Raw genomic sequence first — 56,716 nt, 5'->3', positions numbered from 1 at the left:
CGAGGCCGCGTTCGCGGGCGGCCAGCATGAAGCTCCACGCGGCGGGCAGGATCGATCCCCAGGTGCCGGCCTGGTGGGTGACGGAGAGGCCCTCGGTGCGTCCCTCGACACAGGGGATGACGTAGGCGGGCACCTCGTGCAGGTGCCGGTACAGGTGGTCGACGCCCGTGTACACCCGCTCCATCACGCCCGGCGCGACCTCGGCCCGGCGCACGTCCCGGTCGGGCAGCGGCTGGTGGGCCTCCGGGACGGCCAGGCCCGCCCGCCACAGGTCCGCGAGCAGGGCCCGGCGGGCCGGGTCGGTGACGACGACGAAGTGCCAGCGCTGCCGGTTGCGTCCGGTCGGCGCCTGTACGGCGAGGTCGACGCACTCCTCCAGGAGCGCGCGCGGCACCGGCCGGGTCAGGTCGAGCCGGTGGCGCACGGCCCGGGTGGTGGAGAGCAGGGTGTCGGAAGCGAGACCGAGGTTCATGCGTTGAGCCTGGTACGACCCGGACTGCCGGGGGAAGGCCGGACTTCCACTGAGTGGAACGAGTGGAATCCGACGAGGGGACAGGGGGCGGGAGTTGGGCGAGAGTGTGGCGGGTCGGCTCTTCTCGGTACTGGACGCGTTCGAGGGCGGAGGCGGGGGCGAGGGTCCGCCGGTGCTGCGGCTCACCGACATCGCGGCGCGCACCGGGCTCCCGGCGCCGACGGCCCTGCGCCTGGTGCGGGAGCTGGTGGCGTGGGGCGGTCTGGAGCGGGGCGCGGACGGCGGGTACCGGCTCGGGCTCCGGCTGCGGGTGCTGGGCGCGGCGGCGCCCTGCCCGCGCGGGCTGCTCGACGCGGCGCTCCCGGCCCTGCGGGCGCTGGGCGCCAGGACCGGTGGGCACGCCGACCTGGCGGTGCTCGCCGGGCCCTCGGCGGACGGGGTGCTGTGCCTGGTGAGCGGGGACCGGCCGCCGCCGCACGCGACGGCGTACGGGAAGGTGCTGCTCGCCGCTCCGCCGGCCGAGCTGCCCCGGCACACCCGGCACACGGTGGTGTCCCCGGGTGTGCTCGCCGGACAGCTGGCCCGGGTCCGGGCGACGGGCCTCGCGGTCTGCGCGGAGGAGTTCCGGCTGGGCGAGGTGACGGTGGCCGCGCCGGTGCGGGGCAGGGGCGGGGGCGGCGGCGCCACGGTCGGCGCGCTGGGCGTCACCGTCTCCACGGTGGTGCCGCTGGACCGGGTGGTGGCGGCGGTCCGGGCGGCTGCCGCGCAGGTCCGGCCCCCTGAGCCGGCCCCTTAGCCGCCGCCCTGACCCGGCGGGCGGCGGAGGTCCTGCGGCGGCACGGGCGCGCGAGGTCCCACAACCCGGTCCACCAATGGGTAAATTGGTGACGATTGGGACAAAATCCATGATGTGTGCGTCCACCCGCAGAAGGCCGAACCACCTTCGGAAAGGGCCCCCATGTACCCCGCTCTCACCCCCGACGTCCTCACCGAGCTGCGCCGCCCGAGGCCGTATCCGGCCGTGTCGATCCTGATGCCCACGCACCGCCGGGAGCCCGACAACGCGCAGGACCCGGTCCGGCTGCGCACCCTCGCGGCCGCGGCGAGGAAGCGGATCGAGGAGGATCCCGAGGTCTCCCGCGCCGTCCGGATCGATGTGCTGGAGCAGCTCGACCGGGCGCTCGCCGAGGTCGACCTGGTGCACGCCGAGGACGGCCTGGCGCTCCTGGTAGCGCCGGGTGAGCACCACGTCTGGTCGCTGGGCCGTACCGCGCCCGCCCGGGTGGTGCTGTCCGACACCTTCCTGACCCGCAACCTGGTCGCCGCCCAGGCGGCCGAGCGGCCGCACTGGGTGCTCGCGCTCGCCGCCGACCGGGTGCTGCTGTGGGGCGGCAACAGCGAGCGGGTCGCGGAGGACACCCGGCACGGCTTCCCGCTGGTGCGTCAGTACGAGAACCCCGACCCGGAGCGGCAGGAGCGGATCGGCGACAAGCCCAGCACCTTCCAGGACGAGGAGACCAAGACCTTCCTGCGGCAGGCGGAGAACGAGCTCGGCAAGGTGCTGGCGGCCGACCCGCGCCCGCTGTACGTGGTCGGCGAGGCGGCGGCCCTCGCCCTGCTGGACGGCGCCGGCCCGATCGTCCGCGGCGCCACCGCGCAGATCCCGCACGGCGGCCTCGCCCAGGCGGACGCCGAGACGGTCCGCAAGGTGGTCGAGCCCGCCGTCCGCGCGCATGCGGACGCCGGGATCTCCGACGCCCTCGCCCGGCTGGACAAGGCCCGGGGCCGCCAGGCGTTCGCGGCCGGACTGGACGAGGTCTGGCAGACCGCCGCCGAGGGGCGGATCGCCCAGCTGGTGGTGGAGGAGAACTTCCGGGTCACCGTCCGCGACGAGGGCGACCACCTGGTGCCCGCCGAGGCCGAGCAGTCGGGCGCGCGCGAGGACATCGTCGACGAGGTGATCGAGCGCGCCCTCGACACCGGCGCCCAGGTCTCCTTCGTGCCCGACGGCACCCTCTCGGACGCCGGCCGGATCGCCGCCGACCTGCGGTACTGACCCGGCCCCGGTGCCCCGGCCTCTCCTCGGTTCGTTCGCCGCAGCTCCGAGGGGAGGCCCGGAGCCGGGCGGGTCGGCCCGTGCGGTTCGGGGCCTCAGGCCGCCGAGGGCGCCGATGCCGTCGCACCGACGAGGCTCGCATCGGCGCCGGCGGCGTCGTCGGCGTCGTCGGCGCCCGCTCCGCGCCGCTTCCCCCCTCGGGCCGTGACCGCCACCGTCCCGGCCGTCGCCACGGCAAGGGCGCTCCAGGCGGCGGTGTAGCCGCCGGTGGTGTCCCGCAGCAGGCCGAGCGCGGGCGGGGCGAGGATCACGGCCACCTGGTTGACGGCCATCACGAGCCCGAGCGCGAAGCCGGTCCGGCCGGGCGGGGCGGCCTCGGCCAGGTGCGCGACCCAGGGTCCGTACCAGCCGATCCCGAAGAAGCCGAGCCAGGCGAAGAGCACGGCGGCCGCGAGCGGATGCCCGCCCAGCGGGGTCGCCAGTGCCACCAGCGCGGCCGCCGCCGCGACCATGCTCGCCAGGACCGGCCGGTAGCGGCCCGCGCGGCTGCGGTCGCTCCACGCCGCGAGGCCGATCCGCCCGAGCATGCCCGCCAGCTGGGCCGCGACCAGGACGGTACCTGCTGCACCGGCACCGAGACCGGTCACGTCGTGCAGGTACAGCGCGCCGAGGACGCCGATACCGCTGTGCACCGAGACCATGGCCGTGCCCGACAGCAGCGCCTTCGCCATCGCGGGCTCGCGCAACAGCCGGAGCCGGTCCATCAACGGTGCTGACCTCGGTGCCGACCTCGGTGCCGACCTCGGAGCCGACACGGGGGCCGCTGCGGCCGGGGCCGCCGACCGCTTCGCCACCGTCCCGGGCGGGCGACGGTAGAGCACCGTGAAGGCGACCGCCCCCGCCAGCGCGACCAGCCCGCCCACCAGTACGGCGACCCGCCACCCCGACGCGGCGGCTACCAGCGGCAGCACGGCCACCGCGACCGCCCCGCCCAGCGGCAGTCCGGCCTGCCGCACGCCCATCGCGAACCCGAGCCGGGAGGGCTCGAACCAGGCCGCCACCGACTTGCTGCCGCCGGGCTGGATCGCGCTGTACCCCGCCCCGACGACGAGCAGCACCACGAGCAGCGACGCGTACCCCTGGGCCAGGCTCCCCGCCAGCAGGCCCGCGGCGACCACCCCGGCCCCGATGCCGACGACCCACCGTTCGCCGTACCGGTCCAGCAGCTCACCGGCCACCAGCAGGCCGACCAGTGGCACCAGTTGGGAGGCCGAGAGCAGTAACCCCAGCTGCGCCGTGCTGAGGTCGAGCGCGTTCTGCAGGGGCACCGCCATCGCCCCGATGCCCTGGACGAAGAAGCAGGCGGCGGCCTGGGTGAAGGTGGCGACCCCGAGGATCGTCCAGCGGTACGGCAGCGGGGACGGCCAGCCCGGGACGTCGGTCGGGACGTCGGTGTGATGACTCATGCCGATCAGACTGCTGTAATGGTCTTATGCACCTCAACCCTTACGGCGAGGACGCCGTCAACCTGGCCGCCGAGTTGGCGAACGAGCGGCCGAGGAGCGTCGACGAACTCGTGGACCGCTGCCGCGCGGCCGGGCTGGTGGTCGAGGGACCGTTCGCGGCCGACGACCTGCCGCACGTCCACGCGGTGCTGGACGCCTGGGAGGCCGTCGTCGACGCCGCCGACGAGCGCGAGCGGGCCGCCAGGCTGAACCTGATGCTCGCCGCCGGCACGGCCCACCCCCGGCTCACCGACCACACCGGCGACGGTTGGCACCTGCACTACCGCGACGACGACCTGCCGCTCGGCGCCATGCTGTTCTCGCTGATCGGCGTCGGCACCGCGCTGCACCTGGTGGGACGCGGTATGCACCGGCTCGGCCGGTGCGCCGTCGCGGAGTGCGACACGATCTTCGCCGACACCACCCGCACCGGCCGCCGCCGCTACTGCTCCCAGCGATGCGCCAACCGCGACGCCGTCCGCCGCCACCGCGCGAACCACCCGTCCGCCGCCTGAGCGCACCAGCCGCCCGGGGTGCTGAACAGCGCCCCATCCGTCAGGTCGTCACACCCGTCCGGTGCGCGGGCAGGCTCGGCACCGGCTCACGCTCCGACAGCCGAAGGCGCAGCCGTCCCGCGCGGGCGTCGCGTGCGGGGCCCGCGACCGTGGTCGGCCCGGTCGGCGACCGGTCACATTACGTCGGCATGACTGAAGCCGGTCGTCCGGCGGCCGACCTAGTGTCAGTGACGTCACCCCAGCACCGAGAACGAAAGCAGGCCGCGTGCGCCAGCTCACCTACTACGTCGGTACCACCCTCGACGGCTTCGTCGCGGGGCCCGACGGCAAGTCCGACTTCCTCCCCTTCGAGGGCGACCTCGCCGCCGCACGGCTGGCCGAGTACCCCGAGACCGTCCCGGTCCACGGCAGTGGGGCTCCGAACCCCACCGCCGGCCGGCGCTTCGACACCGTCCTGATGGACCGCGCCGGCTACGACTCCGGCCGCGCCGCCGAGGGCACCAGCCTCTACCCGCACCTCACCCAGTACCTCTTCTCCGACACCCTGGACTTCTCCGGCACCCTCGACGGCGTCGACCCCGCCGTGGAGCTCGTCCCGGGAGACCCGGTGGCCTTCGTCCGCGCGCTCAAGGCCCGCGACGGCGCCGGCATCTGGCTGTGCGGCGGCGCGGACCTCGCCGGACAGCTGATCGAGGAGATCGACGAACTGGTCGTCGAGCGCCACCCGGTGGCCACCGGCTCCGGCATCCCGCTGTTCCGCGCCCCGTTCCGGCCCACCGCCTTCACCCTCACCGACTCCCGGGTCTTCAGCTCCGGCGTCACCCTCACCACCTACACCAAGGAGAACCGTATGCAGCTGCGCCCCACCACCGAGGCCGACCTCGAGCTGGTCACCGCCGTCACGGTGGACGAGCCGGTCGGCTGGATCGAGGCCGACCGCTACCTGGAGGAACTGAAGGAGGGCATGTACCGGCCGGAGTGGACCTGGATCGCCGAACAGGACGGCCGGGTCCTGGCCCGCGCCCTGTGGTGGGGCCACGCCACCGGCGAACACCCGCTCGCCCTGGACTGCCTGTACGTCGACCCCTCGGTGGAGGACCGCGCCGCGCTCGGCGCCGAACTGGTCCGGGCCGGCCTGCGGGCCTTCGCCGAGCAGGGCGCGGCCAAGCTCCCGCTCTACAACCTGACGCTCCCGCAGGGCTGGCGCGAGGACCCCGCCGCCGTCGCGGCCACCGACTGGCGGCGCGACGCCGCGCTGGCCGCCGGGCTCACCGACGTGGTGGAACGGCTGCGCCTGGAGTGGACGCCCGACGCCGGACTGCCCGCCTCCAGCGGGCGGCTGACCTTCACCGAGGGCACGGACGAGGAGTTCCTCGACGTCTTCCGGCGGATCGCGGAGGGCAGCCTGGACGGCGAGACCCGCCGCAATGTCGCCCTGATGGGGGTCGAGGCCGCCGCCCAGGAGGAGGTGGACTTCTACCTCGGCTGCCCGGGGGAGCGCTCCTGGTGGCGGATCGCCCGCACCCCCGACGGCGAGGTGGCGGGTCTGGCCCTGCCGTCGGCGACCCCGTACAACCGCAACGTCGGCTACCTCGGCGTGGTCCCCGAACTGCGCGGCCGGGGGTACGTCGACGACGTGCTGGCCGAGATCACCCGGGTCCAGGTGGAGGCGGGGGCCGAGCTGATCACGGCCACCACGGACACCGACAACGCCCCGATGGCCGCCGCCTTCGCCCGGGCCGGCTACCGGGTCGCCCAGACCCGCCTGGTCTGGTCGGCCCCGGAAGCGGCCCCGGCCTCCTGAGCGGCCCGGTCGTTCTCCGGGGGCGCCAGCCCCTGGGGCCGTTCGGCCTCAGGCGGCCAGCAGGGCCGCGAGTTCGGTCCGGGAGCCGACACCCAGCTTGGGGAAGGCCCGGTACAGATGGTGCCCGACCGTCCTCGGGCTGAGGAACAGCTGCGCCGCGATCTCCCGGTTGCTCGCCCCGGTGGCGGCCAGCCGGACCACCTCCCGCTCCTGCGGGCTGAGCAGGCTGATCGGCCCGTCCTGCCGGGTGGTCAGCACGGTCTCCCCGCCGGCCGCGCCCAGTTCCGACCTGGCCCGCTCGGCCCAGGGCCGCGCGCCGAGCGCCTCGAAGCCGTCCAGCGCGGCGCGCAGCTGCTCCCGGGCGTCGAGCTGCCGACGCAGACGGCGCAGCCACTCCCCGTACAGCAACGCGGTGCGGGCCCGGTCGAACGCGTTCCCGTCCCCGTCTCCGTCCCCGTCCGTATTCCCGTTCCCGTTCCCGTCGCCGCCGTCGCCGTGCAGTGCGAGCGCGGTGGTGAAGTGCTCCTCGGCCGAACCGTCGGGGCCGGTCAGCGCCCGGCACCGGGCGGCCAGCGCGCCGAGCGCGGGCCGGTCCAGCGCGCCGGCCCATTCGTCGAGCACACCCGCCGCCTGCGCCGCCCGCTCCGGGCGGCCCGCCCGGACCGCAGCCTCCACCAGGTCCGGCAGCAGGGGCAGGCAGAGCAGCGGATGACCGATCTCCTGCCGGGCCGCCGTCAGTTCGTCGAGGGCCGCCTGCGCCCGGCCCAGGCCCAGTTCGAGCAGACCCCTGGCCCACAGCGCGTCCGCCGCGGCCCGGCCCACGCCGCGCGGCCGCGCGTACCCGAGGGCCTCCTCGGTCAGGGCCCGGACCTGCTCCTCCTCGCCCCGGACGGCGGCCGCCAGCGCCAGGGCGGCGCGCAGGTGGGAGGCCCGATGGGCGAGGTCGTAGTACTCGGCCAGCCGGAGCGCCTCGGTGGCCCGGGCCGTGGCCTCCTCGTGCCGGCCCAGTGCCAGCTCCGTGCGGACCAGCAGATCGAGCGTGGTGGGCAGCCAGCCGCTGATGCCCTGGTCCCGGCAGTGGGCGACGGCACCGAGGGCCACCCGGCGGGCGGTCGGGTGATCGCCCGCCAGCAGGCAGTGGATGCCGGTCATCAGCCGCTCCATCACCCCCGGGGCGTCCGTGCCCGCTTCCCCGGTACCCGCCGCGTCCGTGGCCGCCACCAGCGGGCGCAGCGCGGCGAGCGCGCCGGGCACGTCGGGCGCGTCCCCGCCGAACAGCAGGGCGGGCACGGCGAGCACGGGCAGCCCGGGGGCGCGGGCGGCGACCTCCGCCATCAGCGCCGCGTCCCCGCCCGAGTAGGCCGCGTGGACGGCGTCGACGAGCAGCGAGGCCGTCGCCCCCGGGTGTCCGGCACCGGTCGTGTCCGCGCTGTCGAGCAGGATCCGGGCGGCCGCCGCCGGGCTGCGGTAGCCGAGCTCGACCACTGCCCTGGCCCGGGCGAAGTCCGCCGCCACCTCCTGGTCCGCCAGCGGCAGCGGCACCTGGTCGGCGAGGGCGCCGCAGCGCTCGTCCTGGCCGGCGTCGGCGGCCTTCCGGGCGGCCTGGACCAGGCGGCGGGCCCGCAGGTCCCGGTCCGCGGTCAGCTGGGCGGCGCGCTCGTACGCGGCGGAGGCGGAGGCCATCGCCTGCCGGTTCCCGGCCCACTCGGCGACCCGCTCCAGTTCCTCGGCGACCCCCTCGTCCGGGCCGGTCGCCGCGGCGGCCAGGTGCCAGGCCCGGCGGTGCGGCTGGCCGGCCTCGCCCAGCGCCGCGGCGAGCGCCCGGTGGGCGGCGATCCGGCGGGCGAGCGGGGCACTCCGGTACGCGGCGTAGCGCACCAGCGGGTGCCGGAAGCGCACCAGTTCGCCGGAGAGGACCACCAGTCCGGCCCGCTCGGCGGGTTCGAGGTCCTCGACGCCCGCACCGAGCTCCCGGGCGGCCTCCAGCACCGTGCCGAGGCTCCCGGTGTCGTCGGCGGCCGCCACCAGCAGCACCAGCCGTGCGGCCTCGGGCAGCCGTCCGACCTGCTCCAGGAAGCCGTCCTGGATCCGGCCGCGCAGTGCGGCGGCCGTCTCGGGCAGTGCCAGCGGGCCCAGCCGGCCGGCGCGCTGGGCGGGCGTCAGGGCGGCGGACAGCTCGATCAGCGCCAGCGGGTTGCCCCCGGCCTCCTCCAGCACGCGATCGGCGGCGTACGGGGGCAGCCCGGTGAGCAGTTCGGCGGCGGTGGTCCGGTCCAGACCCTCGACGAGCAGCCCCGGCAGGCCCTTCACGGTGGCGCCCGGGGCCCCGTCGCGGACGGCGAAGAGCATCACGACGCCCTCCGCGCGCAGGCGGCGCGCGGCGAAGGTCAGCATGTCCACCGACGGCTGGTCGACCCACTGCGCGTCGTCGACCAGGCAGAGCAGCGGCCCGTCGGCGGCGGCCTCCGACAGCATGGTGAGGACCGCGAGGCCGACGGTGAAGCCGTCCCGCACCTCGTCGGCGGTGAGCCCGAACACCGCCCGCAGGGCGGCGGCCTGCGCCGGCGGCAGGCCGTCGACGAGGTCCAGCACGGGCAGGAAAAGCTGGTGGAGGCCGCCGTAGGCGAGCTCCATCTCCGACTCGATGCCCTCCACCCGGAGCACCCGGGCACCCCCGGCCTGCCCGGCGGCCCAGTCGAGCAGGGCGCTCTTGCCGATCCCCGCCTCACCGTGCAGCAGCAGCGCGCCGCTGTTCCCCCGGCGGCCGTCCGCCAGCAGCCCGCCGATCCGCTCCCGCTCCGTACTGCGCCCCCGCACGATGTGTCCCTGCTCCGTGTGTCCCGATCGCCCGTCCGGTCCCCGCGGGGCCGGACGGCGGCGACCGGTGGTCGCCCCCGCGATCCTCTCATCAGCGGGTTTGCCCGATCGAGGCCGCCCGCCCCCGGGCCCGGACAGCAGGAGTCCCCGCCGGGTCCGGGGTCCGGTCCGTGGTCGGCGAAGGGCGCCGGCCCGCCGCGAGGCCCTGATGTCGTTGGCGGTCGGCATCGGGGCCGGGCCGCGCGGTCGGTCAGGAGCCGGCGGACCGGCCCTCGGCCGACGCCCGCCGGACGCGGTAGCCCCAGCGCGCGAGCGACCGGACCACGGTCGCGGCGCCGACGGGATTGGCGCTGTGGACGAGCACCTCACCGATCCGGAACGGCCGCCCGTCGAAGGCGGCCTGCTCCAGCAGGGTCACCACCGGCATCACGGTGTCGTCGCCGCCGAGATCGTGGTCGAGCCACAGCTCGTCCACGTAGCGGTCCCGGTGCTCCTCCAGCAGCCGGACACCCTCCCGACTGGTCCGGGCGATCCGCGTCGCCTGCGGGAGCGGCCGCAGGTCGTCCACACCGAGGACGACGGGCCCGGGTGAGGAAAAAATGCCTTTCATCGGACCATTGTGCGACAGGTAGCGTGAGAACCGCTCGTCTATTTGTTCGTCAGTTCGACACGGGAGAGGGTCGTGAACGTCGCAGAACCCGTCCGACCGGCCCCCCGTTACGGCGGTGAGGTGGACGAGCTCCGGCTCTTCCACCTCACCCATCCGCTCCTCCGGGCCGCCGAGATCCTCACCGCGCCCTCCGCCCCGGCGGTTGTCGCGAGCCGGATTCCGTAGCGGCGCGAGCGGACGACGGGTCAGGGGCAGGCCGGTGACGTGCGGAAACTACACTGGACGAGGGTTCGGCCGCCGTGCGTGGTCGGGATGACGGGGGGTCAGTACGTGTGGTCGACGATGTCCAATGCCGGGGTGCCGGCGGCGGACCGGTTCGAGTGGTTCACCGACATGGTCGCCCGTGACGTGGTCCCGGTGGCGGTCAGCAGTCCGCAGGCCGCCGACTTCAAGGCGGAGGCGGCCTTCCTGAGTCTCGGTCCGGTCGAGGTGTCGGTCCACACCCACCCGGCGTTGCACTCGCGCCGGCCGGCGGCGCTGACCCGGCGCAGCGATCCCGAGCAGTACCAGCTGGCCCTGGTCGACGGGGAGAACCCGATGTGGATCTCCCAGCGCGGTAGCGAATCCGGTCCGGTGGGCGGCGAGCTGGTGCTCTGGGACACCTCGCGGCCGTTCGAGGCCGGGACGCGGGACGAGCAGGGGACCAGCCGCTGCCTCGTCCTGCACATCCCCCGGAAGGAGCTCCTGATCAACCCCGACAAGGCCGACCGACTGCTCGCCCGGCGGATCCCCGCCCAGCGCGGGACGGGGGCGATCCTGGTCCGCTTCCTCACCTCCCTGGGCGAGCACGCCGCCGAGTGCGGGCCGGAGGAGCTGGGGCGGCTGGGCGCGATCGCCCGGGACCTCGCCGCCGTCTGCCTGGCCGAGCACGCCGACGCCGGCCGCGAGGTCGACGCCGGGGCGCAGGCGCGGGCCCTGCTGGAGCGGGTGAAGGTGTTCATCGAGCACAACCTCGACGACCCCGACCTCGCGCCCGGCACGATCGCCGAGCGCCACCACATCTCCGTGCGCTCGCTGCACCTGCTGTTCCAGCACGAGGAGGAGAGCGTCAGCAGGCTGATCCGCCGTCGCCGCCTCGAACGCTGCCGTGCCGACCTCGCCCGGCCGGAGCTGGCCCACCATTCGGTGCGGGACCTCGCCGCCCGCTGGGGTTTCGCGAACCCGTCCGCGTTCGGCCGGGCCTTCCGCGAGGCGTACGGGCTGACACCGCGCGAGCACCGCCGGCAGAGCGTGCCGGGCGCGCTCGCGGAGCACTGACCGCACCGGCCCGCACGTCGCCGCAGCGCACGTCGGCGCACGTCCGCGCCCCGCCGCCGGTCCGGCAGGCGTCGCCCCGGGCCGGTCGTTAGCATGGGAGTCGCCGAACCAACGGCAGGAACCCGGGTCCGTTCGGCGACGAACGGCCCGCCCCACAGGTGGTCCGCCGGCAGTCGACGTGCGGACGCGCCCCCGGAGGCACAGTGATGGCCGCTGCTCCCGCCGGCGGATCCTCGCGCTACCTGGTGCTGGCGGCGATGATCTTCGCCGTCGCGATGACCTTCATCGACCAGACCATCGTGTCGATCGCCGTGCCGAACATCCAGTACGAGCTGAAGCTGACCAGTACGGGCGTGCAGTGGGCGGTCAACGCCTACCTGCTCACCCTGGCGGCGTTCTTCGCCTTCGGCGGCCGGCTCGCCGACACCGTCGGCCACCGCAGGATGGTGGTGCTCGGGGTGGTGGTCTTCGCGGGCGCCTCGGCCTGCTGCGGCCTCACCCCCACCGGGAGCCTGGCGGAGGCGTGGCTGATCACCTTCCGTGCCGTCCAGGGCTTCGGCGGCGCCATCATGTTCCCGGCGGCGCTGGCGATCGTGGTGCAGAGCTTCGCACTGCGCGAGCGGGGGCGGGCGCTGGCCCTGTTCTTCGGTATCGCGGGCGGTCTGACCGCGATCGGACCGGTCCTGGGCGGCTACCTGACCGAGTGGACCTGGCGTGCCATCTTCTGGGTGAACCTGCCGGTGGCGGCCGTCGCGCTGGTGCTGGTCGCGATCTCCAAGCCGGTGACGGAGAGTCGCCCGGCGCCGATGGACTACCGGGGCCTGGCCCTGATCGCCGGCGGTGTCGCGCTGAGCGTCTTCGGGTTCCAGCAGTCGCAGGTCTGGGGCTGGTCCAACCCGGCGATCGGGCTCTGCATCGCGGCCGGAGTCGCGCTGCTGGTCGTCTTCGCGTTCGTCGAGAAGCGCACCGCCTCGCCGCTGATCAAGGTGGACATCTTCCGCATCCGCGCGTTCTCGGTGCAGAATCTGGTGCTCGGCATCTCGATGCTGGTCTTCGTCCCGGTGTTCTTCTTCTCCAGCGAGTACGCGCAGATCGCGCTGGGCGACTCCTCCTCGGAGGCCGGCGTCTTCCTGCTCTGGTTCTTCATCGGCTTCGTGATCGCCTCGCAGATCGGCGGCCGGATGCTCGACCGGGGCGGGGCCAAACGCCCGGTGGTGCTGGGGTGCGTGCTGGCCGCGATCGGGTTCCACCTGTGGGCGGGCGACGTGACCTCGCTGAGCTTCAGTGAGCAGCAGTGGGACGTCGTGCTGGCGGGCGCCGGCATGGGCTTCATGCTCTCGCCCGCCAGCACGGACGCGGTCAACCGGGCCTCGCGGCTGTCCTACGGCGAGGCGACCGGCATCACCCAGACGGTCCGCAACTACGCCGCCAGTCTGGGGCTGGCGGTGCTGGGCACCGTCCTGGTCACCGACCTGCGGACTCGGCTGACCGACTCCCTGGTCGCCCAGGGCCTGCCGCAGGACCAGGCGGAAGCCACGGCCGCCCACCTCTCCCAGGTCCAGACGCAGAGCGGCGGGAGCGGGAGCGCCGCGGCCGTCCCGCAGTTCTTCCGGGAGGACTTCGCCCACGCCACCCAGACGGTCTTCCACTGGATGGCTGTCATCATGGCCGTGGCGGCGCTGGTGGCGATCGTCGGCCTCCGCCGGGGCGTGCAGGCCGAGGTCGCCGCGGAGGAGCAGGAGCAGCCGCTGCCGAGCGGACGCGAGGGCGCAGCCTGAGCCGCGCCGGGCCGGGCCGACACGGGAAAGGAATCCGGGAATGAACTCCTCGACGCTGCTGGACCTCGTACGGGAGGCGGCCGGCGCCGGTGTCTGGCGCGGGGAAGGGAACCTCGTCGAGGAAGCCCTGGAGAACATCGAGTACTTCCCGGCCCCGCCGAGCCGCGAGCCCGACGGGACTGACGGGACTGACGGGACTGACGGGACTGACGGGACTGACGGGCCCGACGGCATCGACCCGCTCGAACTGGCGGCCGCCCTGGTGGAGGCGGTGCGGGCCTGGGTCCGGGACGCCGCGTCGGACGGAACGGGACGGCCCGGGACCGTGTACCTGTGGCACGACGACCAGGCGGCGCAGCTGCGCATGTCGTTCGTCTCCGGCGGACGCGAGGACATCCCGTTCCGGGCGCCCCTGCTCTTCCTCGACCGACCGCACGACATCGTCGAGGACTTCCTCGCCCGCGCGTACCGGGGGCCGGACGACCCCGTGAAGATCTTCGCGCTCGGAGTGGAGGACGGGGCCCGGACCGCTTCCGACCGGTAGAACTGCCCGGGACGGAGCACCGCGGCGGGGCGGCAGCCTTTCGGTTGCCGCCGCGCCGCCGAACAGGCCGCGTGCCGTCAGCCCTGGGTCGGCCAGGCGTCGGTGAAGTAGCCGAACAGGTCGGCGATGATGTCGGTGCTGCCGACGTGGTTGTAGACGTCGACCGTGCCGCCCGCGCCGACCGGGGTGGTGACGTGGTTGGGCACCGTCTGGCCGGCCAGCAGGTTGAGGTTGCTGGTGCCGGGGCGCGGGGCGCCGTGGGCGTGCACGGTGAGGTAGCTGTCGTCGGTGGTGTTGGTGGACGTCACGTTCAGGACGGCGGCCCGGGCGCCGGCCGGGATGCCGCCGACGACGGTGGTGCTGTCCGGGCCGGGCTTGGCGAACGGCGTGTCGCGGGTGTCGGTGAGGCGCACGGGCACGGTCGGCGTGAACCTGGCCTTGCCGTTCGGGGCGTAGTACCCGAAGACGTCGAGGACGACGTGCGTCGAACCGGCGTTGTTGTACACGTTGACGGTGCCGTCCGGACCGACCGGGACGACGACCTGGTTGGACTTGTCCTTGCCGGGCTCCGGGTTCAGGTTGGAGCTGACCGGCTTGCTCCCGCCGCCCGGGTACACCTTGAGGTGGGTGTCGACGGCGGTCTCGGTGCTGGTCAGGTTGAGCACCACGGAGGTGGCGTCCGTCGGGACACCGCCGACGCCGGCGACCTTCACCGCGCGGGTCTCGCCCCAGCCGAGCTTGGCGCTGTCACGGGTGTCCACCAGCCGGTTCGGCGACAGCGGGGTGAACAGGTCGCCGCCGTTGGGGCGGTAGAAGCCGACGACGTCGACGATCACCTCGGCGCGGCCGGCGTTCAGCATGGTGCTGATCCGCTTGGCGTCGCCGATCGGCACGGTGACGAGGTTGGACGAGGTGCGGCCGGCGGCCACGTTCACGTTGGAAGTGGTCGGGCGCGGCTGGCCGGTCGGCCAGACGGTGAGGTGGGTGTCCTCGGTGGCCTCGGTGACGGTCACGTTCAGGACGACCGTGGAGACATTGCCCGGCACGCCGTTCGCCCCGGGCGCGGTACCGGTCGGCAGGGTGAAGGGCACCTCGCGGCCGCCCGTGAGGTCCAGGTTCGCGTCCTCGCGGGTGTCGGCCAGCCGGTACGGCTGGGTGCGCAGGAAGCCGGTCGGGGCGTACGCGGCCCGGAAGGGGTAGGCGGCGGTGCTGGTGCGGCCGGCGGTGTCGGTGACCGTCACGGTGACCGTGTAGTCGCCCGGCGAGGCGTACCCGTGGACGACCGGGTCGAGGGCGTTGCGGGTGACGGCGGGGGAGCCGTCGCCGTAGTCCACCACGAGCTTGGCGACCGGCCACGGCGAGGAGGTCGCCGAGGGGTCGAGCCGCACGCCCAGCGGCGGCGCGTCGGAGGTGTCGAACTGGTCCGGAACGACCTGCTGGACGGTGGCGCGGGCGGTCAGCGGCCCGGGGACCGTGCTCTTCACCTGCACCGCGTACCGACCGGTGAACGGCTGCCCGCCGCCGGTGTCCACGGTGACGTTCGCGTAGAAGGTGCCCGCCTTGGTGTAGACGTGCTTGACGGACGGGGAGTCGGAGGTGACCGAGGGGGTGCCGTCGCCGAAGTCGTAGCGGTAGGTCATCACGGAGGTCGGCCAGTGCGCCGTCTCCGGGCCGGTGGTCGCCGTCAGCGTGATCTCGGTGCCGTACGGGGCCTGCCGGTGGTCGGCCGCCAACTGGGCGGTGGTGATGGGCTCCTGGCGCTCGCTCGCGCCGCGGTCGTGGTAGCCGAGGCCGGTGCCCAGGTTCGGGCGGGACGGGTCGTCGGCCGGGTGCGCGGCCGGCACGAAGCCCGGCGCGTTCTCGTCGGCGGAGTCGACGACCTCGCTGTTCGCGGCGTTGCCGTCCTGCCAGTGCGGCAGCACGTGGTCGTGGGTGCCGGCCCGGCCGTCCGTTGCGGCGGCGAGGGACTCGGGCGTGGAGTGCGCGGCGCCGGCCCAGAGGTACGGCGTTCCGCTGCCGAAGTTCGTCCAGTACGGCGCGACGGTGTTGGAGCCGGCCCGGGTGTCCTTGGCCGACAGGGCGGAGACCACGATCTCCGCGCCCGAGGGGTTCGGGCAGTTGTACGGCGCGGCGGGCGAGAAGTGGTTGCGCACCAGGTTGTTGAAGACGCTGGAGCCGGAGGAGTCGCCGGCCAGCTCGATGCCTGCGGTGCAGCCGTCGGCGACCGTGTTGTTGGTAAGAGTCGTCCCGGGGGAGTCGGTGACCTTGATCCCGAAGGCGTCGGCGCGGACCACGGTGACCCGGTTCGAACCGGTGACCTGGATCTCCCGCGCGTTCATCGACCGCAGGACGACATCGTGCACACCGGACAGCCGTATGTCGCCGTCCACCGAGCCCTTGATGGTGAGGGGCCGACCGGGCTCGCCGGACTTGGTGATCACGGTCCCGGCGCCGTACGAGGACCGGACCACCTGGACGGTCTGGCCCGGCAGCGCCGCCGCGGCGGCCGCGTCGACGGAGCAGAACGGCTTCGTCGCCGTGCCCGTCGCGGTGTCCGAGCACGTCGGGTCCCCGGCGTCGACCCGCAGCACCCCGGATTCCTCGCCGCTCGAGCCGACCGGGCCGGTGGCGGCGGAAGCCGTGGCGGCGGGCAGGCCACCGAGCACGGTGACGAGGCCTGCGGCGAGCAGGCCCTTGGCGCGAGTGGGTCGCACGGTGCGGTCCTCCGAGGGGGAGCGGGAGCCCGACCCGTCGGGCCCGGGCCCGACGGGGGCGGAACGGCCCGCGTGGATCGCAGGCGGAGTAATTATGACGAGCGTTCCGGAAGCGCCGACCACCACCCCCCCACCGTGAGGGCACACCGCATCCACTTCTTCGTGCCGCCCCGGTCCCGGCCGCCGGGCCGGGACTGCCCGTCACCAGGTGCGGCACGGTCGCGCCGACGGGCGCGGGAGCGGTGCCGCGGACCGGTCGGGCAGCAGGGCGTGGACGGTCTTGCCGCTGCCGGGGTCGAGCGTCAGGGTGAGGCTGTCGGTGAGGGCGGCGACCAGGAGGAGCCCTCGGCCGTGGACGTTCTCCGAGGACAGGGGGACGACCGCGGGCGGGGTCCGGCTGGTGTCGCTGACGTCGATGCCGATGGCGTGCCGGTGCGAGGTCAGGGTGAGGCGCCCGGGGCCGTCGGTGTGCTGGACGACGTTCGCGGCCAGCTCGGTGACGACGAGCAGGGCGTCGGCGAGCAGGGAACGGTCGCCCGGGCGGGTGCGGCGCAGGAAGGCGCGGGTGGTCGAGCGGAGTCGGGCCGCGCACCGGGCGTCGTTGGGGAAGGACAGACAGACGCTGTCCGTGGAAGGGCGGATCCTGTTCGGGTGGATCGGCGGGGTCTGGGTCGCGGTGTTCATGGTCGGCCGGTCCTTCGTGTCCCGTCCGTCGGACGGGGCGGGCGGCGGTGGTGTTGTGCGGGGCGCGGCCCCCGAGCGGCGGTGCCGCGATCGGGGGCCGGTGAGGCGGGCCGGCCGGGGCAGCGGACTGCCGACCGGCCGACGACGGGGTGTCAGTGCCAGCAGTTCCAGTAGCCGTCGTGCCAGACCTTCTCCCAGTGGGCGGACTGCCAGAGGTTCTTCCAGCCGGCCTCGTGCCAGACCTGGTGCCAGTAGCCCTGGTGCCACTGGTGGTGGCCGTCCCACCAGCCGGGCTGCCACTGGTTCTGCCACGAGCCGGAGTGCCAGGCCTTCGACCAGTGCCCGGGGACGAGCTTGTTCTCCCACCAGCCGGGGTGCCAGGTGCACGTGCCATGGCCGTGCTGATGCGTCTGGACGGTGGACGTGGCGACCGTCGGGGCCGCGGAGGCCGAGGTGGCGGTCGTCAGGGCGGCGCCGCCGGCCAGCAGGGCGCCGGCCATGGCGACGGCCAGCGGGCGCCGGATTCGCGTTGCGTGCATGGTTGTACACCTCCTTCCTGAGACGTGGATGTGAGGTGAGGGGGCCGGCCGACGGGGCTTCCGGGGCCGGGGAACCTTCCTGCCCTTGATTCGCCGCGACGGCCGGGGCGGATTGGCCGGTTCCGGATACCGGGTGCGCCCCGGGCCCGGCCCCGGCCCCGGGCCCGGGCGTGAGGAGGCCGTCGGGGCACGGGGTAGCTGTCGGGGCGTGGGGAAGCCGCCGGGGAAGGGGGAAACGGTGCTGTCCCCGGCCACGGGGAGGACCGGGGACAGCGGTTCGGGGCGGGTCAGGAGGCGGGCATCAGAACGGTGTCGACGATGTAGACGGTGGCGTTGGCCGTCTGCACGTTCCCGCACAGCACCTTGGCGGAGCCGTTGACGGTGAAGTCGGGAGTGCTGCCGGTGGCGGTGACCTCGTGGGTCTCCAGGGTCTTGTGAGCACCCGTCAGCGTGGTGGGGGAGAGGCGCTGGGGCACCACGTGGTAGGTGAGGATCCTGGTGAGCTTGTCCTTGTCGGCGAGGACGGCGTCGAGGTCCTTCTTCGGCAGCTTGGCGAAGGCGTCGTCGGTGGGGGCGAAGACGGTGATGTCCTTCGCCGAGTTGAGGGTGTCCACGAGTCCGGCCTTGGTGACGGCGGCGACCAGGGTGGAGAGCAGGGGGTTGTGCGAGGCCGCGGTGGCGACCGGGTCGGCGGCCATGCCGGCGAAGGAACCCGCGCCGTCCTTGGGCACGGCGGCGCAGGCGGTGCCGAACGGCTGCCCGGCCGTCGCCCGGTCGGCTGCGGGGTCCGCCATGGGGGCCGCAGCGGGGGCGGTGGCCGCGGCCGTGGTGGCCGCACCGGCGGCGGTGTCGGACGCCTTGGCTCCGTCGTCCCCGCCGCAGGCGGTGAGGGAGGCGGCGAGGATGCCTCCGACGAGCAGGGCGGTGAAGGGCTTGCGGTGCTGGATGGCGGTCATCGGTTTCTTCTCTTCTCGGACAGCGGTGTTGTGACGGACGGTGGTGTCGTGTCGAACGGTGGTGTCGTGCCGGACGGTGGTGTCGTGCCGGACGGTGGTGTCGTGTCGGGCGCTGGTGTCGTGTCGCACGCGGCAGAGGGCCCGCCGCGCTTCGGGGTCAGTCAGTGGACCGTGACGACCGTGCTGTGCCAGCCGGTCGCCCCGGAGGGGAAGGGCGGTCTGCGGGTCTCCTCCTGCACGGCGCCGGTGGCGTCGGTGGCGCGGACCTCCAGGCGGTGGGTGCCCGGGGCGGCCGCCGTCCAGGTGTGGTGCCACTGGCGCCACACGTCGGGCCCCGTGTCGGCCGTCAGTCGGGCTTGCTGCCAGGGCCCGCCGTCGACGCGGACCTCCACGGCGGCGATGCCGCGGTGGGTGGCCCAGGCCGTGCCCGCGACCGTGGCCTCCCCGGCCGGGACGCGGGCGAAGGCGGCCGGTACGTCGATGCGGGAGGCGGTGCGCACCTCGCCGGTCCGGTCCCAGCCGCGCCGCACCCAGTAGGGGTCGCGGGCGGCGAAGGTGGTCACCTCCAGGTCGACCAGCCACTTGGTGGCGGAGGTGTACCCGTAGAGGCCGGGGACCACGCTGCGGCAGGGGAAGCCGTGCGCCACGGGCAGGGGCGCACCGTCCATGGCCACCGCGAGCAGCGCGGCACGGCCGTCGAGGACGCACTCCAGCGGCGTGCCGATCGTCATCCCGTCCTTCGAGCGGCCGAGCAGCTGGTCGGCGCCCGCGCGGATCCCGGCGCGGCGCAGCAGCGCGGGCAGTGGCGCACCCAGCCAGCGGGTGGTGCCCGCGTAGGGCCCGCCGACCTCGCCGGAGACGCAGGACAGCGTGTGGTCCAGCTCCTCCAGCGGTTGGGCGAGCAGGTCGGCGAAGGACAGCTCGACGGGGTGGTCGACCATGCCGTGGATCCGCAGCGTCCAGTCGCGCGGGTCGATGCGGGGCAGCGTGAGCGCGGTGTCGACCCGGTAGAACTCGTCGACGGACGTACGGAACGGGGTGAGTCCGGGGATCGCCAGGGCGGCCCGGGGCGGGGGAGGCGGAAGCGGCCGGGCCGGCGGCGGGAGCGTGAGCGAGGCGCGGGCGGCGGAGACGTCGTTGCGGCGGTCGGCCAGGTGGCGCCCGGCGGAGCCGAGGCCGGCGGACAGGAGGACGACGGCGCCCGCGGTCAGGGCGCTTCGACGTCCGGGGTGAACGGGCGGCACGGGGGCCGGGTCGCCGGCGGCCCCCGCCGGGCCGTCGCCCGCCGTCACGGTGTCCTCGGCGCCGGCGTGCTGTCGGGGCCCGGGCCCGCCGGGTCGGGCGTCCGTTCGGGCTGTTGGCGGTGCTGTTCGCCGCGCCGTTCGCGGCGCCGTTCGCAGTGCCGTTCGCGGCGCCGTGAGGAGGAACAGCACGGCGGCGCAGACCAGGGCGGCCGCGGCCGAGGGCAGGGCGTCCCAGGGCCGCGCGTCCGGGCGGGCCAGCGCCGCCCACACCCCGAGGCCACCGAACGCGGCGGACAGCAGGACACCTGCGGCACGGCGGACGGCCGCCACCGGTCCCAGGAGGGCGGCGGTCATGCCCATGGTGGTGTGGATCCCGGTGAGGAGGACCGTCTTGTCCCAGGTGCCGAAGGAGCGCACCGCCCACTCCTTGACCGCGGTGGGCGCGAGGTCGATCGCGGCCGAGCCGATCGCGACCACCGGGGCCGCCTGCGGGCGAACGAGCGCCGCGGCGACCTCGCCCGCCGCGACGCCGGCGCAGACGGCGGCGATCCCGCACGCCATCCGGACCGGCAGCGCTGCGGCCGCGACGCGGGTCCGGTCATGGAGAGTGGTCACATTGTTGGTCACGTCCGGCATTCGGCGGAACGGCCGCGGCGGATGGGTGAGCCGTCCGGATCCACCCGATCGGGTGGAAGAGCCGGTGGGATACCGCCGAGCGCAATCCGTTGGGCCGTCGGCGACGAATAACGTGCGAGCGCACAACGCGCGAGCGAAGAACGTGCGACCGAAGAACGACTTCGACGACGAACGGCTTCGACACCGTTCCTACCAGTACCCGGGAGGCCGACATGCGGGCCGCATCCGACCGTCCGGCCGGCGCGTTCCCACGGCACGTCCGTCCACCCGTCCGCAGGTGCTGCGGGCACCGGAGGCGGCGACAGTGAGTTCCGTGGTGTTCCTGCACGGCAGGCCCGAGCCGCCGCCCGATCTCAAGCCGGTGATGGCCCGCGTCTCGCAGGGCGACCACCAGGCGTTCGCCGATCTCTACGACGCGGTCGCGGGGCCGGTCTTCGGCCTGGTGCGCCGGGTCCTGCGCGACGAGGCCCAGTCGGAGGAAGTGATGCAGGACGTGATGCTCCAGGTGTGGCGCGGCGCGGCGCACTACGACCCCGGCCGCGGTGACGTCATGCCGTGGGTGATGACCATCGCCCACCGCCGTGCCGTGGACCGGGTCCGGTACTGCCGCGCGGCCGCCGACCGTGACCGCGCCGCGGTCGCCGGCACACAGGAAACACCGTTCGACGACGTCGCCGAGCGTGCCGAGACCCATCTCGACCACCAGCAGGTGCGGCACTGCCTGCGCGGTCTCACCGACCTCCAGCGCGAGTCCGTGCTGCTGGCGTACTACCAGGGCCTCAGCTACCGGGAGGTCGCCGAACGGCTGCACGCCCCGTTGGGCACCGTCAAGACCCGGATGCGGGACGCCCTGATCCGGTTGCGCGACTGTCTGGGAGTCGGATCATGAACACCCCGGCCGACGACAACCTGCACCTCCTCACCGGCGCCTACGTACTGGAAGCCGTCGACGACCCGGACGAACACGCGGCCTTCGAGGCCCATCTGACCGGCTGTCGCACCTGCGAGGAGGAGACGGCCGGCTTCGGCGCTGCCCTCGCCCGCCTCGGCGCCACCGGGACCCTCCCGCCCCCGCCCGAACTGCGCGCCCGGATCCTGGCCCGACTGCCGTACGAGCACCAGGCGCCCCCCGCGCCGCCCCCGTCCCCGTCGCGGCGGGCCGCTGCCCCGCCGGCGCCGACCCGCCGCCGGACCCCCTCGCGCCGGTGGCCCCGCCTCGCCCTGGCCGCCTCCCTCACCGCGGCCACCACGCTCGGCGCCCTCACCGTCCAGCAGCACGAGCAGGCGCAGCACGAGCGCGCCACCGCGGAGCAACTGCGCGACCGGCAGGCGGCCTTCGGCGAACTGCTGACCGCGCCCGACGCCCGGGTGACCACCACCGCCGGGCCCGGCGGCCACGGGACCGGTACCGTCGTGTGGTCGGCCAGCCGCAACCAGGCCGGTTTCCTCGCTGCCGGACTCCCCACCCCGGGCCCGGGCCGCGTCTACGAACTCTGGCTCGACCGCGCGGGGACCCTCGCACCGGCCGGCCTGCTGCCGGACGGCGACGGCGCGCTCCTCCTCACCGCACCCCTCGACGGGGCCCACGCCGTCGGTGTCACCGAGGAGCCCGCCGGAGGATCCGACCACCCCACCACCCAGCCGGTCCTGGCGCTGCAACTCGGCCGCACCCGCACCGCCTGAGTGGCGAGGACGTCGACCGCTCAGCGCAGGCCGGCGAAGAGGTCGTTCTCCGGAAGCGGGGCGTCGGTGGTGTCCTGGACCCGGACGAAGGTCTCCACACCCATCAGCTCGGTGAACTTCTCCTTGCCCATCTTCAGGAAGAAGATGTTCTCGCCCTGGCTGGCGTGTGCGGCCAGCGCGTCGAACTTCTGGCCGCCGAACCCGGTGGTGTCCACCCAGGTGGTGATCTCCTCGTCGGGCAGGCCGATCTCGGGCAGCTCCGACTCCTCGGTGCCCGGCTCGTCCCAGTCGCCGCCGAGCTCGCGCATGACCTCGCCGAACCGCGCCATCATCGAGCGCGGGGCCGTCGTCCAGTACACCTTCGGCGTCGCGCCGGTCAGCTCCAGCGCCCGCGACGTGATGCGGTTGGCCTGGATGTGGTCGGGGTGGCCGTAGAAGCCGTTCTCGTCGTAGGTCACGACCACGTCGGGCCGGTATGTCCGCATCAGCTCGGCGAGACGGGCGGCCGCCTCGTCCACCGGCGTGGTCCAGAACGAGCCGGGCGCGTCGTTGGCGGCCCAGCCCATCATCCCGGAGTCCGCGTAGTCGAGCATTTCGAGGTGGTCGACCTTGAGGACCTCGCAGCTGGCCTCGAGCTCCTGACGGCGCATCGCGGCGACGGCCGCCGGGTCGTGTCCTTCCTCCCCGGGCTTGACACCTCCCGGGCCGTCTCCGCACGCGCCGTCGGTACAGGTGACGAGCACCGTCCGGATGCCCTCGGCCGCATAGCGGGCGAGCACACCCCCCGTACCGGTGGCTTCGTCGTCGGGGTGGGCGTGCACGGCCATCAGCGTCAGGGGCCGGTCGGTCATGGGAATCGTCCTTCGGTCTGCCGAGTGTTCGGCCTCAGTGTGCAGCACGGGTCCGACAACGCACGGTCCGCAGTGTCGCTGTCGAGTGTCGGCAACGACGAAGCCGCCACCCCCTATTCCGGGGTTCCGGGCCGACGGGGTGAACTTGCCGGTCGTCGCCCCGTGGTGATCGCGGGGCGGCCTCGGTGCTCCGCGCATCCTGGGTCCGTCCGGGGGCGCGCCCACGCTTCCGGTTCCCCGACCGTGAAGGTGGTCCCACCCGATGACCGAACCCCGTCGTAGACCGCCAGGCCTGACCGCCGCCGCCGTCTCCCTGGTCCTGCTGCCCCTCCTCGCACCGTGCCCGGCCGCCCTGGCCCAGCCGCGCGCGGCCGACCAGTGGTCCGAGCTGCGGGTCCTCGGCCAGTGCCTGACCGCCGAGCAGTCCGGCCCGATCCGGCTCCGCACCTGCACCTCGGAGCTCGGCGAACCCACGCCGACCGGGCAGCAATGGCGGCTGGACTCCCGAGGCGTCCTCCTGAACGGCGTGACCGGTCTGGCGCTGGGCCTGCGACCCGGCAGCACCGCGGCCAACGGCACGCCCACCGCCCTGGTCCCCGCCGACGCGGCCGGTTCCTGGTCGTACGACGCGGCCACCGGCCGACTCGGCTGGACGGCCGGCCGGTACGTCCTGGACTTCAACGTCAACGGCGACTCGGCCACGCTGTACTCACCGGGAGGCGGCGACAACCAGAAGTGGACGTTCGCTCCCGGCTACACCGCCGTCGCGGCCCCGGCCGGCAGCGATGGTGAACTCCGCAACGCAGGCCGGTGCCTGACGCTCGCCGCGATCGCCACCCCCGACCGCTCCGTCTCGGTGGAGCCGTGCGCGTCCGTCGCCGGGCGGCCGACACCGCCGACCCAGCGGTGGACCGTCACCGAGCAGGGCCAGGTGCAGAGTTCCGCCGCGCCCTACCCGGTCCTGGACGTCAAGGGCGACGGCTGGTGGAACGCACGCGTCGTCGCCCGGCCGGTCGCCAACGGCGGCGACCGGTCCCGCTGGCAGTACGACACGGCCAAGGGCGTCCTGCGCTGGGCGGCCGACCCGGCCCTGGCCCTCGACCACAACCGCGCCACCGGCTTCGCCGGGCTGTATCCGGTGAACGGCGGCGGGAACCAGACCTGGACCCGGTTCCCGGCCGCCGACCGGCCGGGAACCGCCCGGACCCAGGCGGCTCCCGGCGCGGCCTCGGCGACCGCCGACTCACCGACCGGCGCGACCGTCCGGTGGAGCGCCCCGGCCGGGCCCGCGCCCGTCGGGTACGCCGTCCACCGCGACGGCGGCCGGATCGCTGTCACCACCGACCGCGAGTACCGCGACGGCGGGCTCGGCCCCGGTGGGGTGCACCGCTACCGCGTCACCGCGCTCTCGGCCGACGGCGCCGAATCCGACCCCGGAGCCGAGGCCGTGCTCACCGCCCCGGCCTGCCCCCGCGCGACCGGCCCCGACGGCCTGGCCCCGTTCGTCCCGCCCGAGCCGGGCCGGCCCTACACCGTCACCCTCGCCGGGCTCCCGTCGGCGGAGAACGAACGGCGGCGCCAGGACCTCGCCCTCGCGCCCTCCGACCTGCGACCGACCGGTCTGTACCTGCCGCCCGGGGCGCGGCTCACCGCCGCCGTCACCGGCAGCGTCGGCGGCGGCAGTCTGCGGGTCGTGGTCGGCCCGCCGGTCGGCTCCGGTCTCACGGGCGCGCGCCCCTATCCCGCCGCCGCGTCCGGGAGCACCCAGGTCCAGGACCACCGTGGCGGCATGGTGTACCTGGCCTTCGACGGCACCGCGGCCGACCGCGCGACCGTCACTCTGAGCGGCGACGTCCAGGTCGCCCCGGTGTTCGTGCTCGGCCGTACCACCGCGGCCGACTGGCGCGCCCAGCTCGCCGAACGTCCCGCCCGCTACGCCGAACTGGTGGCCGGGCGGACTGTCGTCACGCTCACGCGCGACACGGCGGCCCGCTACTCGTACAGCTCCCCGGAGACGGTGCTGCGGCACCTGGGGTGCGCCCGGGGCATCGAGGACGCGGTCGCCGGCTTCGCCGCCCCCACCGGCGCCGACGCGGCCACCGCCCCCGGGCCCGACTCCCCGGGCGTCTTCCCGTTCCACTACGCCGAGGTGGAACGCCGGGCCGGCGCGGCCTTCGCCACGGCCGGCTACATGGGTTTCCAGCAGGAGTCCGCCAACTGGATCGTCGACGGCGCCGCCGCCGGTTGGGGCATCTGGCACGAACAGGGCCACCACCGCCAGCAGAGCTCCATCGAGCCCTCCGAGGTGGTCGAGGTCTCGAACAACGTCTACTCCCTCGCGGTGGAGAAGGCCCTCGGCCGGACCTCGCGCCTGGTCGCCGAGAAGGTCTACGACAAGGCCCTGCCCAAGGTCGGCGGGAGCGGCGTCTCCTACGCCGACTCCTTCGACGCCTTCGAGCGGCTCGTCATGTTCCAGCAGCTCACGCTCCAGTACGGCGAGAAGTTCTGGCCGACCGTGCACAGCCGGGTGCGCGCGGCCCGCCCGCAGGGCACCGACCGCTGGGCGAACCTGACCCTGCTCACCAGCAAGGTGGCGGGCCAGGACCTCACCGCCTTCTACCGGGCCTGGGGCGTCCCCCTCACCCCCGCCGCCCAGCAGGACATCGCCGACCTGCGGCTCCCCGCCGCCCCGGCCGACCTGGCCAGCCGCCGCGAGCCCTGATCGTCCACCCCGATCACCTCGTGCTGACCGGACCGGCACGACGCCGGTCCGGTCGGCCCCGCCCGGTCGGCCCTGCCCGGTCGGGCCCCGGTGGTGGACGGCCGCGCGGGGCCGGGCGGGTCCCGTCGGCTGTCGGTCGCAGCGGCCGACTTGCGGTTCCCCGGTCGCGGGGAGGTGATGGGAGGGAAGGCGTACCGGGCCCGGCCACGGGCCGTCCGGGCGAGGAGGAGCCATGTCCCACCACAAGTCGAACAAGGACGTCGAGGGCGATCCTGACACCGGCCACAGTCGCGGGCTGCCGAAGCGCCCCGACGAGGCGGAGTTGGAGGAGCTGACGAAGGAGGACCGTGAGGAGGTCGGCCTGCCGGCCGACGGTGAGGAGGGGGAGGAGCGCGAGGAGGGCGGCAGGTAGACGCGAGGACCCGCCCCCGCCGGGCGAGCCTTTCCCGCAGGCTCAGCCGGCCGCCCGGCGGAGGCCGTCGAGGATGCTGTGCGCGAGTTCGGCGGTCTGCTGGGGGGAGTCGAAGGGGAGCGTCTTCTCCTGCAGCGCGAATCCGTAGATGTAGCTGTCCAGGACCGAGACGGCGTGGGCGGTCAGCGGGAGGGAGAAGCCGCTCCGGCGCAGGCAGCCGAGGACGGCGTCGTGGTGGCGCAGGGTGGCCGGTCCGGGGGTGGAGCGGGACTCCATCACCCCGATCGCCCAGCGGTGGCGGGACAGCGCGAGACGCATGGAGAGCGCCCGCTGCCGCATGGCCCGGTGCCAGTCGTCGCCGGGGGAGGGCAGGTCGACCTCGCCGAACACCAGGTCTGCTGCGTGTCGCCCAGGTCGTCGGCGGCCTCGACGAGTGCTGTCACTCCGGTCAGCGAGGGGCCCGCTTCCCCGTCGAGGCGTTGCAGCAGCTCGGCGGGCGCGAGGTCCTTCACCAGCGTGAAGCAGTACGCCTCGGCGATGTCGGGGAATCCGTCCTCGAACCACAGGTAGTCAGCAGCGGTTACCGTCATGGCGCAGATCCTCGTCCATGCCACCGACAATATGCCGACCGGAGCCGGGTCCGGGCCCGAGGTGCTGTCCGCCGCCGACCCGGTTTCCGTCGCGCCCGTCACGCCCGCCGTCGGGCGGTGGTCCGGCAGGACGGCGGGTCGATGATCACTGACGTGCAACCTTTGCGGCCGGGCGGGGGTGAGTAGGGCGGAGTGGCGGTCCGGTGGGGCCGTCGCGCGGATCGCGGAGAGGAATGGGATGACCGCGAGTGCAATACCCGTACCGGTGGAGGAGCGGGCCCGGTCGGTCGTGGAATCGGCTGCCGGACCGCCTTCCCGGGCGGCTGCCGGGGAGGGCTCCGGTGTGCGGGAGCTGGGCTTCGAGGGGTTCGCCGCCACGCGGTGGCGGCGGCTGGTGCGTACCGCCTACCTGCTGACGGGTGACTACCACGAGGCCGAGGACGTGGTGCAGGCGACGCTGGCGAAGGTGTTCCGGAGCTGGGCCCGGATCAGTCGGCTGGACGAGCCGGACGCCTATGTGCACCGGGCCCTGGTGAACAACAACCTGAGCCGTCACCGGCGGCGCCGGGTCAGGCAGCTGCTGGTGCCCGTCCTCCCCGAGCGGGCGCACAGTTCGGGCGCCGGCCACCGCGATGTCGAGGAGCGCTCGGTGCTGCTGCAGGCGTTGGCGGAACTGCCGCCGCGCCAGCGGGCCGTCGTCGTCCTGCGCTACTGGGAGGACATGAGCGAGCAGCAGGTCGCCGAGGTGCTCGGCTGCTCGGCGGGCAATGTGAAGAGCCAGGCCAGCCGTGGGCTGGCGAAGCTGCGCGGCCATCCGGCACTGGCCTCGTACGCGGTGGGGTCCGGTTCGACGAGCGAGGGCACGAACGGAGGCAACAGGTGATGGACACCGAGGACATGGTGCGGGGCGCGCTGCGGTCGGAGGCGGACGGGCTCGCCGTGGGGGACTGGTCCGCCGGGGCCGTGCAGGTCCATGTGCGCCGGCAGCGGCGGGGCCGCCGTGTGGCCTTGGGCGTCTCCGCCGTGGCGGCCGCGCTCGTGGTGGTGGGCGGTACGGGCGTCGCCCTGTCGGCGCGGGACGGGGTCCGGGCCGTGGCGGCGGCGTCGCAGCCCTTGGCGCCGCCGGCCGGGCCCGCGCCCGAGGCCGTGGCCGTGGAGCCCGGCCAGCAGTTGCCGCTGGGCCGCGAGAACTGGTGGATGCGGCTGAACGACCAGGAGGTCTGCATCCACGACGAGCCCGCGTACAAGACCGGTCCGGGCTGTGCCGGGCACTCCTGGGCGGGGGGCGCGACGGAGATCACCATGCAGTACTACGGATTGCCGCCGCAGCGGCAGGAGGGTTTCTACAACCTGGTGTACACGGGGCCCGGGCGGGTGGCCTCGATGGCCATCGAGGTGGACGGCCAGGCGCACTGGGTCACCGTCGCCCAGCTCCCCGGGAGTCCGGGCTTCGCCAGCGGCTTCTTCTGGGGGCCGGCCCTCAAGGACTCCGGCACCCCGAGCGAGTACCCGCCCGGCGGCGTCCGGTTCGCCGCGTACGACGCGGAGGGGAAGGTGCTGGCGAGCAAGACGTTGGGGTCCTGACCCGGTACCGACCGCGCCGGGTCCCGCGGAGCGCTCCGCGGGACCCGGCGCGGTTCCGGGCCCCGGACGGCGGATCCCCTACGGCCGACCGCGTCCGGGGCCCGGACCGGGCCGGTCGGTGCCGGCCCGCCGCACCCGTACCGAGGCGGCGTCGACGATCGCCGAGGTCCAGTCCGGCTCACCGCAAGCACCCGGCCCGGTCGGTACGGCCCGGTGCAGCCGGCACCAGAGCCCGGCCCTGGTCCAGGCGGAGAAGCGCCGGTGCGCGGTGGCCGGCGAGACCCCGAAGGTCGGTGGCAGGTGCCGCCACGCGCATCCGCTGGTCAGGACGTACACCACCGCGGCGAACACGGCCCGCTCGTCCAGCGGCGCGGTGCCACCGCCCTGGCGACGCGTCGCGAACGACGGCAACAACGGCGCGACCTGGTCCCACAGGCCGTCGGGGACCAGCCGCTGCGACAGATCAGCGCCCACGGATCCATCATGCCCGCGGCCCGCCACGATCCCACGTGATTATTGTCATGAACGTTACGAGTATCGGCCGCGTGATCGCCCCCGCTCAGGGCCGGTCCGGCGCCGGTCCGGCACCGGTTCAGCGGCAGCTCAGTGGCGGCTCAGCGGTAGCTCAGTGGTGGTTCAGCCACCCGGCCGCCTCCGTCGCCCAGTAGGTGAGCACGATGTCGGCGCCCGCGCGGCGGATCCCGGTGAGCGACTCCAGCACCGCGCGGTCCCGGTCGATCCAGCCGTTCGCCGCCGCGGCCTCGATCATCGCGTACTCGCCGGAGACCTGGTAGGCGGCCACCGGCACCTCCGAGACGTCCTTGACCGCCCGGAGGACGTCCAGGTACGCGGTGGCCGGCTTCACCATGATCATGTCGGCGCCCTCGGCCAGGTCCAGTCGGGCCTCCCGCAGGCCCTCCCGCGCATTGGCCGGATCCTGCTGGTAGGTCCTGCGGTCGCCGACGAGTTGCGAGTCGACCGCCTCCCGGAACGGCCCGTAGAGCGCGGAGGCGTACTTGACCGCGTAGGCGAGCACGGCCGCCCCGGAGTGGCCCGCTCCGTCCAGCGCGGCCCGGATCGCGGCCACCTGGCCGTCCATCATGCCGCTCGGCGCGACGACGTGGGCCCCGGCCTCGACCTGTGCCACGGCCATCTCGGCGTAGATCCGCAGCGTGCGGTCGTTGTCCACCAGGCCGTGCTCGTCGAGCACCCCGCAGTGGCCGTGCTCGGTGAACTCGTCGATGCAGACGTCGCCGATGATCACCGTCCCGTCGCCCACCTCGGCCCGCACATCGCGCAGTGCCGCGTTGAGCACACCGTCCGGGTCGAGGCCGCGGGAGCCGTCCGCGTCGTACTCCAGCGGGATGCCGAAGAGGATCACGCCGCCGACTCCGGCCTCCACGGCCTCGACGACCGCCTTGCGCAGGGAATCGCGCGTGTGCTGGACGACACCGGGCATCGAACCGATCGGTACCGGTTCGGTGGCGCCCTCCTTGACGAACATGGGCAGTACCAGGTGGCGAGGCTCCAGCGTGGTCTCGGCGACCAGCCGTCGCAGGGCGGGGGTACGCCGAAGCCGTCGCGGGCGCTGTTCCGGAAACACCGATGTCCTCCTCGGGACCGTGGGACCTACTGCGGTCCAGCCTACGACCGCCCGCGCGCGCGGTCGGACGTCACCACCCAAGCGCCGTAACCGAGTTCGACCCTTCGGGTGGGCGCTGCCGGGGCGAGGCTCCGATCCGCCCCGCCACCCGCCGCGCTCACCCGCCCGGGACCGTCCTTCGACCACGACCGGCCAAGTTCTGAACAGCGACAAGTACTTGGGGCGATCACAAGCTCCGTGCACGTTTTCCCGCCTAGGCTCATTCCCGGACATGAGGGAGTGAACCTGTGCGAACCGAGTTAGCACCCGAGATCGAGACCACCGACAAGCGAGCCGTCCGGCACGCGCTGCTGATCGCGCTGGCGAACGGGATCGGCTATCTGCCGTTCGCCCTGACCATCCCGATCCTGCCCGGCCACGTCACCGGCCGCCTGCACGGCGGCCCGGCCGAGGTCGGCGCGGTCATCAGCGGCTACGCGCTGACCGCGTTGCTGGCCCGCCCGGTGTCGGGCGTGCTGATGAACCGCCTCGGCACCCGGGCGCTGACCATCGGCGGAACGGTGCTGACCGCGCTCGCCACGGTCTGCTACCCGCTCGCCGGGTCGATCACCGAACTCATCGGCCTGCGCATGCTGCTGGGCGTCGGCATGGGCGTGATGCTGGCCGCGGTCGGGGTCTGGCCGGTGCAGCTCGTCGCCAAGGACCGGCAGGGCTGGGCGCTGGGGCTGGGCGGTACCGTGAACTACGTGGCCATCGGCCTGGGCGCGCCGCTGGGTTCGTTGATCGAACACCTGGTGGGCACGGCGAGCACCTTCGTGATCTCGGGACTGATCGCCCTGCTCGTCATCCCCATCGCCCTGTACGTACCCGAGGTGAGGCTCTCCTCGACCTCGGAGCGGGCCGACACGGACCAGGGCCGGGCCGCGCTGCTCGGCGTGGTGCTGCCCAGCGTCGCGCTGATTTTCACCGCGTTCGGCTTCGCGGCCGTCTCCAGCTTCGCGGTCGCCAAGTTCGACGCGCTCGGCATCGCCGGGGGAGCGGTCGTGGTCACCGCCTACTCGCTGACCGTGGTGCTGCTGCGGGTGGCGGGCAGTTGGATCCGCTGGGAGGCCACGCGACCGGTGGAGCTCGCGGGCCTCTTCCTGGTCGAGGCCCTGGGGGTGGCGCTCCTCGGGGTGGCGGACGGCCTCGGCCTGGGCGTGGTCGGCGGTGTGCTCATCGGTGTGGGCATGTGGCAGATCTACCCGATGCTGGGCCTGTTCGTGGTGCGCTCGGTCAGCGAACGCCGGCGCGCCACTGCGCTGTCGACCTTCGGCGCCTGCTTCACCGTCGGCCTCGCCGCCGGCAGCGGCTCCCTCGGACTGGTCGCCGGGGCCGCCGGGTACCGGACGATGTTCCTCGTCTGCGCGGCCTGTGTCGGCCTGGGCCTGGTGGTGGCCGTGGCCGCGGCCAGGGTGGCCCGGATCGACTGACCCCGCCGGCTCCGGGACGGGTGCCCGGTCGGTGCCGGGGCGGTACCGGACCGGAGCCGGCGGGGTCGGTGCGCGTCGGGTCAGGCGGCCCCGGTCACTGGGGCACCGAGGTGGCCTCGGCGAGCCGTCGGACGTACTCGACGAACTGCGCCGCCGTCGAGTGCTCGTAGAGCTGCTTGGGCGCCACCCTCGGCAGCTTGCGTTCCCGCATCTCGGCGAGGACCCGGACGACCAGCAGGGAGTTCCCGCCCAGGGTGAAGAAGTTGTCCTGCGGGCCCACCGGGGTGTTGAGGAACTTGCTCCAGATGCTCAGGATGTCGTCGGTGATTCCACCGGCGGCGGGCGACTCGTGGGTCTCGGGACGCTCCTGGGCCTCGGCCGGCGTGGCTGCGGAGCTGTTGCGCGGATCGGGCAGGCCGGAGACGTCCGGCTTCCCGTTGATCGTGAGCGGGATCCCGGCGACCGCGGTGATCGTCGTGGGCATCATGTAGTCGGGGAGCTTCGCCTTGGCGTGCGCGAGCACCTCCGCCGGGTCCGTCGCCCCGTCCGCGGCTGCGTCCAGGACGACGTAGGCGTCGATCCGGCTGCTCGCCGGATCGTCCGGGTCGTCCCGGTTGACCACGACGGCCGCGGCGGTCACCCGGGGCGCGCCCAGCAGTACCGTACGGATCTCGTCCAGTTCGATGCGGTGCCCGCGCACCTTGACCTGGTTGTCCAGCCGGCCGAGGTGGTCGAGGCGGCCGTCGGGGCGCAGCCGTCCCTTGTCGCCGCTGCGGTAGACCCGTTCACCGGTCGCCCCGTCGAGGACGAACCGCTGCGCGGTCAGCTCGGGCAGGCCGAGGTACCGGTCGGCCATGCCCGCGCCGCCGACGTAGATCTCACCCGGGACGCCGGGAGGCAGGACCCGGCCCCGCTCGTCCCGGACGGACAGCGACCACCCCGGCAGCGGACGGCCGACCGACCGCGACCCCGCCACCACGTCCTGCGGGGTCACCGTCTGGGCGGTCACGTGCACGGTGGTCTCGGTGATGCCGAACATGTTGACCACCCGGCAGTCGGAGGCCGGGTGCCGGGCGAACCAGGGGGCCAGCATGCGCACGTCCAGCGGCTCGCCGCCGAAGACGACCAGCCGCAGGGCCAGCTCCCGCCGGACGCGTTGATCGGTGCGGACGAGCTGCGCGAACGCCGACGGGGTCTGGTTCAGCACCGTGACGCCCTGCTCGGCCAGCAGGTCGTAGAACTCCTCGGTGTCGCGGGTGGTCCAGTAGGGCACGACGACGAGGCGGCCGCCGGTGAGCAGGCAGCCCCAGATCTCCCACACGGAGAAGTCGAAGGCGCCGGAGTGGAACAGCGTCCAGGTGTCGTCCGGGCCGAGCGCGAAGTCCTCGGCGGTCGCGCGCAGCAGCGCCAGCACGTTGCGGTGCGGCACGACCACGCCCTTGGGCGTGCCGGTGGAGCCGGAGGTGTAGATCACGTAGGCGGGGCCGTCGCCTTCGTCGTCACCCTGGTCGGAGCGGTGCGCGCCGGTGCTCGTCCGGTCCGCCCCGAGCTCCGCCAGCGCGGCCGGGCTCAGCAGCCGGACCCCCGGGACCTGCGGGAACTCCGCCGCGGACGTGACCACGACGGGCACCTCCGCGTTCTGCGTGGTGAAGCGCAGGCGCTGCGCCGGGTAGCGCGGATCCATCGGCACGTACGCGCAGCCCGCCTTGAGCACGCCGAGCAGGGTGACCACCAGCTCGGCGTCCCGTTCCAGGCAGACACCGACCAGGCTGCCCGGTGCGACGTCCAGCGCGGACAGGCCCGCCGCCACCGCGTCCGCCCGGTCGTTCAGCTGCCGGTAGGTCAGCCGGTCGCCGTCGGCCAGCAGTGCCACGGCGTCCGGCCGTGCGGCGGCCACCCGCTCGAAGGCCCGGTCGATCCGGCCCTGCACGGGCGCCCTGTCACCCGCCCCGTCGGCCCCGCCCGTGCGCAGGATCTCCTCGCGTTCGGCGGGCGGCACCAGCTCCAGTTCGGCCAGGGGCCGTGCCCCGGGGCCGTGCGCCAACTGGCTTGCCAGATGGGCCACGTGGGCGCAGAACCGGTGCGCGACGGAGGCGTCCACGCTGCCCCGGTCGAACCGGCAGGTCGCGTGGGAGGCGCCCTCGTCCAGCTGGACGGTGAGGGGGAAGACCGGGGCGAGGGCGGCGGTGTAGCCGCCCTCCTCGAAGGCCGGGCTCAGGACGACCCCGACCGCGGGCGGTTCCTGTGCTGCGGCTGGTGGGGGCGGCGTGACCGGCGTGACCGGCGCGTCCGGTGTGACCGGCTCCCGGTCGAACCGGCGGAGGAACTCCGCGCCGGAGCACTCCGGATGCTCCTCCACCACGTGCACACGGACGACTTCGCCGGTGCCGGTGCCGTCGCGCAGGTCCAGTACGCCGAGTTCGGCGCGGTCCCCGCCGGCGTACCGGCTCAGGGCCAGGGCGATCGCAGGCAGGAAGAGCCGTTCGGCGTGTTCGCCCAGGCCGCCGAGATCGATCCGCACGCTGCCGACGACCCCGCGCAACTCCGGCTCGCCCAGGCCCCATTCGGGCCCGCTGCGCTGCGCGGGGACCGGCCCTCCGCCGACGGTGGGCCGGGGCAGCACACCGGGCAGCGCGCCACCCTCCTCGGCCGCCCTGCCCAGCGCCCGCCGGGCGATCCGCCGTAGTGCGGCCGGCGGGACCGCCGCCCGGACGGCCACCAGGACCAGGTCCGCCGTCCCGTCGGTGTACCGCAGGACCACCGCCCGCAGTGGAGGGCCGTCCCGGTGGATCGGTCGCGAGGACTCGGCGTGTCTGCGCGCCTCGGCCGTCGGTTCGTCGGCGCCCGCCGGTACCGAGGTCTGCCAGATCCGGACCGGATCGGGCGTCGCTCCGGACAGCAGGTGCTGCGGGTCCGCGCCGGCGGGGAGCCGCAGCACCAGGCTGTGACACCCGGCGGCGGGCGCGTCGGTCGTGGATGTCGTCACGGGGGCCTCCTGGTCATCGGGAGTCGTCGGGAGTCGTCGCGGTCATCGGGAGGAATCAGGAGTCGTCGGGCGCCGTCGGGCGTCACCGGGACGTGAAGCCGCCGTCCACGGTCAGCACGCTGCCGGTGACCTGGCGGGAATCGTCCGCCGCGAGCCACAGGGCCGCGCCCGCGATGTCGGACGGCTCGATCAGCGCGTTCATGGGCTGGTCCCGGACGAAGATCTGCTCGTGCTCGGTGACCGGGACCTCCAGGGACCGGGCGATCTCGGCGAGCATCCGGCCCTCCAGCACCGGATCGTCCCGGACCGACCCGGGGCAGAGCGCGTTCACCCGGACCCGCATCGGGGCGTAGTCGAGCGCCGCGGCCCTGGTCAGTCCGATCAGCCCGTGCTTGGCCGCGACGTAGCTCGCGAAGTGCCGGTACCCCACGGTGCCCGCGGTCGAGGAGACGTTGATGATGCTGCCGGCCCGGCGGTCGACCATCACCGGTGCGACCGCCTTCATCATCCGCCAGGCACCGGAGAGGTCCACGTCGAGCATGAGCGACCACTCGCGCTCGGTGATGTCGTGGGCGATCTTCCCGGACGGCGAGGCGATTCCGGCGTTGTTGACCAGCACGTCCACCGTGCCGAACCGGTCGAGTGCCCGGTCGACCGCCAGCGCGCACTGCCGGGAGTCCCGGACGTCGACGGCGGCGGTCACGGTCGCGGCGCCGGCGCGTTCGCACAGGGCGGCCGTGTGCTCCAACTGGCCGGACGAGCCGAGCGGATAGGGCACGTCGGGGAGGTCCCGGGCGATGTCCAGCAGCAGCAGGTCGGCTCCCTCCTCGGCGAACCTGAGCGCGCAGGCACGGCCGAGGCCGCGGGCCGCGCCGGTGACGATCACGGCCTTGCCGGTCAGCCTCACCTCGTGCTCGCGACCGTCAGAAGCAGCAGCCGTTCCGGATCGTCGACCAAGTACATGTGGCCGCCGGGGAGTTCGCGGTAGGAGAACGGGCCGCTCGTCGTCCCGGCCCACTGTTCGGCCTGGGCACGGGAGACGAGTTCGTCCCGCTCGCCGCGCAGGGCGGTGACCGGTACGGAGAGCGCCTCGGTGCCGATCGGCCGGTAGTTCTCGTGCAGTTCGACGTCGGCGCGGAGGATCGGGAGCAGGACCTCGACGAGTTCGGGGTCGTCGAAGGCCGCGTGCCGGTAGCCGGCGAACCTCTGCACCCCGGCGATGAACTCCTCGTCGGCCAGGCCGGTGGCCCGCTCGGTCCGCCCGTCGTGCGGGCCCGGCGATCCACTGACGAACAGGTGGCGCAGTCCGGGGTGGCCGATCCGCTCGAGTTCCCTGGCGATCTCGTAGGCGAGCACCGCGCCGAGGCTGTGCCCGAACAGGGCGAGGTCCGCCCGGTCCCCGGCGTCGGCCAGGATCCTCGGTGTCAGCTCGGCGACGGCGTCGGCGACCCCGGTGAACGGGTCGTCCAGGAATCGTTCCTCGCGCCCCGGCAACTGGACCGGGAGCAGCGTCACATCCGGTATTCCCAGCTTTTCCCATTCCCGGAAGAAACCGGCGCCACTGCCCGCGAAAGGCAGGCAGGCGAGAACCGTCGGTTGTGCACTCATGGGCCCTCATCCTTCTTCGTCATTCACGAAGTTTCCTGATAACCAAGTCCCGGTGCTGCCCGGCAGCGTAACCCACGGACGGCTCCACCGACCACGATCCGCAGGTGCCGGTGGCCGGTATTCGACGGCAGCTGTCGGTCCGCGGCGCCCGGTCGGGGGTTCGCCGAACGGACTGCCGGTTCGGCGCCGCCGGCACTCGGGCTACCCATCACCCGGCCCCCCGCAAACCTCGGCTCCCGTCCGTGTGTTCACCCGGGATCACCACTTGTTGGAGTGTCGACGAACCGCCCCCCGCGCTGTCCGGCCCGGCGTTCGCCCAGCTCGGTCCTTCCGTCCGGGAGGTCCGCGTCCGGAGCACGGTGTCTCACGTGGTGCCCGGCCCTCCGCCGCCCACCGCCCGGCAGGAAATACGGCGTGGCCGGCCGAATCCTCCCCGCCGCTGCTCCGATCCACCGCAGAGTTACAGTCGGAGGCACCACATGAGACATTGTCAAATACGTGATGGGACGGCGGACAAACGGTGATGGAGCTTGTTCCGGCCGGAGCCGGCGTGCTTATACTCGCGGTTATGGTGGATCACCACGGAGTGCATCGGGAAAGCTTCCAGGGTTTACGGGATTTATCGGACCGGGTGGTGTGATGACTTCTTCGCGCTGGGCGATATTCACTGATCATGAAAACGGGCACGGCCGGAGTGTGAGGCGATGAGCATCCACCAGCCCCCGGTCACCCGGACCGAGCGGATACTCGCCGAGATCTGGTGCGATGTGCTCGAACTCGACGAGGTCGGCGTACTCGACAACTTCTTCGAAGTCGGCGGGTACTCGATGCTCATGCAGCTGGTGCGGGCGCAGATCGCGGAGCGCACGGGTGTCCGTCCGACCTTGCCCGAACTGTTCATCCACTCCACGATCCGGTCGTGCGCCGCTTTCCTCGACGGATCGGCCCCGGGCGGCACGGCGAAGGTCGGCACGGCAGCCGCCAGTACGACCAGCCGGCAGGACAACGGCCTCGTGGCAGAAGGCAGTTCGGACCGCGATACGGTCCGGGGGGAGGTCCGTGACACGGACATCGCCGTCATCGGCCTCGCCTGCCGCTTCCCGGACGCGGTCGACGCCGACCAGTTCTGGGACAACCTGGTGTCCGGCGTGGACAGCATCAGCCGGTTCCCCCCGAAGAGCATCCCCGGCCCCGGCGGAGGCAAGCGCGAGTACGTGCCCGCGCGCGGCCTGCTGCGGGAGCCGGAGTGGTTCGACGCGGGCTACTTCGGCTACACCCCGCGCGAGGCCCTGCTCACCGACCCCCAGCACCGGGTCCTGCTGGAGTGCGCGGTCGAGGCGATCGAGGGCGCCGGCTACGACCCGGACCGGTTCCCGGGCCTGATCGGCATCTACGCCGGGTGCAGCCTGTCCTCCTACACGGAGACCCTCCGCGCCAGGCAGCGGGAGGACCAGTCGATCACCACCTGGGACATCCTGATGGGCACCACCAGCGACTACCTGGCCAGTCGCATCGCCTACAAGCTGGGGCTGCGCGGGCCGACCGCCAACGTCCAGGCGGCGTGTGCCACTTCGCTGTACGCGGTGCACTTCGCCGCGCGTGCCCTGCTCGCCGGGGAGTGCGATCTCGCGCTGGCGGGCGGCAGTTCGGTGCGGCTGCCGGCCGAGCTGGACAACTACCGGGTGGGCGGGATCACTTCGCCGTCCGGCGTCTGCAGCCCGTTCGACACGGCCGCGGACGGGGTGGTCGGCGGCCAGGGGTGCGGGATCACCGTACTGAAGCGGCTGTCCGAGGCGATCGCCGACGGCGACCACATCCATGCCGTGCTGCGCGGTTCCGCGGTGAACAACGACGGCAGGGACCGTGCGGGCTTCACCGCGCCGGGAGTCCGGGGCCAGGTCGAGGTGGTCAGGGCGGCTCAGCGCGCCGCGGGCGTCACGCCCTCGTCCATCACCTACCTCGAGGCGCACGGCACCGGCACCCGGGTCGGGGACCCGATCGAGGTAGCCGGGCTGAACCAGGCGTTCGACGACGGGCAGCCCCGCGAGGAGCCGTGCCTGCTCGGCTCGGTGAAGGGCAACATCGGGCACCTCGACGCCGCCGCCGGCATCGCCGGGTTCATCAAGACGGTGCTCGCCGTGGAACGCGGCACCGTCCCGCCGAGCCTGCACTACTCCGTGCCGAACCCGGACATCGACTTCGCGGCGGGCCCGTTCGTCGTGGTCACCGAGCCCACACCGTGGGCGCCCGTCGGGCAGCCGCGCCGGGCCGGTCTCACCGCCCGCGGGCTGGGCGGCAACAACGCGCACATCGTGCTGGAGCAGCCGCCCGCACCGCTGCCGCGTGCCGGGGCCGAGGACCACCAGCTGCTGGTGCTGTCCGCGCACACCCCGGCCGCGCTGGACGAGCTGACGGCCCGGGTGGCCGGCCGGCTGGCCGACCGTCCGGACCTCGAACTGCGCGACGTGGCCTGGACCCTGCAGGTCGGCAGGCGGCTGCACGGGTACCGCCGGTTCGCGGTGGTGCGCGACCGGCAGGACGCCCTGCGGGTGCTCGGCGGGGGCGCCCCGGAGCGGCTGGTCGACGGTGACCACGCCAGGGACGGACGGGCCGTGGCACTGGTGCTGCCGCGGACGGTCGACGCCGAGCGGGTGCGGCACTGGCAGGCCCTCGGCCCGGCCCCGGACCTCACACTGGGCCCGGACAGCGACGAGGCCGCGATCGGCTCCGCACTCGACACCCCCGGCCGGGTGTTCCTCGACCTCGGCGACCCGGGGACGGCCGCAAGGCTGAGGGAGCACCCGCGGTGGACGCCTGAGCACCTCGTCGTCCCGGTCACCGACCCCTTGGCGGCACTCGGTGAACTGTGGCTCGCCGGGCTGTCGATCGACTGGGCCGCGGCCCGCACGGAGCCGGCGCGAAGGGTTCCCCTGCCCGGCTATCCGTTCCAGCGGCAGGCCTACCTGCTGGAGGCGGGGCCCGTCGTGCAGCCGTCCCCGTCCGCCCCCGAGGCCGGGCCGAACACCGAGCGGACGGTGTCGATGCTGTTCACCGAGATGCTCGGACTGCCGGAGGTCGACCCGGAGGACAGCTTCTTCGACCTCGGCGGGGACTCGCTGGTCGCGAACGAGCTGATGGGCAGGCTCGAACAGCTGCTGCCGGTGCGGCTGGAGGTGCGGGCGATGTACGACGCGCCGTCGGTACGGGAGTTCACCGCCCTGGTCGAGGAGCAGCTGCGCGACGCGGCGGTGCGCCATGACTGAGGTCCGGGTGATCGAGCGACCCGCGCCGGCCACCGCCGTCGCCACCCTGTACTGCTTCCCGCACGCGGGCGGCGCGGCGGGGGAGTACGCGCGCTGGGCGGCCTACACGCCCGGCCTGCGGCTGGTGGCCGTCCAGCCGCCGGGCCGGGCGCACAACCTCGGCGCGGAGGCGTTCACCGCGATGCCGGAGCTGGTGCGGGAGATCCTCGCGAAGGTGCGGTTCACCCCGCCGTTCGCCCTGTTCGGCCACAGCCTCGGCGCGCTCGTCGCGTTCGAGGTGGCCAGGGCCCTGGGCACGAGCCCGACCCGGCTCTTCGTCTCGTCCTGTCCGGCGCCGCCGCTGTCCGTGTCGGACCCGCCGCTGCACCTGCTGGACGATGCCGGGCTGCACGCCGAGATCGAACGGCGCTGGGGCCCGCTGCCCGCGGCCACCGGGGCCGACCGGGACCTGCTCGCCGCCGCGCTGGCCTGCTACCGCGCGGACCTCCAGGTGCTGGAGACCTACGAGCACGTGCCCGGCCCCCGGCTGCGGTGCCCGGTCACCGCGCTCGCCGGCGCGGAGGAGCCGAAGGGCGAGCAGTGGACGGCGGGCTGGCGGGACCTCACCGACGGAGCCTTCGCCTCGCACGAGCGCGCGGGAGGTCACTTCCACACCCGGGACGACCTCGACGGCCTCGGCCGGCTGCTCGGCGACACGGTGCGCGCCGACCTGATCCGGACCGAGCGGAGCACGGCCAGGTGAGAGCGGCGCGGGGCCGCGCCGGCGGGGGATGCCGCCCGCCGGCGCGGCCCCGCGCGGCTTGTCGACAGGAATTCGGATGTGGGACGACACCATGGAGGCAGAGCCGTGCACCGGAGCATCACCAGGACCTACCTCAAGCACTACGCGAACGTCCACCGGGGAGCCGCCGGGCTGATGCCGCTGACCGGCGCGCAGCGGAGGTTCCACCACACCAGGTCCGCCGATCCGCACGAACGGGTGCGGATCCTGCCGGTCTTCCTGGAGTTCCCGCCCGGCCTGCTGGACACCGGGCGGCTGGAGCGGGCCGCCCGGTCGGTCCTGCGGCGGCACCCGGCCCTGCGCGGGGCGGCAGACACGGTCGACGGGGTGCCGCTGCTGCGGATCGGCCCGGTCCCCGAGGGGCCGCTCGTGCGGGAGACCGCGGCCCCCGACGCCGACGCCGCCGCGTGGGCGGCGCTGGACGACCGGTCCGCCGGGCAGGGCCCGTTCCGGGCGGTCCTGGCCAGGGACGAGCGGCGGGACCTGCTCGCCATCGGGTTCGACCACCTGGTCTGCGACGGCGAGTCCACCGGCCTGGTCCTGGAGGAGCTGATGTCCGCCTACCGGAGCGGGGAGGAGGTGCCGGAGTCCGCGGCCGCCGCCGAACTGTCCCGCTACCGCGAGGCGGTCGAGCGGCAGTTGGAGCGCGAGCACGAGGCCAGCGGGCCGGAGGCGCTGGCGCACTGGACCTCCCGGGTGCGCGACGCCGGGCCCGGCCGCTGGGGCCGGGAGCCGGGCGAACGCGGCGGGCAGGCCACGGCCTGGCAGCGCGTCGCACTGCCGGGGGCGGCCACGGACCGGCCCTTCCCGGCGCTGCTGGCCGCCTGCCACACGGCGCTGACCCGGACACCGGGCACCGCGCCGGTCGCCTACACCTGGGGAAGCCCCGACGGGGCGGGTGTGGTCGGCTGCTTCATCAACACGGTGCTGGCCAACCCGCAGGGCGACGGCGTCCGCGAGGCCTGGTGGGAGGACCTCGAATTCGTCGACACCCCGTTCGACGAGGTCGTCCGGGCCGCCAGGGCGAGCCGCGCGCCGTGGACCGGCCACCTCGACCTCGTACTGACCCTCGTCGACCTCACCCGCCGTCCGGCACCGGTGCTGGACGGCGTGCCCGGCCGGTTCAGGTACCCGCCGGGCCACCGGATGGAGGACCCGGTGATCGTGACCGCCGTCCACGAAGGGACGGAGCTGTCGCTGCGCATCGACCACGATCCGCTGATCGTCCCCGGCGCCGACGCCACCGCGATCGCCGAGGCGCTCGGCGCGTCCTTCACGGAGGTCGGCCGTGTCGCGGGCTGAACCCGCCGCCCGCTCGGTGCTGATCAGCCTCGACGGGCGGTCACCGGCCGTGGAACTGCCCGACGGCGACAGCGTGTGCTTCGGCTGGCGGGCCGGGGAGATCACCCTCGGCACCGACCGGGCGCTGACCGCCGGCCGGATCGACGCGTTCGGCGACTACTGGCTGATGTCGAACTGCGCTGCGGCGGGCACCTACTGCGTGGAGAACCTGGAGGGGGCGGGGGAGTACGTGAAGGTGCGGGCCGGCCGGGCCGGGGTGCCGATCCCCTTCGAGCTCAGCCGGGTGACGCTGACCGTGGGCGCCGGGAGCAACAGCTTCACGGTGTACGCCCCGGAGGTCCCGGAAGCCCGGGAACACCGGACCGCCGTCGAGCCGGACGGCGGCGCGCTCCCGCTGCTGGACGAGGAGAGCCGGTACTTCCAGGTGCTGGTCTGCCTGTGCGAACCGAGACTGCGGGACTGCGGCGCGGCGGCGGTGCCGACCCCGGCACAGGTGTCGGCCCGGCTGTCCGCAGGCGGCGTGCCGCTCGGCCGGTCGGCGGTCAACTACCACATCGACTACCTGGTCAAGAAGCTCGGGACCACGGCCCCGCGCGGGATGACCCGGGCGTGGAAGCGGGACACGGTGGTGACGCTGGCGCTGAAGTTCGACCTGGTGCGCCCGGTGCATCTCGGCCTCATTCCCGGGCGGGCGCCGGCGCGGGTTCCGGGACGCTTCGAGGAGGGTGGCCGTCCGGCGCTCCACGTCTGACGGTGCGGCCCTGATCGCTCACCGGCCCGGCTCACCGGCCCCCGGCGGCGGCGACGATCCTCGTGACCTCCTCGGTGAAGTCACCCAGGGTCGTCCTCTCGAACATGATCCGCGGGGGCACGCGGTGGCCGAGCTCCTTGCGGATCCGGCCGACCGCCTGGACCGCGAGCAGCGAGTGCCCACCGCGCTCGAAGAAGTCGTCGTCCTCCCGCAGTTCGATCCCGCCGAGGAGTTGGGACCACACGCGTCGGACCACCTCCCGCACCGGGTCGCCGTCCTCGGCGGGTGCGGGGCCGTCCGCGCTCTCCGCGCCGTCCGCCGCTTCGGCGCCGTGCGCGGCGTGCAGGGCGCGCAGGGCCGCGAGATCCACCTTCCCCCGCTCGGTCACCGGCAGCCGGTCCACGAACACGATCACGTTCGGGACCATGTGGCCGGGCAGCCGGCCCCGCAGGTGGGCGTGGATCCCGTCCGCCGAGCGCCGGTCCGGCGCGGCCACCACGAACCCGGCGAGCGCGTGGCCCTGGGGCAGGACCGCGCAGTCCTGGACGTCGGGATGCGCGCGCAGGGCGGACGCCACCTCCCCGATCTCTACCCGGTGTCCGTTGACCTGCACCTGGTCGTCGTCCCGGCCGAGGAACTCCAGCGCGCCCGCGGCCGTCGTCCGGACCCGGTCGCCGGAGCGGAACACCGGGCCGAGGCCGGGCAATTGGACGAAACGCTGCTCCGTGAGCACGGTGTCGCCGAGGTAGCCGCGCGCCACGCAGGCGCCGCCGATCAGCAGCTCCCCGTCGGGCGAGACATGCAGCTCCGCCCCGGTGACGCCCTGGCCGATCGGCACGTCCGGCCCGGTGTCGGTCCCGGCGTCGAACTCGTGGTAACTGACCGCCACGGCCGCCTCGGTGGGCCCGTACCGGTTGAACAGCCTCACGTCGGGCAGCAGTTCGACGATACGGCGTGCCACGGGGGTCGGCAGCCGGTCCCCGCCGCTGATCAGGTAGCGCAGGCCGGTCGCCTTCCGGAACTCCGGCTCGTCGAGCAGCAACGACAGCATCGCCGGGGGGAGTCGGACCGCGGTGATCCCGTGCTCGACGAGGGCGGTGGCGATGGCGAGCGGGTCCTGGTGGTCGCCCTCGGCGAGCGAGACCACCGTGGCGCCCGCAGCGAGCGGCCAGAAGAAGTCGGTGAGCGAGGCGTCGAAGGTGTAGGGCGCCACCTGCAACACCCGGTCGCCGACTCCGAGCGGCAGCCGCTCGGCGAGCCACTCCAGGTGCGGGGCGAGGTTGCGGTGCTCGACCACAACGCCCTTGGGAGTGCCGGACGATCCGGAGGTGTAGAGGACGTAGGCGGGATCGTCGGGGGCGACGACGGTCGTCGGCCCGGCCGCCCGTAACCCATCGCCCTCCGTGTCGACGCCGAGCGTGCGGATGCCGCTGCTGTCCCCGAACCGGGCCGCGGTCGCGTCGTGCACCAGCACCGCGGCCGGTGCGCAGCCCGCGAGGATCCGTGCCAGCCGAGGAGCCGGTTCCTGCAGACCGAGCGGTACGAACGCCGCACCCGCGCGCAGGACACCGAGTACGGCGACCGCCATGTCGGCCCCGCGCTCCAGGAACAACGCGACCCGCGTGCCGGGTCCGGCTCCGGCGTCGACCAGGCGCCTCGCGAGCCGACCGGACCGCTCGGCCAACTCCCGGTGGCTCAGCGGCCGTCCGGCACTGTCGAGCCAGGCCGTGGCCGCCGGTGGCGCGCCTTCGAGAACCCGGGTGTGCAACAGGTCGTGGTCCGACATCCTCGTCCCCCCGCGGTCGGGTCGCTCACAGAGGTCCGATCCGATCACGGCTCCGGGGCCGCGTCATCCTGTCGAACGTCAGGGGTGGTCGACTGCCGGCCAGGTATCGCTCAGCCGCTGTCGCGTCCCGGTCAGGACGGTAGCCTGGCCGAAGGACGGGCAGACGCCCCGCACCGCCGCACCGGCCCGTACCACTGCACCGGCCCGCGCCTCCGCACCGCGGCCGGGATCCCCGTACGGGGCCGCGTGCGCCGCCGGACCGGTCGCCGGACCTACCGGTGAACGGATCGATCGCCCGCACAGGTCTCTCACACCGCGAGATGAGGGGACGCCACACCCATGGACTCCGTGCCGAACACTCCGCCCGGCCAGCTGCGCCGGATGGCCGCCGTGTGGGAACAGGTGCTGAGGAAGGGCGGGATCGGGCCGGACGACTCGTTCTTCACCCTGGGCGGGCAGTCCGTGATGGCCGGCACCCTGGTGCGCGCGGCGGGGGAGCGGTTCGGGGTGCGGATCCCGATCCGGTCGCTGTTCGAATACTCCCGGCTGGGCGAGTTCACCGACCACGTCGTGGGGTTGGCGCTGCCCACGGCGCCGACCACCGCGCCGCCGCCGGACGCTGTCCCCACGGGCGCTGTCTCCACGGGCGCTGTCCCCCCGGACGTCCCCCTGGAGATGACGGCGTTCCAGCGACGGATCTGGCTGGCCGAGCAGATCGATCCGAGCGTCCGCAACCACGTACCGCTCGCCTGGTCGGTGGCGGGCCGGTTGGACCCCGACCGGCTGCGCGTCGCACTCGGACGGCTGGTGGCCGAGCACGAGATCCTGCGCACCCGGTTCGTCGACGAGGACGACGGGTGGTCCGTGCGGCTGCGCGAGCCCTGGCTGCCGCCCCTGGAACTGCTCGACCTCGGCGAAGCCCCGGACGAAACCACCGACGACACGACCGACGCCATCGACGACGCCACCGACATCCCCGACGGCGTGACGGAATGGCTGGAAGCCGCCCTGCGCCTGCCGTTCGACCTGGAGTCCGGACAACTGCTGCGCGCCGCCCTGGGAGAGTTCGCCGACGGGCGGCAACTGCTGCTGCTCTGCGTGCACCACCTGGTGATCGACGGGGAGTCGATACCCGTGCTGCTCGCGGAACTCGACCGCTGCTGCGCGACCTCGGACCGGCCGCGCCAGGTCGTCCAGTACCGCGAATTCGCCGCCCACCAGAGGGAGCAGCGGGACAGCGCCTCCTGGCGCACCGATCTGGCGTACTGGGAGTCGGCGCTGGAGGGGGCGTCCCCGGACACGCCGCTGCCCGCGCCGGAGCGGCCGGAGCCGAACGGGGCGTTCCGACTGCCCCTGCCCGCAAGGCTGCTGGACTCGCTGCGCGCCGTGCAGTCGGAGCACGGCGTCAGCTGGTTCATGGTGGCCGCCACCGCGCTGGCGGTGGCCCTGCACCGGTGGACCGGCCTCGACGACGTCACCTTCGGATCCCCGACGGCGAACCGCAACCACCCCCGCTTCGCCGAACTGTTCGGCCCGAGCCTCAACACCGCCGTGCTGCGCTCCGGGGTGACGGCGGACAGCACGGTGCTGGACGTACTGCTGCGGATGCGCGGCGAGGCGCTGGGCGCGCTGGAGCACCAGGCCGTGGAGTTCGACGACGTGCTCAACCACGTGAAGCCCGCCCGGCGGTTCGGCCACACCCCCTTTGTGAACGTCACGCTGAACATGAACCTGCTGGACGACCACGTCGCCGTACTGGACGGGGCGCGGCTGACGCCGCTGCTGATCGACGAACTGCGCAGCGACTACGCCAAGTTCGGCTTGACGGTGACCATGGTGCAACTGGAAGGCCGGCTGATCGGCCTGGTGTCCCACCGCGGGGACCAGCTCGGGGCCGAAGGCGCCCGGGACTTGGCCGACCGGCTCGCGGGCCTGCTGGCCCGGTTCCCCGAAGCCCTGGACGAACCGGTGCTGCCGCGGGACTGAGCCCGACGCGACGACGGGGGCGGGTGGCGTCACCGCCCATCCGCCCCCGTCCCGGCGACCGCTCAGTGCTGGCCGGGCAGTTCCGTGATGGGATGCCCGGAGACCTCGTGCGGCTGGTACGGCTCCTCGAGGAAATTGATCTCGTCGGCGTCGAGTTCCACGTCCAGCGAGTCGATGGCGTCCTGGAGATGGCTCATTTTCGTGGCGCCGACAATGGGCGAGGTGACCGCCGGCTTCGAGAGCAGCCAGGCCAGGGCGAGCTGCGCCATCGGCAGTTCACGTTTGGCGGCCAATTGTCCGAGCCGGTCGACGATCTCGCGGTCGTTGTCCCGGTAGAGAATCTTGCCGAACTCGTCGGTCTCGCTCCGGGCACTGACACTGTCCCATTTCCGCGCGAGCCGCCCCCTGGCCAGCGGACTCCAGGGAATTACGCCGACACCCTGGTCCTCGCACAGCGGAAGCATTTCCCGCTCCTCCTCGCGGTAGATCAGGTTGTAGTGGTTCTGCATGGTGCTGAAACGCGTCCAGCCGTTCCGCTCGGCGGTGTACTGGGCTTTGGCGAACTGCCAGGCCCACATCGACGACGCGCCGATGTGCAGCGCCTTTCCCGCTTTCACCACGTCGTGCAGGGCTTCCATGGTGACCTCGATCGGCGTCACCGGGTCCCACCGGTGGATCTGGTAGAGGTCGACGTAGTCGGTGCCGAGCCTGCGCAGGCTGTTGTCGATCTCGCTCATGATCGCCTTGCGGGACAGCCCCACGCCGTTCGGCCCGGGCCTGGTCCGTCCATTGACCTTGCTGGTCAGCACGATCTCGTCACGGCGGCCGTATTCGCGGAGAATCCGACCGACGATCCGCTCGCTGCTCCCGGCGGAGTAGACGTTCGCGGTGTCCACGAAGTTCACCCCGGACTCCAGGGCGTGCAGCATCATGGGCCGGGCCTGGTCGAGGTCCAGGGTCCAGCCGTGGACGCCCTTGCCGGGTGTTCCGAAACTCAGGGCGCCCAGGCAGATCCGCGACACGTCCATGCCGGTCGAGCCCAGCTTGACGTACTTCAAGATGTTCCTCCTACGACGGGATCAGTGGCGGAACGAACAACACTTCATGGTGGCAAGGCCGCGGAGTTCGCCGCAAGTGCCCGGTCGACGATGGCCGACAATCCCACCACCTTTCGCGAAAAGCCGCCCGGAACCGCGAAACCGGTCCGCTCCGTTTCCCTCCATTCCCTTCACAAGGAATCCGGGAAATCACCGTGCCGGTTCCCGGGAACGCCCTCGCCGAGGGAGAGCTTCTCGACGCTGTTCCGGTCGCTGTCGGCCTCGGGGTACTGGACGAAGCAGTAGTCCTGGTCGGGAGTGAACGTCAGGTGTCCGGCCGCGCCGCCGACGGGTGTGCGGTCCTCCCGGAAGGCGGTGAGCCGGTGGGTCACCGAGTACACGGCGCCGGCGTGGCGGCCGGGGACCTTCAGGACGCCGGTGTCGGTGCGGCTGACCAGCTCGCTCACGCCGGTGGCCGACGAGTACCCGAGTTCGACGGAGACTGTCGCGCTCGGCCCGGCCCCGGCGGCCCCGATGCCGATGCCCCCCTTCGCCGTCACCGAGATGCCGACCCCGGCGCGCCAGGTGTCGCTCTGGGCCTGGGTGACGCCCTTGGTGATGCTGTAGCCCACGCTCTGCGCGGTGTCGCGGTGCTCGTTGTCGATGTACTTCTCCAGCCTGTACTGCGCGTCGCGCTGGATCGTGTAGACCGGGGACTTGCGGACCTGCCGGAGCAGGCTCCTGTCGCGGTCCTTCACGGCGGGGAACGGGACCGTGACGACCTGTTCCCTGGCCCAGTTGGTGACGTCGACCGGCCTGCTGAAGCCGTCCATCACGGGCTTCCGCGAGCCGGTGCCCCGCCGGGTGCCGATGGGCAGGTTGAGTACGTGCATGGGCGGCCGGCCGACCGGTTCGCGGCCCGGGGACCAGCAGAACCCGCCGGTGTCGGAGGGGGTCATCCTGATGCCGTTCGTCCCGTACCAGTGGCCGGGGGCGACGACGGGCCACAGGCCGGCGGTCACGGGTGCGGCCACGTCGGCCGGATGCGCGTAGGTGAACCCGTCGTGGCTCTCCTTCACGCAGCCGAACTCTTCGTCCGTCCCGTGCCGGGGGTCCTGCCCCGGCGCGAGGAGGAAGTCGCTGAAGGCCCGGTAGCCGTCCGGCGGGACCATCCGCCACACCACGTCCCCGGTCGGCAGCTCACCGAGCTTCTCCCAGTCGGCGGCGGGGCGGACCATGTCGTTGCGCGGGTCGGTGTCGCGCACCTCCAGGATCCAGGTGCCGGCTTCCTTGCCCAGGGCGCGCCATCCTTCGCCGTTCGGTCCGTCGGACCGGAGCCCGCCCTGCGGGATGCCGGTGAACCTGAGGGTGAGCGCCCCGAACCGGATCGGACGCGAGTAGACGGGATCCATGAGCCGTGCTCCCTGGTGTGGGGGATGGGTACGGTGATCCTTGGTCGGTTCGCGCACCAACAAACAACCGTTGCGCCACTCGACGGAAGGGCCGTCGCCGACTCCGGGTGACCCGCCGTCACCGTGTCGGACGGGCAGTGCCCGAGGTGGGCCGCATGCGGGGTCCGGCGGCTCGCGCACGGTTCGAGGGCTTGATTCGACAGCTGTCGGGAGCGACGGCTGTCGGGGGTGCCTGTTGGCCATCGCATAGACAGATGTCAATATAGACGTATGTCGAATCTGCAACTGCCGGTGCTCGGCCAGGACGACGCGGCCGTGTGCTGCTCGCCGATGGTCCGCGAGCCCCTGGGCGAGGACGCCGCCGTCGACCTGGCGAAGATGTTCAAGGCCCTCTCCGACCCGGTGCGGCTGCGACTGCTGTCGCTGATCGCCTCGCACGAGGGCGGCGAGGCCTGCGTCTGCGACCTGACCGGGCCGTTCGACGTGTCCCAGCCGACGATCTCCCACCACCTCAAGGTGCTGCGCGAGGCGGGCCTGGTCGGCTCCGAGCGCCGCGGGACCTGGGTCTACTACTGGGTGCTGCCCGCCGCCCTGGCCAGGCTCTCCGCTCTGCTGGAAGCCCCGGCCGCCGCCGGAGGCGCGAGATGACCACGATGGCCCCACTCGGCCGCCGGGCGGCCGCGGAGTTCGTCGGGACGGGCGCGCTGGTGGCCGTCGTGGTCGGCTCCGGCATCCAGGCCACGACGCTCTCCCAGGACGTCGGCGTCCAGTTGCTGGCCAACTCGCTGGCGACGGTGTTCGGCCTCGGGACGCTGATCCTGCTGCTCGGCCCGGTCTCCGGCGCCCACTTCAACCCGGTCGTGACCCTGGCCGCCTGGTGGACCGCGCGCCGCGGTGGGGAAGGACCCGGCCCGCGCGAGGTCGCGGCCTACCTCCCGGCCCAGATCGCCGGCGCGATCGGCGGGGCGGTGCTCGCGGACACGATGTTCGCCGAGCCGCCGGTCGCCTGGTCGACGCACGACCGCTGGGCACCGCACCTGTGGCTGGGCGAGGTCGTCGCGACGGCCGGCCTGGTCCTGCTGATCCTCGGCCTGGCCCGCGTCGGCCGCGCCCACCTCGCCCCGGCCGCGGTCGCCTCGTACATCGGCGCCGCCTACTGGTTCACTTCCTCGACCAGCTTCGCCAACCCCGCGGTGACGATCGGCCGGGCCTTCTCCGACACCTTCGCCGGCATCGCCCCCGCCTCGGTGCTGCCGTTCGTCGCGGCGCAGCTCGTCGGCCTGGCCGTCGGCGCGGGCCTGCTGGTGCTGCTGTTCGGCGGCCCCGGGTCCCGGGCCCGGTCCCGGCCGGCCGCCGACCCCGCACTCTCTCCCGCCCTCCCCGCCCTTCCCGCCCCGAGAATCAAGGACCCTCTGTCGTGAGCACTCCCGCCGTCCCGCCCGTCCCGCCCGTCCCGTCCGTTCCAGCCGTCCCGTCCGTGCTGTTCGTCTGCGTGCACAACGCGGGCCGGTCCCAGATGGCCGCCGCCTTCCTCACCCGCCTCGGCGGCGACCGCGTCCAGGTCCGCTCGGCCGGCTCCGCCCCTGCCGAGGCCGTGAACCCGGCGGTGGTCGAGGCCCTGCGCGAGGTCGGGATCGACATCTCCACCGAGATCCCGAAGATCCTCACCGTCGAGGCGGTCCAGTCCTCCGACGTGGTGATCACCATGGGCTGCGGCGACGCCTGCCCGTTCTTCCCCGGCAAGACCTATCTGGACTGGAAGCTCGACGACCCGGCCGGCCAGGGCGTCGACGCCGTGCGCCCGATCCGCGACCGGATCGAGCAGCGCGTCCGCGCCCTCCTCGCCGACCTCGGCATCCGGGCCACCGCGTAGCCACCGCCACGACCACCGCCGCCGCCGGCAGCGGGCCGGTGGTCGGAATCCGCGCGCGCATCGGCCGACACCGCGGACGCTGGCGCGACGTCGTCCTCCTCGAACGCCACAGCCCCGCCGTCGACCGATCCGGAGCCCCTGCTGCGCTTCACCTGGGGCGCTCGTTCAGGGCGCGCTCGCGGTGCCGAGGTCGTCGACCGCCTCGCGCAGCAGGCGCTCGTGGCGGTGCGGGGCGAGAAGGTGCCGGAGATCGGAGGCCAGGACGGGTGGCAGCTCGCCGGTGAGGGCGCGGACACGGTGGACGGCGTCGGCGGCGACGTCGAGTTCACCGAGCGCCAGGTGCCCGTTGACGACGTAGAGGAACCAGAGCGCGCTGTAGGGGGAGGGGGTGGAACTGCCCGACGCGGTGAGACTGTTGGCCAGAGCGGCCAGCTGAGGCCTGGCCTTGCCGGGCCGGCCGAGTAAGGTCCAGACCGACGCCCGGCCGATGGCCACGAAGCGGCGGTAGGCATCGGGATCCGTGGCAGTACCCGTCGCCGCGCGGTCCGCCTCCGCAGAGGTGAAGGCCTCGGCGGCAAGGTCGAGGGCCCGGGCGGCCTCGGTGGCCCGGCCGAGTTGGGCGAACGCGGAGGCTTCGCAGTTGTGCAGCTCCAGCGCGGTGGCCGTCGGCAGGTCGGGGGCGGCCGTGCGGGCGGCGCGGAGGAGGCCGAGGGCATCGGCGGCGCTGCCCGCCAGCAGGTGGTGGCGGGCGAGTTGGGTCATGGCGGTGGCCGAGATGCCGCAGTCCCCCGCGGCGGCGGCCGCCCGGACAGCGGTGAGGGCATGCTGCTCGGCTCGGGTCAGTTCCCCGAGGGCACAGCTGAACCCGGAGCACAGCAGGGCGGTGCGGGCGGAGAGCAGAAGCAGGCGCCGCGCGGCGCCGCCGCAGTGGCCCGCGGTGGCCAGCAGGTGGACGACCTGCCGGTGTTCCGTGAGCGCCGCGGCAAGGAGCAACCGGGACGGGAGGAGGCTGGCGAGCATCTGCGCCTCCAGAGCCGCGATGCGTGCCTCGATCCAGTCGAGCCGCTCGACAGCCCGCCCGGCTGCCTCACGTCCGAGGACGGGCCGGGGGCCGGCGAGCCGGGTCAGCGCCCCGTGCACCTGGGCGGCCAACCTGTCGCCCCGCAGTGCGAACCCCGTCGGCCGCCCGGACGTGGCAAGTCGCGGGCCGCCCCGGGGGAGGTACAGCCGCAGGTCAGCGCGAGCATCCTCGTCGAGGGGGACACCGTCGCCGGTGGCCAGGTGCATCCAGAACGGCCATCCGAGCCGCGCGACCTCGCGGGCCGGAACGCCGTGGATATGAGCCATGGCGAGCTGGGCGGAGTGTTCGGGAACGATGCGCCCCGATTCCCAGCGGGACACCTTCTCGCGGCGTGCGGCCATCCGTCCCAGGCCGAGGTCGTCGTGCGTGCGCGCGACGAGACTGGCGTACTCGGGCTGTGAAAGGCCCAGTGTCGCCCGCAGTGGGGTGAGAGGGTTCGCCACGGTGGTGCCTGATTCTGCCGTGCTCCGGCGGGACGGACCAGATTGTATCAATTTCCTCGGATATGTGCCAAAGTGCTCGGTCGGCATATACCGACCGAGCACTTTGTGTTGAGAAATTCCTTAGAAAGGTGTCCCTCCGTGTCCGACAATGGACTTCAGTACGCCCGGTGATCCCACTCCGTATGCGCCGACGAGCAGGTAGCCCAGCGCGGCCTCACCGGGAGTGATGGAGGCCTGGGGAGCCCAGGAGACCTCCATTGCTCCCGTGGGTGCCCGGTCGAACGTGGCCAGCTCGACCCCGTTCCGCGAGAAGCGACTGACGTTCGCCGAACGAGGAGTCAACTCGTAGGAAGCATCGCGATATTCAACCCGGATGCGGTACGACCTGCGGGTCGCGAACCCCGTTCCCGGGGACACTTGCCCCGAGTCGCTCCCCACCGTCAGGACCAACTGCTTCGGATCGCGGGTTCCGATCGGCGACGGATCACCGGCCATGGACCCTTGGCGGCGCATGACGGTCGCGTTCGGCAAGGAGGACGAGTTGACATCGACCACCCCGTGCTCGCGATCGACGGAGATCTCCACACGCCCGTGGCGCGGGTCACCGATCACCAGGTTCATTCGACCGGCTCCTTTCCTGACACTTGCACACCGGGCAAGCGAATAATTCGTGAATGGCTAACGAGTCTCGAAGGAATAACCGGCCGTACTGGAGCTGAATCCGCATTTGGCGACGGACTCTTCGCCTATTTTCTTCCACGGCCCCCATGCGGTGTGCGTGATGTCATGGGCATTGTTCCGGCCGCGTACGACGGTACACTTGATCGTCGCTCGATGCTCCTTCATGTCCCGCGGTCCAGGGCTGATGCACCAGGAGGTCGCCTTTCCCCGACCCGCGTCCAACTCGGCCTTGACGAAGCAGGCGGCCGGCTGTGCGGATGCCGCTGCGGGGGCGGCCACAAAGGCGCCGATCGCCACCACCCCGACAATCGCCGCGTTGGAGAATCGATGGCCACGCATTTTTCTGTCCCCTCCCGAAAATTTGAAAGCAGGGGCCGGGTCGCGAATTCTAGAACCGTTTTCCCGGCGTGCTTCATACAATTTATGGACATCGGCCGAAGCGGTCAAAGAACAGAGGCACCCCAGGAGGCACGGTGCCGCCCCTTGACGGACGAGGCTCTCCATGTGCACGGGCGGACGAGGGTCCATCCGCACGGGTCCGGTCGGCTCGATGCTTCGAGGTGAGGGCCGCGACCACCCGCACTGCCTTCCGGTGGGAAGAGCGGGTTCGGCCACACGGAGTTCGACCGCATACGGACAGGAGGGTTGGGGACGGACCCTCCGCGGATCCGGGACGTACTGGTGAAGGCGCAGCCGCGCCGGGGGGTCAGTACAGCTGAGGAAGTACCACGTGAGCCACGGACGGCCGTGTCGTGCATCCTGCTGCCCGACACCTACCACCGGTACCACGCCCCGGGCGGCGGCGAGGTGGTGGAGGCCCGGGACGACATCGGCGGCGTCTACTACGGGATGAAGGACTTCCCGGCACTGCTCGACGAGGGCAACGTCGGCTACGGATTCGACTACAGCATGTTCGACGACCCGACGGGTCGTGGAGCCGCCGCTGGGAGGCCGCGGTCGGGGTCACGCTGGCCCACCTCGTGGTCGCCGCCGAGGGCCGCCCGGTGATTCTCCCGGCCGGCCCCGTCGCGGAACTGCTCGGTCATGCCGTCGGCGGCCACCGCCGCGCCGGGGCCGGGCCCGATGCCCGCACCGTGGGGCTGGCGGGTCCGGGAATCCGTGAGATCCGGCCTCGCCCGGATGTGCTTCTCGTCCCGCGCCACCCGCTCACGGGCGAGCCCTGGCGCCCGCCCGACGACGAAGCAGCGGTCGTGGTGCCGCTCGACAGCGGAGTCTGGTCGTACCTCGCGTACCCGGGCGAGACCTCACCGATGCCCGCCACCGGGGTCCTTCCCCCAGGCGTTCTGCGGGACGACTACCCCCTGCCACCGCGCCCCCGGAACCCGCTGACATCCCACTACCGCGCCTACAACGACACCCTGGTCAGACTGCCGGCCATCCGTACCCCGCAGCTGCGCAGGTACTACGACGCGCGCCGACCGTGAACGCGTGAACGACCGCAACGGGGCTACGCGGCCGGTGCTGGTGGCGGGCGCCGACCGGCGTTCGCCGCCGCCGGACCGTCCGTCCGGGCGCACCCGCTCAGGCGGAGGAGACCGCCTGATCTGCGTTGCCGAACCACCACTCGGCCCCGTCGATGCCTGCGGCCCAGGTGTTCATGACCCGCTCGATCGTGGGAGTGCCCACCGCGCGGCCGACAGTGACGACGGCGAAGCGGAGATCCGGCGGCGCCTCGGCCAGGCCGGGGAGGTCCGCGACCGCGTCTCTGAGCGCCGCGAACGAGTCGGGGTTCAAGCGCCCGAGTCCCGCCACCTGGATGCACCAGTTCTCGCCCTGTCCGACAACCTCGAACCGGCCGTCGTCGGCGACCCGCAGCACATCACCGGCCGCGCATCCGAGGACCAGACCGGGACTTCCGGTCAACTCGACAAGGCCCGACCGCACAGGGCGGGCCGGCAGCACCTCGAACACCGGCTGCCCGGAGCCGATGTGCCCGGCCAGAAGACGTATGTGGGTTCCGGTCGGCGGCTGAGGATCGAACGTCATGCGGAGATCGTTCCACAGCCGATCCTGTGGCTCGTGGATGCCCTCCAGCAACTCGTGTCAGCGGACGCCCATTTCATCGGTGTGGTTTCGAGCGCGAGTACTCCGGGACGGAGGGAATCGTGGAGGTGGCTCCGTCGGCAGATGGCCGTCGGAGCCGATCCCGGCTGCGAGGGCCGGCGCTGTGTTACGTTCCGGGACAGGGGGTCGACATGGACGTGACGTCGAGTGCGGCGCGTGAGGAACTGGACCGGCTGGGCCGGTCGCTGCGCGAGCAGATGGTCGTGCTGATCACCGATCTGACCGTTCGTGTCCACCGTCGCCGACTGGCCTTCGGCGAGCCGAAGGTCGCCGACGGGAGTGATCCGTCCCGCTACCACTGTTCGGCGATGTACCAGGGCAACCGGCCGGCGAGCGCTACCGCTGCCGGAACGGCCTCCCGCGCGGTCTCTCTTCTTCGCGCGGCGGGTTGGGAGGTCACGGTGTCGCAGGAGGACGACGACGGGAGGCTGTGGACGGTGGTTCTCGCCCACCGGGACGGCAGCACCATCCGGGTCCTGACGAGCGACGACACGCCCGCTGTGGTGTTCCGGGGGCAGACACCGGCCCTGGTGCTGCGCCCGCCGCAGCCGGTCGGGCAGTCGGCGACTGCGCCGGAGCCGGTGCACGAGCCGGAGCCGGAGCGAACGCCGGAGACCCTCACGCCCGGTTATGTCCTGTGCTACGAGTGCGACGGTGCGGGGCGCTGCCCGGGGTGCGGTGGCCGCGGGTGGGTGATGCGTACGTCCGGCCTGTCCGAGCGCCGGAGCCGGTGCAGCGAATGCGCCACGAGGAAGGTCTGCCCCATCTGTCGGGGTGCGGGCCAGTTGGCGATCTTCGACCTGTCGACGTACCAACGCGGCTACTACCCGGGGCTGGATCAGGACTGACAGCGGCACACCTCCCGTCTCGGATCAGCCGCGCAGGGAGGCGATGGCCTTCTCGATGCGCCGTTGGCGTGTCTCCGGCTTCTTCGCGCTCTCGACGGCGCGCACGTGCTCGCGCTTCCGGTTGAACGAAAGGCTGTCGTAGGCGGCGCGCGCGGCCGGGTCGTCGTCCAGGGCCTGGGCGAAGTCCGCAGGCTCCACGACGACGCGCGGCTCGCTGTCGAGCTCAAGCTCGACCTCGACCTCCTCGCCGATCTCGACCTCGGCGGCCTGCCGGTTGGCGTTGCTGAGGCCGAGCAGATGGCGGCCGCGCAGGATGGCGACCCGGCTTCGCCAGGAGTGCCCGTTGATGGTGATCGTCACCGGCGGCCGCGCGCCGCCGCCGAGCGCCGCCACCACCTCGGGCGGGACTTCCAGCCCCCGCATGGGCTCGGGCGGTTCGACGAGGGTGTGGAACTTCACGGCACGCTCCTTGATGATCGGTGCGGCCGGTGTCGGCCACGACCCACAGCTTCTCGCACTGGCGGCGGGCCCACATCCGTACCGACTACGGAGACCAACACGGAGCGGCCCGGGTGGTGTGGCCCAGCTTTCGTCCCGCCTCTTCGGGAGACCCGCTGGACGGTGCTCAGGGACGGGTCGACGCTTCGACCTGGTTCGGTTCCGCGTAGAGCTCTGCCAAACGGGGCAGCCGACGGCTCAGCTCCTCGCCGTCCCCGAAGTCGAAGTCCCAGTCCGGGTCCAGCTCCGGACGGTGGGAGGTGAACGAGTTGTCGGGGAGGTCCGCTCCGGTTGCTGTCCGGTGGGCGTACCAGGCCATGTTCAGGGCAATCTCGCACTCGAGGTCGAGTCCCTCCGCGGCGGAGGTGCGGACTGCGGGGAGTTCGGCGAGTGCGTCGGGATCGGCGATGACGCGCTCGAACGTTCCACGGCCCTGGGTGATCAGCCAGCCGCGGAAGTAGTCGAAGCCGTCGTCGGAGCAGCCGCCGTTGATCACGTAGGCGGCTCCCCACAGGGGCGCCCGGTACGAGGCGGCCATCAGGTCCTGGAGGATCTGTTGAGCGGCGACGATCTCCTGGGCCGGGCGCAGCGTGAGCAGTGCGGTCGCCCGCTCGACGACGGCGTCGCCGTCGTCCGGCGCGGGCAGCTGCGAGCGGGCTTCGTCGATCAGCTTCCAGAACAGTTGGGTGTCCATGGCTGGTGAGCATGCCACCGGGCTCCGACACGGCGGTTCGGCGGGACGGTCGGCGGAGGGCGTGGCGCGGGCGGGCTTTTCTCCGCGTCGAGGCGGAAGACGCTCATCGCGTCCACCCGCCGGGGCCGGGGCGCAGGGTCATGAAGCCGTCGAGGGGCTCGAAGCCGAGGGTGCGGTACAGGCGTGCTCCGGCGGCGGTGGCCCGTAGTTCGACGGATCCGCAGCCGCGGTCCTTCAGGGCTTCGACGAGGGCGGTGGTGACGGCGCGGCCGTGTCCGCGCCGTTGGTGGGCGGGGTCGGTGGCTACGGTGTGGATCCGGCCCCACAGGCCGGTGGGGAACGCGGGGCCGAGGTAGCCGTGGTAGACGATGCCGATGGCGCACGCGGCGAGGCCGTCTGCGGTGGGCACGACGTAGGAGAGCAGGTTCGGGTCGGTGCCCAGGCGCTCCCGCATGTCGTCGCGGAAGGTGGTGCGCCATTTGTCGGTGAGCGG

The 56,716-nt window shown here is 73.3% G+C and carries 52 protein-coding genes (1 of these 52 only partly in view); 26 read left to right on the top strand and 26 right to left on the bottom strand.

The window, feature by feature from the left end; translation table 11 throughout:
- A protein-coding gene (locus BI06_RS05120; protein WP_043465422.1) for a nitroreductase family protein crosses the window boundary here: on the bottom strand, positions 1-472 show its 5' portion. Its footprint begins 179 nt before the window's first position; the window shows 472 of its 651 coding nt (coding positions 1-472); its start codon is at positions 470-472; its stop codon lies beyond the left edge, outside the window.
- 94 nt (positions 473-566) lie between these two features.
- On the opposite strand from BI06_RS05120, the gene BI06_RS05115 reads away from it, so the two are divergent.
- Both BI06_RS05115 and BI06_RS05110 read left to right on the top strand, forming a co-directional pair.
- Positions 567-1,268 (top strand): IclR family transcriptional regulator, encoded by a 702-nt coding sequence (locus BI06_RS05115; RefSeq protein WP_043465419.1) that lies wholly within the window; start codon positions 567-569, stop codon positions 1,266-1,268.
- Positions 1,269-1,430: 162 nt separating this feature from the next.
- Positions 1,431-2,528 (top strand): hypothetical protein, encoded by a 1,098-nt coding sequence (locus BI06_RS05110; protein WP_043465416.1) that lies wholly within the window; start codon positions 1,431-1,433, stop codon positions 2,526-2,528.
- A gap of 95 nt (positions 2,529-2,623) precedes the next feature.
- On the opposite strand, the gene BI06_RS05105 is transcribed toward BI06_RS05110, so the two are convergent.
- A complete protein-coding gene (locus BI06_RS05105) occupies positions 2,624-3,994 on the bottom strand; it encodes an MFS transporter (RefSeq protein WP_051740251.1) in 1,371 nt (456 codons plus the stop codon).
- 26 nt (positions 3,995-4,020) lie between these two features.
- On the opposite strand from BI06_RS05105, the gene BI06_RS05100 reads away from it, so the two are divergent.
- Together BI06_RS05100 and BI06_RS45940 are read left to right on the top strand one after the other, a co-directional pair.
- Positions 4,021-4,548 carry a CGNR zinc finger domain-containing protein gene (locus tag BI06_RS05100; protein ID WP_043465414.1) on the top strand — a complete coding sequence of 176 codons (528 nt, stop codon included), beginning with the start codon at positions 4,021-4,023 and terminating at the stop codon, positions 4,546-4,548.
- A gap of 265 nt (positions 4,549-4,813) precedes the next feature.
- On the top strand, positions 4,814-6,352 hold the full coding sequence (locus BI06_RS45940; protein WP_082558269.1) for a dihydrofolate reductase family protein: 1,539 nt from the start codon (positions 4,814-4,816) through the stop codon (positions 6,350-6,352).
- A 48-nt stretch (positions 6,353-6,400) separates the two neighbouring features.
- Here the strand turns inward: BI06_RS45940 and BI06_RS05090 are convergent, their stop codons facing one another.
- Both BI06_RS05090 and BI06_RS05085 read right to left on the bottom strand, forming a co-directional pair.
- Positions 6,401-9,169: a LuxR C-terminal-related transcriptional regulator gene (locus BI06_RS05090; protein WP_199523229.1), complete on the bottom strand. Its 2,769-nt coding sequence runs from the start codon at positions 9,167-9,169 to the stop codon at positions 6,401-6,403.
- Between the two features lie 250 nt (positions 9,170-9,419).
- On the bottom strand, positions 9,420-9,779 hold the full coding sequence (locus BI06_RS05085; protein ID WP_030395258.1) for a cyclic-phosphate processing receiver domain-containing protein: 360 nt from the start codon (positions 9,777-9,779) through the stop codon (positions 9,420-9,422).
- A gap of 72 nt (positions 9,780-9,851) precedes the next feature.
- On the opposite strand from BI06_RS05085, the gene BI06_RS45935 reads away from it, so the two are divergent.
- The 4 genes from BI06_RS45935 to BI06_RS05070 all read left to right on the top strand — a co-directional run bounded on the left by BI06_RS45935 (position 9,852) and on the right by BI06_RS05070 (position 13,418).
- Positions 9,852-10,004, top strand: a complete 153-nt coding sequence (locus BI06_RS45935) for a hypothetical protein (RefSeq protein WP_157855309.1) — start codon at positions 9,852-9,854, stop codon at positions 10,002-10,004.
- 87 nt (positions 10,005-10,091) lie between these two features.
- A complete protein-coding gene (locus BI06_RS05080; RefSeq protein WP_233290011.1) occupies positions 10,092-11,096 on the top strand; it encodes a helix-turn-helix domain-containing protein in 1,005 nt (334 codons plus the stop codon).
- Between the two features lie 206 nt (positions 11,097-11,302).
- The gene (locus BI06_RS05075) at positions 11,303-12,874 is read left to right on the top strand and encodes an MFS transporter (protein ID WP_043465407.1); all 1,572 of its coding nucleotides are present in this window, start codon (positions 11,303-11,305) and stop codon (positions 12,872-12,874) included.
- A 40-nt stretch (positions 12,875-12,914) separates the two neighbouring features.
- The gene (locus tag BI06_RS05070; protein ID WP_043465404.1) at positions 12,915-13,418 is read left to right on the top strand and encodes a hypothetical protein; all 504 of its coding nucleotides are present in this window, start codon (positions 12,915-12,917) and stop codon (positions 13,416-13,418) included.
- Between the two features lie 77 nt (positions 13,419-13,495).
- On the opposite strand, the gene BI06_RS05065 is transcribed toward BI06_RS05070, so the two are convergent.
- The 5 genes from BI06_RS05065 to BI06_RS05045 form a co-directional block, all read right to left on the bottom strand.
- On the bottom strand, positions 13,496-16,132 hold the full coding sequence (locus BI06_RS05065) for a PKD domain-containing protein (protein WP_043465401.1): 2,637 nt from the start codon (positions 16,130-16,132) through the stop codon (positions 13,496-13,498).
- A 201-nt stretch (positions 16,133-16,333) separates the two neighbouring features.
- Positions 16,334-16,816 carry an ATP-binding protein gene (locus BI06_RS05060; protein WP_051740250.1) on the bottom strand — a complete coding sequence of 161 codons (483 nt, stop codon included), beginning with the start codon at positions 16,814-16,816 and terminating at the stop codon, positions 16,334-16,336.
- 152 nt (positions 16,817-16,968) lie between these two features.
- Positions 16,969-17,355 (bottom strand): hypothetical protein, encoded by a 387-nt coding sequence (locus BI06_RS05055; protein ID WP_030395264.1) that lies wholly within the window; start codon positions 17,353-17,355, stop codon positions 16,969-16,971.
- A 287-nt stretch (positions 17,356-17,642) separates the two neighbouring features.
- The gene (locus BI06_RS05050; RefSeq protein ID WP_043466147.1) at positions 17,643-18,311 is read right to left on the bottom strand and encodes a fasciclin domain-containing protein; all 669 of its coding nucleotides are present in this window, start codon (positions 18,309-18,311) and stop codon (positions 17,643-17,645) included.
- A 161-nt stretch (positions 18,312-18,472) separates the two neighbouring features.
- Entirely contained in the window at positions 18,473-20,191 is a 1,719-nt protein-coding gene (locus BI06_RS05045) for a molybdopterin-dependent oxidoreductase (protein ID WP_043465398.1), read from the bottom strand.
- A 304-nt stretch (positions 20,192-20,495) separates the two neighbouring features.
- On the opposite strand from BI06_RS05045, the gene sigK reads away from it, so the two are divergent.
- Positions 20,496-21,080 (top strand): ECF RNA polymerase sigma factor SigK, encoded by a 585-nt coding sequence (gene sigK / locus BI06_RS05040; protein ID WP_082558268.1) that lies wholly within the window; start codon positions 20,496-20,498, stop codon positions 21,078-21,080.
- Positions 21,077-21,874 carry an anti-sigma factor gene (locus BI06_RS05035; protein WP_030395268.1) on the top strand — a complete coding sequence of 266 codons (798 nt, stop codon included), beginning with the start codon at positions 21,077-21,079 and terminating at the stop codon, positions 21,872-21,874. The genes sigK and BI06_RS05035 overlap by 4 nt, the downstream gene beginning before the upstream one ends.
- A 20-nt stretch (positions 21,875-21,894) precedes the next feature.
- On the opposite strand, the gene BI06_RS05030 is transcribed toward BI06_RS05035, so the two are convergent.
- On the bottom strand, positions 21,895-22,725 hold the full coding sequence (locus BI06_RS05030) for a PIG-L family deacetylase (RefSeq protein WP_030395269.1): 831 nt from the start codon (positions 22,723-22,725) through the stop codon (positions 21,895-21,897).
- 262 nt (positions 22,726-22,987) lie between these two features.
- Here BI06_RS05030 and BI06_RS05025 point away from each other — a divergent pair, with 262 nt between their 5' ends.
- Complete coding sequence (locus BI06_RS05025; protein WP_043465395.1) at positions 22,988-25,447, top strand: M60 family metallopeptidase; 2,460 nt, start codon at positions 22,988-22,990, stop codon at positions 25,445-25,447.
- A 232-nt stretch (positions 25,448-25,679) separates the two neighbouring features.
- Entirely contained in the window at positions 25,680-25,859 is a 180-nt protein-coding gene (locus BI06_RS05020; protein WP_030395271.1) for a hypothetical protein, read from the top strand.
- A gap of 42 nt (positions 25,860-25,901) precedes the next feature.
- On the opposite strand, the gene BI06_RS45930 is transcribed toward BI06_RS05020, so the two are convergent.
- Entirely contained in the window at positions 25,902-26,249 is a 348-nt protein-coding gene (locus BI06_RS45930; RefSeq protein WP_051740249.1) for a TetR/AcrR family transcriptional regulator C-terminal domain-containing protein, read from the bottom strand.
- On the bottom strand, positions 26,135-26,449 hold the full coding sequence (locus tag BI06_RS55415; protein WP_244215591.1) for a DUF6461 domain-containing protein: 315 nt from the start codon (positions 26,447-26,449) through the stop codon (positions 26,135-26,137). The genes BI06_RS45930 and BI06_RS55415 overlap by 115 nt, the downstream gene beginning before the upstream one ends.
- Positions 26,450-26,687: 238 nt before the next feature.
- On the opposite strand from BI06_RS55415, the gene BI06_RS05010 reads away from it, so the two are divergent.
- Positions 26,688-27,332, top strand: a complete 645-nt coding sequence (locus BI06_RS05010; RefSeq protein ID WP_082558267.1) for a SigE family RNA polymerase sigma factor — start codon at positions 26,688-26,690, stop codon at positions 27,330-27,332.
- Positions 27,332-28,033 (top strand): hypothetical protein, encoded by a 702-nt coding sequence (locus BI06_RS05005; protein WP_206743631.1) that lies wholly within the window; start codon positions 27,332-27,334, stop codon positions 28,031-28,033. The genes BI06_RS05010 and BI06_RS05005 overlap by 1 nt, the downstream gene beginning before the upstream one ends.
- Positions 28,034-28,111: 78 nt before the next feature.
- On the opposite strand, the gene BI06_RS05000 is transcribed toward BI06_RS05005, so the two are convergent.
- Positions 28,112-28,507 carry a transposase gene (locus BI06_RS05000; RefSeq protein ID WP_030395275.1) on the bottom strand — a complete coding sequence of 132 codons (396 nt, stop codon included), beginning with the start codon at positions 28,505-28,507 and terminating at the stop codon, positions 28,112-28,114.
- Positions 28,508-28,658: 151 nt separating this feature from the next.
- The gene (hemB, locus tag BI06_RS04995) at positions 28,659-29,636 is read right to left on the bottom strand and encodes a porphobilinogen synthase (RefSeq protein WP_082558266.1); all 978 of its coding nucleotides are present in this window, start codon (positions 29,634-29,636) and stop codon (positions 28,659-28,661) included.
- 287 nt (positions 29,637-29,923) lie between these two features.
- Here hemB and BI06_RS04990 point away from each other — a divergent pair, with 287 nt between their 5' ends.
- Entirely contained in the window at positions 29,924-31,108 is a 1,185-nt protein-coding gene (locus BI06_RS04990) for an MFS transporter (RefSeq protein ID WP_043465388.1), read from the top strand.
- Positions 31,109-31,202: 94 nt separating this feature from the next.
- On the opposite strand, the gene BI06_RS04985 is transcribed toward BI06_RS04990, so the two are convergent.
- The 3 genes from BI06_RS04985 to BI06_RS04975 form a co-directional block, all read right to left on the bottom strand.
- The gene (locus BI06_RS04985; protein ID WP_051740248.1) at positions 31,203-34,094 is read right to left on the bottom strand and encodes an amino acid adenylation domain-containing protein; all 2,892 of its coding nucleotides are present in this window, start codon (positions 34,092-34,094) and stop codon (positions 31,203-31,205) included.
- A gap of 82 nt (positions 34,095-34,176) precedes the next feature.
- Entirely contained in the window at positions 34,177-35,001 is an 825-nt protein-coding gene (locus tag BI06_RS04980) for an SDR family oxidoreductase (RefSeq protein WP_030395279.1), read from the bottom strand.
- The gene (locus tag BI06_RS04975; RefSeq protein ID WP_030395280.1) at positions 34,998-35,702 is read right to left on the bottom strand and encodes a thioesterase II family protein; all 705 of its coding nucleotides are present in this window, start codon (positions 35,700-35,702) and stop codon (positions 34,998-35,000) included. The genes BI06_RS04980 and BI06_RS04975 overlap by 4 nt, the downstream gene beginning before the upstream one ends.
- A gap of 704 nt (positions 35,703-36,406) precedes the next feature.
- Between BI06_RS04975 and BI06_RS04970 the strand changes: the two genes are divergently transcribed.
- From BI06_RS04970 to BI06_RS04955, 4 genes are all read left to right on the top strand, one after another.
- A complete protein-coding gene (locus BI06_RS04970) occupies positions 36,407-38,965 on the top strand; it encodes a beta-ketoacyl synthase N-terminal-like domain-containing protein (protein WP_051740247.1) in 2,559 nt (852 codons plus the stop codon).
- Positions 38,958-39,707 carry a thioesterase II family protein gene (locus tag BI06_RS04965; RefSeq protein ID WP_051740246.1) on the top strand — a complete coding sequence of 250 codons (750 nt, stop codon included), beginning with the start codon at positions 38,958-38,960 and terminating at the stop codon, positions 39,705-39,707. The genes BI06_RS04970 and BI06_RS04965 overlap by 8 nt, the downstream gene beginning before the upstream one ends.
- 105 nt (positions 39,708-39,812) lie before the next feature.
- A complete protein-coding gene (locus BI06_RS04960; protein WP_051740245.1) occupies positions 39,813-41,048 on the top strand; it encodes a condensation domain-containing protein in 1,236 nt (411 codons plus the stop codon).
- Positions 41,035-41,799, top strand: coding sequence for a hypothetical protein (locus BI06_RS04955; RefSeq protein ID WP_051740244.1), 765 nt, complete (start codon positions 41,035-41,037; stop codon positions 41,797-41,799). Before BI06_RS04960 ends, BI06_RS04955 begins: the two co-directional genes overlap by 14 nt.
- A gap of 31 nt (positions 41,800-41,830) precedes the next feature.
- Here the strand turns inward: BI06_RS04955 and BI06_RS04950 are convergent, their stop codons facing one another.
- Positions 41,831-43,585 (bottom strand): non-ribosomal peptide synthetase, encoded by a 1,755-nt coding sequence (locus BI06_RS04950; protein WP_043465385.1) that lies wholly within the window; start codon positions 43,583-43,585, stop codon positions 41,831-41,833.
- Positions 43,586-43,924: 339 nt separating this feature from the next.
- Between BI06_RS04950 and BI06_RS04945 the strand changes: the two genes are divergently transcribed.
- On the top strand, positions 43,925-45,571 hold the full coding sequence (locus BI06_RS04945; RefSeq protein WP_051740243.1) for a condensation domain-containing protein: 1,647 nt from the start codon (positions 43,925-43,927) through the stop codon (positions 45,569-45,571).
- A gap of 62 nt (positions 45,572-45,633) precedes the next feature.
- Here BI06_RS04945 and BI06_RS04940 read toward each other — a convergent pair whose 3' ends face one another.
- Positions 45,634-46,629, bottom strand: coding sequence for an aldo/keto reductase (locus BI06_RS04940; RefSeq protein ID WP_043465382.1), 996 nt, complete (start codon positions 46,627-46,629; stop codon positions 45,634-45,636).
- 170 nt (positions 46,630-46,799) lie between these two features.
- The gene (locus BI06_RS04935) at positions 46,800-48,020 is read right to left on the bottom strand and encodes a hypothetical protein (RefSeq protein WP_043465379.1); all 1,221 of its coding nucleotides are present in this window, start codon (positions 48,018-48,020) and stop codon (positions 46,800-46,802) included.
- Positions 48,021-48,290: 270 nt separating this feature from the next.
- On the opposite strand from BI06_RS04935, the gene BI06_RS04930 reads away from it, so the two are divergent.
- From BI06_RS04930 to BI06_RS04920, 3 genes are read left to right on the top strand one after another with little or no spacing between them, the layout of a single operon-like run.
- Positions 48,291-48,668 carry a helix-turn-helix transcriptional regulator gene (locus tag BI06_RS04930; RefSeq protein ID WP_051740242.1) on the top strand — a complete coding sequence of 126 codons (378 nt, stop codon included), beginning with the start codon at positions 48,291-48,293 and terminating at the stop codon, positions 48,666-48,668.
- A complete protein-coding gene (locus tag BI06_RS04925) occupies positions 48,665-49,441 on the top strand; it encodes an aquaporin (RefSeq protein ID WP_051740241.1) in 777 nt (258 codons plus the stop codon). Before BI06_RS04930 ends, BI06_RS04925 begins: the two co-directional genes overlap by 4 nt.
- Positions 49,438-49,893, top strand: a complete 456-nt coding sequence (locus BI06_RS04920) for an arsenate reductase ArsC (RefSeq protein WP_051740240.1) — start codon at positions 49,438-49,440, stop codon at positions 49,891-49,893. The genes BI06_RS04925 and BI06_RS04920 overlap by 4 nt, the downstream gene beginning before the upstream one ends.
- A 165-nt stretch (positions 49,894-50,058) precedes the next feature.
- Here the strand turns inward: BI06_RS04920 and BI06_RS04915 are convergent, their stop codons facing one another.
- Positions 50,059-51,417, bottom strand: coding sequence for a hypothetical protein (locus BI06_RS04915; RefSeq protein WP_149030269.1), 1,359 nt, complete (start codon positions 51,415-51,417; stop codon positions 50,059-50,061).
- Between the two features lie 120 nt (positions 51,418-51,537).
- Positions 51,538-52,038 (bottom strand): hypothetical protein, encoded by a 501-nt coding sequence (locus BI06_RS04910; RefSeq protein ID WP_051740239.1) that lies wholly within the window; start codon positions 52,036-52,038, stop codon positions 51,538-51,540.
- 807 nt (positions 52,039-52,845) lie between these two features.
- Between BI06_RS04910 and BI06_RS45925 the strand changes: the two genes are divergently transcribed.
- Positions 52,846-53,106, top strand: coding sequence for a phosphatidylserine decarboxylase (locus BI06_RS45925; protein WP_233290009.1), 261 nt, complete (start codon positions 52,846-52,848; stop codon positions 53,104-53,106).
- Positions 53,103-53,543, top strand: a complete 441-nt coding sequence (locus BI06_RS04905) for a hypothetical protein (protein WP_233290008.1) — start codon at positions 53,103-53,105, stop codon at positions 53,541-53,543. The genes BI06_RS45925 and BI06_RS04905 overlap by 4 nt, the downstream gene beginning before the upstream one ends.
- 97 nt (positions 53,544-53,640) lie before the next feature.
- Here BI06_RS04905 and BI06_RS04900 read toward each other — a convergent pair whose 3' ends face one another.
- On the bottom strand, positions 53,641-54,156 hold the full coding sequence (locus BI06_RS04900; protein ID WP_149030268.1) for a DUF4265 domain-containing protein: 516 nt from the start codon (positions 54,154-54,156) through the stop codon (positions 53,641-53,643).
- Between the two features lie 68 nt (positions 54,157-54,224).
- Here BI06_RS04900 and BI06_RS04895 point away from each other — a divergent pair, with 68 nt between their 5' ends.
- Positions 54,225-55,031 (top strand): hypothetical protein, encoded by an 807-nt coding sequence (locus BI06_RS04895; protein WP_149030267.1) that lies wholly within the window; start codon positions 54,225-54,227, stop codon positions 55,029-55,031.
- A gap of 24 nt (positions 55,032-55,055) precedes the next feature.
- Here BI06_RS04895 and BI06_RS04890 read toward each other — a convergent pair whose 3' ends face one another.
- From BI06_RS04890 to BI06_RS04880, 3 genes are all read right to left on the bottom strand, one after another.
- Positions 55,056-55,490 (bottom strand): YdeI/OmpD-associated family protein, encoded by a 435-nt coding sequence (locus BI06_RS04890; protein WP_043465375.1) that lies wholly within the window; start codon positions 55,488-55,490, stop codon positions 55,056-55,058.
- Between the two features lie 166 nt (positions 55,491-55,656).
- Complete coding sequence (locus tag BI06_RS04885) at positions 55,657-56,223, bottom strand: DUF4240 domain-containing protein (protein ID WP_043465373.1); 567 nt, start codon at positions 56,221-56,223, stop codon at positions 55,657-55,659.
- Positions 56,224-56,326: 103 nt separating this feature from the next.
- Positions 56,327-56,716 (bottom strand): GNAT family N-acetyltransferase (locus BI06_RS04880; RefSeq protein WP_051740236.1); only part of this gene is annotated, 390 nt, incomplete at its 5' end.

Origin of the sequence: Kitasatospora sp. MBT66, from assembly GCF_000710405.2 — a bacterium.
GTDB lineage: Bacteria > Actinomycetota > Actinomycetes > Streptomycetales > Streptomycetaceae > Kitasatospora > Kitasatospora purpeofusca.
This window is presented reverse-complemented; position numbering and strand designations above follow the sequence as displayed.

What these genes read in the sequence shown, in the direction of transcription:
- BI06_RS05110 (WP_043465416.1), top strand. Translation starts at nt 1,431, where the DNA reads ATGTACCCCGCTCTCACCCCCGACGTCCTCACCGAGCTGCGCCGCCCG.
- BI06_RS05105 (WP_051740251.1), bottom strand. Translation starts at nt 3,994, where the DNA reads ATGAGTCATCACACCGACGTCCCGACCGACGTCCCGGGCTGGCCGTCC.
- BI06_RS05100 (WP_043465414.1), top strand. Translation starts at nt 4,021, where the DNA reads ATGCACCTCAACCCTTACGGCGAGGACGCCGTCAACCTGGCCGCCGAG.
- BI06_RS05085 (WP_030395258.1), bottom strand. Translation starts at nt 9,779, where the DNA reads ATGAAAGGCATTTTTTCCTCACCCGGGCCCGTCGTCCTCGGTGTGGAC.
- BI06_RS05080 (WP_233290011.1), top strand. Translation starts at nt 10,092, where the DNA reads ATGACGGGGGGTCAGTACGTGTGGTCGACGATGTCCAATGCCGGGGTG.
- BI06_RS05075 (WP_043465407.1), top strand. Translation starts at nt 11,303, where the DNA reads ATGGCCGCTGCTCCCGCCGGCGGATCCTCGCGCTACCTGGTGCTGGCG.
- BI06_RS05070 (WP_043465404.1), top strand. Translation starts at nt 12,915, where the DNA reads ATGAACTCCTCGACGCTGCTGGACCTCGTACGGGAGGCGGCCGGCGCC.
- BI06_RS05060 (WP_051740250.1), bottom strand. Translation starts at nt 16,816, where the DNA reads ATGAACACCGCGACCCAGACCCCGCCGATCCACCCGAACAGGATCCGC.
- BI06_RS05055 (WP_030395264.1), bottom strand. Translation starts at nt 17,355, where the DNA reads ATGCACGCAACGCGAATCCGGCGCCCGCTGGCCGTCGCCATGGCCGGC.
- BI06_RS05050 (WP_043466147.1), bottom strand. Translation starts at nt 18,311, where the DNA reads ATGACCGCCATCCAGCACCGCAAGCCCTTCACCGCCCTGCTCGTCGGA.
- BI06_RS05045 (WP_043465398.1), bottom strand. Translation starts at nt 20,191, where the DNA reads ATGCCGGACGTGACCAACAATGTGACCACTCTCCATGACCGGACCCGC.
- BI06_RS05035 (WP_030395268.1), top strand. Translation starts at nt 21,077, where the DNA reads ATGAACACCCCGGCCGACGACAACCTGCACCTCCTCACCGGCGCCTAC.
- BI06_RS05030 (WP_030395269.1), bottom strand. Translation starts at nt 22,725, where the DNA reads ATGACCGACCGGCCCCTGACGCTGATGGCCGTGCACGCCCACCCCGAC.
- BI06_RS05025 (WP_043465395.1), top strand. Translation starts at nt 22,988, where the DNA reads ATGACCGAACCCCGTCGTAGACCGCCAGGCCTGACCGCCGCCGCCGTC.
- BI06_RS05020 (WP_030395271.1), top strand. Translation starts at nt 25,680, where the DNA reads ATGTCCCACCACAAGTCGAACAAGGACGTCGAGGGCGATCCTGACACC.
- BI06_RS55415 (WP_244215591.1), bottom strand. Translation starts at nt 26,449, where the DNA reads ATGACGGTAACCGCTGCTGACTACCTGTGGTTCGAGGACGGATTCCCC.
- BI06_RS05010 (WP_082558267.1), top strand. Translation starts at nt 26,688, where the DNA reads ATGACCGCGAGTGCAATACCCGTACCGGTGGAGGAGCGGGCCCGGTCG.
- BI06_RS05005 (WP_206743631.1), top strand. Translation starts at nt 27,332, where the DNA reads ATGGACACCGAGGACATGGTGCGGGGCGCGCTGCGGTCGGAGGCGGAC.
- BI06_RS04975 (WP_030395280.1), bottom strand. Translation starts at nt 35,702, where the DNA reads ATGAGTGCACAACCGACGGTTCTCGCCTGCCTGCCTTTCGCGGGCAGT.
- BI06_RS04970 (WP_051740247.1), top strand. Translation starts at nt 36,407, where the DNA reads ATGAGCATCCACCAGCCCCCGGTCACCCGGACCGAGCGGATACTCGCC.
- BI06_RS04965 (WP_051740246.1), top strand. Translation starts at nt 38,958, where the DNA reads ATGACTGAGGTCCGGGTGATCGAGCGACCCGCGCCGGCCACCGCCGTC.
- BI06_RS04950 (WP_043465385.1), bottom strand. Translation starts at nt 43,585, where the DNA reads ATGTCGGACCACGACCTGTTGCACACCCGGGTTCTCGAAGGCGCGCCA.
- BI06_RS04945 (WP_051740243.1), top strand. Translation starts at nt 43,925, where the DNA reads ATGGACTCCGTGCCGAACACTCCGCCCGGCCAGCTGCGCCGGATGGCC.
- BI06_RS04935 (WP_043465379.1), bottom strand. Translation starts at nt 48,020, where the DNA reads ATGGATCCCGTCTACTCGCGTCCGATCCGGTTCGGGGCGCTCACCCTC.
- BI06_RS04930 (WP_051740242.1), top strand. Translation starts at nt 48,291, where the DNA reads ATGTCGAATCTGCAACTGCCGGTGCTCGGCCAGGACGACGCGGCCGTG.
- BI06_RS04925 (WP_051740241.1), top strand. Translation starts at nt 48,665, where the DNA reads ATGACCACGATGGCCCCACTCGGCCGCCGGGCGGCCGCGGAGTTCGTC.
- BI06_RS04910 (WP_051740239.1), bottom strand. Translation starts at nt 52,038, where the DNA reads ATGAACCTGGTGATCGGTGACCCGCGCCACGGGCGTGTGGAGATCTCC.
- BI06_RS04885 (WP_043465373.1), bottom strand. Translation starts at nt 56,223, where the DNA reads ATGGACACCCAACTGTTCTGGAAGCTGATCGACGAAGCCCGCTCGCAG.